Raw genomic sequence first — 57,671 nt, forward strand, 5'->3', positions numbered from 1 at the left:
AAAATAGTAAAATGGATTGGACTGGACCGTCTGCACTGACGGATAAATCCGGCAACAACAGCATTTCCTCAGCACCTGATGCATACGCAAAGGAGGACATCGCACTCATATCCAAACTCCCATTTAGCATGCCTCGATTCAATTCAGCCGGAACTTTGGAAACCATCTCCGCCGAATGGAGAAGCTCCGAAGGATTAAAGTAATGAAAAATAGGCCAAGCGTTTGTATATTTAATTTTTCCGATTGTGATTGTCTTGGTGTCCGGTATCGGCATCGGAATCCCCCCATCTCGTAAACAGTTGATGTTCTATACGCAAGCTGTCTAATACTTTGCCTACGAGGAACAGTACAATATCATCCAGCGTCTTTGGATGAAAATAAAAAGCTGGCATGGCCGGAATCATTTTGACGCCGAGTCTCGCAAGCTTAAGCATATTTTCCAGATGAATAGCATGCAATGGTGTCTCACGAGGCACAAGGATCAGCGGACGACCCTCCTTCATCATCACATCTGCTGCACGTGCCATGAGATTATCAGACGAACCGTGCGCTACCGCTGACAACGTCCCCATCGAGCATGGCATGATAATCATGGCATCGACCAAATAAGAGCCGCTTGCAATAGAAGCTCCAATATCTGTAAAGGGATGGTATACAAGAGAACCGGGACGGTCTCCGAATTGTTCATTCAAAGCTCCTTCCCGGTCAGTCACATTCCAGCCCAGCTCCTCTTTCAATACCCGCCAGCCAGCATTAGAAACAATCAGGTGAACTGTATACTGCAAGTCCAGCAGTGTCTCTACCAGTCGTACACCATAAATGCTTCCGCTCGCACCTGTAATGCCAATAACGATTCGTTTGCCTTGATGGTTGCTCACCTGATTATTCATTAGTATTGACGCACCACCAAATCAATCAGTGTAAAAGCAAATACGACAATGCTAAGTACACCGTTCATCGTAAAGAATGCCGTCTGCAAGCGACTTAGATCTTTTGGAGAAACGATATAGTGCTCATAAAATAAAATAATGTATGAAATAATCATGCCCGCCAGATACCACCAGCTCAAATCTGCAATAAAGAACAGCACAATAAATCCGATCGCCGTAATGACATGGAACACCCGGGCGATGTTCAGAGCACCTGCTACACCAAAACGGGCAGGAATAGAATAAACCCCTTCACTCTGGTCAAAATCAATATCTTGACAAGCATAAATAACATCAAATCCAGCGGTCCAAAATGCAATCGTGAGATAAAGTACGATAGCTGTCAAATCCATTTGTCCCGTTACTGCAACCCATGCGCCTAATGGTGCCAAACCAATGGTCAAACCGAGTACAATATGGCACAGCCAAGTAAAACGCTTGGTGTAAGAGTAAAAAACAAGCATAAAAAAGGCCAGCGGGAACAGCTTGAACGCCAGCGGACTTAACTTGAATGAGGCCCAGAATAACAACAACAAGCTAACGATGATGAAAATTACCACTTCGCTCGATTTGAGCAGCCCTGCCGGGATGGCGCGTCCTGCTGTACGCGGATTTTTCCCGTCAATTACACGGTCAATCATACGATTAAAGCCGAAGGCTGCGCTACGAGCGCCAACCATAGCCAACAAAATCCAACCGATCTGCGGCCATGAGGGAAGGTTGTCCGTCACGACAACTGACCCCAATACAGCCCCCATAAATGCAAATGGGAGCGCAAATAAGGTATGTTCAATTTTAATCATTTCCAAAAAAATAGCAATTTTCTTAAACATGCAGACTCTCCTTGATTCCAATATGCAATGCCGCAATGCCTCCGGTGAGAGAATGAGCCTGAACATCCTTTAATCCGACTTCACGAAAGATGTCAGCCAGTTCATCCCTTCCTGGAAAAAGCGCCAACGAATCAGGGAGCCATTTGTACTGCTCATAACGTTTGGCGAACAATTTGCCGAGCATGGGCAAGATGTGTTGAAAATATGCGTAGTAAATTCCCTTGAACGGCTGCCAAGTAGGTTTAGACAACTCCAGACATACGACCTGCCCACCAGGCTTAACGACTCGTTGCATTTCCTGCAACACGCGGCGCAGATCAGGCACGTTGCGAAGACCGAAACCAATCGTCGCATAATCAAATGAATTGTCTTCAAAAGGTAGATCCATCGCGTTGCCTTGAACAAGCTTGATTTGCTTTTCACGGGATTCTGATGTAATCTTTCGCTCGCCAACATTTAGCATGTTCTGGCTAAAATCCAGTCCTACGATGTGACCACTTTCACTTGCACGCGCCATCGCAAGCGTCCAGTCACATGTCCCACAACAAAGATCGATTGCCGTATCGCCGCGATGCATGTCCATCTTTTTCATTGTAAATTTCCGCCAAGCCTTATGTCTGCGAAAGCTCAGTATATCGTTCATCAAATCGTATTTACCGGCTATACTTTCAAACACGCCATGAACGAATTGCTCTTTCGGCTTGGTGTCGCTTGATCCCATGACGTTCACCTAACCTTCCCTCACAACCGGGTGCGAACTATGTAGCAGCTTCAGGAAAGGCTCAAGCATGCATTCAAATTCCTCAATCCCCGTGTTTTGTTCATCTGACAGGGTCTGCCGGATGTGTGTAACAGCCGTGCGAAGCTTGTCCAGTATCGCATCCTCGGCTTTGTATTTCAACACAAGCTTACGCCAAACTTCTGTTTCAGTACCACCCTCTGAAAGCAGCGCCTGCTCATGCTGGTCTCCGTTACCGTAAATATGCCAGAACATATATCCGAAACGGGACTTGTCTGGTTCTGCCCGCTTCTCCCATTCCTCCACCAGCGTATCACAGAGAGCGAATTCGTTAAGAAGCTGCTTCCAGACTTCCTGATCCTGTTCTGCAATAAGTGAAGTCAATGATAAAAAAAGCTCCTGTTTGAAGCAAACCATCTGAGATAAATACTGAGCAGCATCCAAACGAAAATGCTTCATCTCCCAGTACAAGCTCATTTTCCCTGCGTTCACTTCACATACAGCATCACTCAGCTTCGAAATGGCCTCGATTCGGCCTGCCAGTGCAAGTAGCTGATAAAAACGGCTGCTGAAGTAGTCACCGGCTAACACTTTCAGCTGTCTGGAACGCATCTCTTCCGGGCTTCGTATACCGGATAAAGTATCAATCATATCATGCGTATCCAGTCCCATCTGCACAAGTGATGTAACCAAAGCGTACAGTTCATCCTCACTGGCATGCAGCCCTTGCGCATTCCGGTTCAAAAACTCAAACAGCAAACGGGTACGGCTGTCAGGAAAAGCCGGCATTTCCGTATGTTGTTGAATCATGTCGTATTCCACATATTTCCTTGCTAATTGAGGTACGCGATACGGTTTCATCCTAAGCCTCCGAGCCATGACTTTCTGGTATACTCAAATAATTGCAATGCCTTATATTATATCACAATTTAAAATGATTCGCGACTAAAGTACTGTAGGTCCAGCGGTAGAAAACATCTAGTTTGTATATACACCGCTAAACCTGTTTTGCCACATGGGCGTTACTGTAATGCGGAAACGAGATTTCAAATCTTCTGGCAGTTCAGCGCCTTCCCGATTCCTAAGTTGTTCCAGTGCCTCGTTCGTCCACTCGTTCCGGCGTATATCGGATGCTAGCAGCAAATGGCGTTCTCCTGACCATTCGTCCTCTGTCACCACCCGCAACAGCAATTGCCGTACATTCGTCGTTCCGTAGAAGCTAAAGGCGGCAAGCTCCGTCATGTTTTGATAAATCTCCAGTGGCGTAGTTTCTTCCTTGGACAGCTTAACATCCAGGGTCAGGACTGAATGTTCCCAGCTTACACTTGCAATCGGTGTAGTTAATGGAAGCTCATTCAGTGTATCTACCAGATTGTCATCCGTCAGCAGTACTCGTTGCTGGGGCGAAATTGTCGCCTGTGTTTCACGAACTGCTGCGGTACCCGAGTCCAGCATCTGTAAGGACGGCAGCAGTATTGCTGCTGCGGTGGTTATGAGAATGGAACCACCGAGTACAGTCCAAGGTTTCATCAGAGCCTCCCCTGACCCCTACCCCATAATGTGGGTTTGCTACGGTAAAGGTCCTCACTCTCATTGTACAACAAAAAAAAGCAGGCTATGCCTGCATTTTACTCCTCCGTATCTACAACCCCGTGCTTGGTCATCACAACGGCCTTGCCGCGGATTTTGATGGCAGAAGTATGATCCGTAAATTGGACGATCATTACCTCACCCTTGTCCAATTTTTCTGAATGATGCAGGCGTGTATCCTGACCTCTGGTCAGACCAAAAACCTGACATCCGTTGCTTTTTGCTTTAATTACGACGTACTCACTGCTGCCCGTCACGTTATCTTCCATGTTCTTTTCCTCCCTGAGAGCCGAAACTATATTTTTATGATGGAGATTTAAGATTGTTTTGTCAACTCATGCTTTCCACGCTGCCTGCAACAAATAGTGCTTCCTGTGCCATACTATCTGTGCAATCCCATCTATTAACGAAAGGAACGGATCTGATGGAAAACTATCGTCCCGCCAATCTCAGTCCTGCTCAGATTGAGCAGCTTCAACGGCTGGAACATGAATTTGCCGAGCTGACAGGTGAACCCCTGGTGCTGATCGCTTATGCCTCCCGAAACGGCAGGACAACTTCCTCTTCTTCAGTCCATGGCACCTCTACCACAAAGTAAATAGGACAAAAAGAAAGGGCCGTGAATCAAATTCACGGTCCTTTCAGCGCATTGGGAATATGTAAGAAATCTTATTTAATTCCGTCTTTGAGCGCTTTACCCGGTTTGAATGCCGGAATTTTGCTCGCAGGGATTTCGATTTCTTCTCCTGTTTGCGGGTTACGTCCTTTACGTGCGGAACGTTCACGAACCTCAAAGTTCCCGAAACCTACCAGTTGTACCTTGTCTCCGTTTTGCAGTGCACCAGCGATCGCCTCAAATACTGCATCGATTGCTTTGGTTACGTCCTTTTTGGACAATTCAGTGCTCTCAGAAACCTGATTGATCAAATCCGTTTTATTCAACATATTCACCTCCCAATTCAAGTGTAGTCCAGCATTAAGGTTATCGGTGTTCTCCACCGATAATGAAGTCGCCTGTATAAAATAACCCGGGCGGCATACTGCCTTCCATAATGTTATCATCTGTTTCCGTTTCGTCGTTAAATATACATATAATATACCTAACCACCGCCATATAGGCCGAAACTGGCGTTTTATGGCACCCTTCTTGCGTGGAACAAGGTTTATAGTAATACAGTCGACAGACAATTTCAAGTACGACGACGGTTCAGCACGTAAAAAGTAACAGCCAGCGCAAGCACCAGCACTACTCCTTTGACAATGTCATGGGCAAAATATTGCACATTCATCATGGTCAGTCCATTAACCAATACGCCGATCAACACCGCACCAATAAATGTACCAATAACATTGGGTTTACCCGCTCCAAACACTGAAAAGCCGACGAATACTGCAGCTACCGCCTCCATGAGCAAGGGAGAGCCAGCGTCAATTTGACCCGAGCCTACACGCGAAGCATACAAAATACCAGCAATTGCTGCAAATACGCCTGAAGCAATATAGGCCAGTGTACGGACTTTTTTTACCCGTATACCCGACAGACGAGCAGCCTCCTCATTCCCGCCAGTTACATACATTTGACGCCCGTGCTTCGTATAGGTCAAGAAAACATGCACCGCTGCCACAGCTAGCAACAGTAAAATAACAGAAATCGGGATACCCAACCATTTACCTTGACCTAGTAAAAGAAATGCTGAAGATATCTCGCCTGGGGCCTTGCTGCCATCAGGAAACTGCATATGATTGTAGATGGTATAGCCCTGTGCGTACGTTTGATGAACCCCGCTTACAATATACATAATGGCTAGAGTTGCGAGCAAATCGGGGATACGCAGTTTAATAATCAAAAGTGAATTTAATAGTCCAACCAAAGCTCCAACAACCAGAGCCACAATAATGACCACTGCAACAGGCTGTTCATACCAGACCATCAACGAAGCTGAGACGACTGTCGTCAAAGATACCGTTGCACCAACCGACAGGTCAAAACCGTCCACGATAAGTGACAATGTCACACCAATGGCTACAAAAGTTACAATCGCAATTGAGCCAAGAATATCCATTAAATTATCATACGTCCAGAAATAAGGTAAGGTGGCTGAGAAAAACGCCAACACACCTATAATGACCACTACAGCACCGTAACGAAACGAGACATTTAACCATTTTTCCTTCATGAATGCACCTCTTCACCACCGCTAGCGTACAACAGAAGCTGTTCCTGTTCGACTTCGCCTCGCGCAAACTCCCTTATTATTTTCCCGTCATACATGACTGCTATCCGATCACCAATGCCAATACCTTCTGCAAATTCACAGGTTAGATAAATGATTGCTTTTCCTTGTACTGCCAATTCTCCAATGATACGGAAAATATCGCTTTTTGCCCCTATATCTACACCCTTGGTTGGTTCGTCAAAAACAAAGACATCCGCTCCAGAATGAAGCCATTTTCCTATCGCAACCTTTTGTTGATTCCCACCGCTCAAATACTTAACATGCTGGCGCAGTGAAGGCGTCTTAATACCAAGAGAGGCGACAACCCCATTACCGTTAATACGTTCTCTATGCCGACTAATGAAACCAAGAACACTCAGCTTGCCCAAGAGCGGAAGACTAAGGTTTCGTTCCACGCTTTCCTCAATCAAGACCCCCTGCTTACGCCGCTCCTCGGGTATGGACACAATTCCTTGAGCTACCGCGTCCGCTGGCTCACGCAAACGAATGCAGCGCCCCTTGAAGGTCAGTTCCCCCACATCAGGCTTGTCTGCCCCTGTAAGAAGTCGTGACAGCTCCGTCTTGCCCGCACCGACCAAACCCACAATAGACAGAATTTCGCCGCGTCTGACCTGCAAATCAACACCGTGAACCCTCAATCCCTTCCGGAGCCCTCTTGCTTCCAATACCGTTTCACCAATAGGCACCTCTGTTTTCGGAAATTCCTCATCAAATGTTTTCCCAAGCATATACGTGACAATGTCGCCTACATTTAAATCAGAAGCAGGTCCCGAGAACACGCGCTCACCATCACGCATTACCGTAACACGGTCACTGTGCTCGATGACCTCCGGCAATCGGTGGGTGATAAGAATACATGCTACTCCCTCATCCTTGAGGGTATGAATGGTACGGAACAAACGTCGCGTTTCTTCCTCGCTCAGCGGTGCCGTTGGCTCATCAAAAATGATAGTACTCGCTTGCTGTGTCAAAATCCGTGCGATAAGTACAAGCTGCTTTTCTGCCAGCGTCAATTCAGACACGTATCGTCGTACATCTATATCAACCTCCAGACGCGCTAATGCCTCACGTGCTCGTCTGCGCATGGACGCTGGTGCAACCCACCACCGACCATCAAGTGCAGACAAATCGTCCATTACAATGTTTTCAGCGACGGTTAACTGAGGCACAAGTGCTGAATCGACTTCTTGATACACACAGTGAATTCCGGCTCTTTTGGCTTCCCACGGTGAACTAATAATCAGTTCCTTGCCATCCACAACGATCGCTCCCTGATCGTAACGATACGCACCGGACAAGATTTTCATTAATGTGCTTTTCCCTGCCCCGTTGGCACCGAGCAGAGCGTGAATTTCGCCACCCTGAACCGTAAAATCCACAGCTCGCAGCGCATCTACACCAGCAAACCGCTTGCTGATGTTCTTCATCTCCAATGTATATACTGGTGAACTCATGGTGCCCCCTCACTCCCGCTTATGATAAAAGCGCGCCGAAGCGCGCCATTGCATTTGCGTTATGAATCAATTTATTTGGACGTTTCATATTCCTTCATCCAATCCTTGTAACCCTGCTCACTCTTGCCCCATCCTTTCACATATTGAGACAACTCGGATGTGGAAATTTGCTTATCTGGCAACTCTTCGCGCTGCACATATACTGCCTTCAGCACAACTTTCTCCTCAGGGTTATCCCCATGCAACTTTTGGTATGCATAGCGCACTTGTACACGTCCAATATCTGTTGGATCTACGGCTGCTGAAGCCACCCACGGGTTTTTCGGGTCCTGAATCATTTGCAAATCTTCATCACTCATATCAATCCCGTAAACTTTAATTTCCGTACGCCCAGCTTGTTGTATCGCCCGAGCTGCACCTTTGGCAAATTCATCCCAAGCCGCCCAAACTGCCGTAATTTCGCCCTTAGGATATTGCTTTAGAACAGCTTCCATTTTGGCTTGCGTATCCAAAGCAGGATTCTGAGCCGAACCAAAAGTTGCAATCTCTTTAATATCTGGATTGGATTTCAAAAATGCATCATAAGCAACCTGACGGCGCTCCATTGGCGCAAACCCTGCAACCCATACCTTCACAATATTTCCTTTGCCACCGATGTCCTTTTTCATTTGCTCCAGCGTCAGTTCCGCCATGCTTTGATCATCCTGTGAAAGCACTACCGCGCCCGGAACATTGACCGCAGCATCGAACACGATAACCGGAATATTGCGGGAAATTGCTTTTTTAAGTCCTGGCTCCAGCAATGCGTCACCGTGATCAGTCAAAATGACATCAAATTGCTGGTTAATCGCACTATCTAGCAAGGAAGCCATTTTTGCCTTATCGTTATTTGCAACAAACTTGGTCAGCGTACCGCCAAATTTCTTAACCTCATCTTCCACACCTTGAACATACTGCTGCGAAAACGTACCTGTGTTAAACTCCATGATCAAAGCAACCCGTTTACCCTTTAGATTCGAACTATCTGTTTTTCCGTCCCCTGTATTCGTTCCTGCAGTGCTTGTCCCTTGAGCGCCGCTCTCTGTTTTAGGCGCGCCACATGCTGTGACCAGCAGAATCAGCACCAGTAGCATAATGGCTCCCAGCCCTAGCTTCTTGTTTTTTTGGAGCCCTTTTTGGATATACATGATCTGTTTCCCCCTCGTTCCATCCACTAATATGTTTCAAATTTGATACTTAATATATCGCGTTAAACCAAGTATGTAAATAGGTTTTATTAAATATAGAAAAATTCGCGATCTCTCATGGCAAAAAACTACAAATCCCATAAAAAAATACCGCAAAGAGCAGTCAGCAGCCCTCTACGGTATTTCACTTACACATTTTTGGTTATGGATTAGCCTTAAAGAATTATAGCAATAAGACCACCAGAACCTTCATTGATAATGCGACCCAGCGTTTCCTGCAGCTTATAGCGTGCATTGTCTGGCATCATGGCAATCTTGCCTTGAATACCTTCACGCACAATGGAATGTAGCGAACGTCCGAAAATGTCTGATTCCCAAATTTTGATTGGATCATTCTCAAAATCCTGCATCAGGTAACGCACGAGTTCCTCACTCTGCTTCTCTGTTCCGATAATCGGAGCAAATTCCGATTCCACATCGACACGGATCATATGAATGGAAGGGGCTGTCGCTTTAAGCCTCACTCCAAATCTTGTACCCTGTCGAATCAACTGCGGTTCGTCCAGTGCCATCTCAGCCAGTGACGGAGCAGCAATACCATATCCTGTTGTCTTGACCATTTCCAGAGCCTCGGCAAAACGGTCATATTCCCGTTTAGCGTGGGCAAAATCCTGCATCATCTGCAGCAAATGATCCTTGCCGCGAATCTCTACCCCGACGACTTCAACCAAAATCTGGTCATACAGTTCATCAGGAGCATACAAATCAATTTCCGCGACGCCCTGCCCCATATTCATTCCGCTTAATCCGGCCCTGTCGATGAACTCATACTCCATAAACTGGCCAACCACCCGATCTACATCACGCAGGCGCCGAATATCTTTAACCGTATCACGAACGGAATTTTCATAGTTGCTACGCAGCCAGTGATTTTCGTTCAATACCATAACCCAGCTCGGCAGGTTCACATTCACCTCATGCACCGGGAATTCATACAATACTTCACGAAGTACACCCGTAACATCATCTTCCGTCATGGTTGCCGCGCTGAGTGTCATGACTGGAATATCGTACTTGGCAGCCAGTTCACTGCGGAGTTGAAGTGTTTCATCACTGCGTGGATGCGTGGAGTTGATAACCAGAACAAATGGCTTGCCAACTTCCTTCAACTCTTCAATGACGCGTTCCTCCGACTCTACATAAGAGCTACGCGGGATTTCAGCAATGGTGCCGTCTGTGGTGACGACCACACCGAGTGTCGAATGTTCTTGAATAACCTTGCGTGTACCAATTTCTGCCGCTTCCTGAAAAGGAATGGGTTCTTCAAACCATGGTGTAGAGATCATTCTTGGACCATTTTCATCCTCGTAGCCTTTTGCACCTTCTACTGCGTATCCTACACAGTCAACCAGACGTACATTCACGTCCAGTCCTTCCGTTACTTTGATCTGGACGGCATTATTCGGTACAAATTTAGGTTCCGTCGTCATGATCGTCTTCCCTGCCGCACTTTGCGGCAACTCGTCTACGGCGCGGGCACGGTCCGCCTCACTCGTAATGTTGGGCAGTACAATCGTTTCCATAAACCGCTTGATAAACGTTGATTTTCCTGTTCGGACTGCGCCGACGACCCCAAGATAGATGTCTCCTCCGGTGCGTTCGGCAATGTCTTTAAAAATGTCCACTTTCTCCAATGAAATCCCCTCCTCAAAAGTCTCCGAAGGAAAAATGCTTAAAGAGCATCCGCTTCGTGTTCAACCAACTGCTTGATCCCAGATGCGGCAGAACAGCCTTTAAAATGCCCGGAAGTCGTCCGCCGCCGAGATTCAGGAGACTGATGGAATCGGCGAAACGGCGTAAACTCGTACATGCATTTGGACTGATACCATCATATGTATCCCCTCCGTAAAATATGTTTAGTTTTTTTAAAAATAGATTACGTTACAGTGATCAATGCAGAAAGATATTTTACGTTTGGGTCCACTCACTTAATATATGCACAGCAAGATTTCCCCATGACTTTGTTGCTAGACTTAAATAAAAAAAGGATATTTCTCTGACCGTTTCTAGCCGTCGAGAAATATCCTTTGTTTTTTGTTCTACTGATATAATCGATATTACCACAGTTCGTCATCCAGCCCCTGACGCTCCAGTTGGCGTCTAATAGCTGCCTTGAGCCTATCCTCCGGTATGGTTACCTCCATATCACCCTGAGCACGGGCCTGACAGGATAAACGTATTCCTTCATTCAGTAAAGGTCCCAGCTTACGCTGCTCTGCATCATTAGGGCGACCTGCAAGCTCAGCCCGTTCCGGTGCTATCTCTACCTTACACATCAGACAGGCTGCTTTTCCATCACAACGTGTGGGAATATACACACCTGCTTTACGGGCAGCCTGGAGCAATGACGTACCCCGACTAACCTGTACGCACCTGCCTGACGGCTTGAACGTAATCTGCACATTCATGAACGGTCCTCCATTCACCTTTCCTCTCAATACGTACGCAACTTATATTTCATTACTCATTCGGATGAAGGAGTGAAGTTCTGGCCAAGGGAGAAGCTCTCCAAGCTTGCCCAACTGCTCCTTATTCCAAATGTTACTGACCAATAGCTGTTTTAGTATCCCTATGTGTCGTTGCGGGTCTCGCTTCATGACATTTGCAATCGCTTGATAGCGGTCGGGGCGATTTCGCAACAGATTGAATAGCAACTCGTGGCTGAGAGGCATCAAACGCAATGAGGTATTTTCCAGATCAAGCTGTATCCCAGCCGACCAGAGTAGGCGCTCGACCTCTAAGCGGTATAAAGCTCCATCACATAAAACCTCAAATCCTCCCACCAATTCGACTGGAAATCCCTTCAGCTCATAGTGGCTTAGCAACGAAACGTAAGATCCGCTACGATCAACCTGCTGTTGGTCTATACTCACACCCGGCGAGTGCGCGTGTAACAGCTTTGCTGCATGAATATCCGCATAAATATCAATGTCCCGAGGCAGACGATCCAATTCAACTTCTTGCACAAGTAGTGCACAGCTCCCCCCCAGCATCCATGGAACCGACACCGCTGACCAGCTCTCAGTCAAGCTACCCAGCGCAACTGCCAGATCATGAGGAAGCCTGTCCACTAACACTGATGATATTGCCTCCTTCAAAATCGTTTCCTCCTTTGCTGTCTTTCCTCCCGTTTCCTGATGGGCATCATTATAACATGTTCGACATGGCAGTTCGACATTTTGTGTACTGGAATAGCACTTTCCTGCCTCAAAATACAAAAAAACCGCGAACCTTCCCGGTTCACGGTAAAAAAAACGAACCATCGTGCGGCCAGTGTTTTATTTTTTCATCATCATTTTCATTAACGCTTCCATATTGGAAGGATTCATTCCACTCTTTTTGACGGCTCCGACAATATCCCTGACTGTATCTTCCGATACCGGAATGTTAGCCATCGCAGACACCTGTTTTATAAGCTGACGCAACTGTGTTTCACTTTGAAGCGTGTCCGGCTTTACCGTGCCTGCCAGCTTTTTCACTGCATTTTCGGATATGTTTTTGCCGCCTTTTTTGTTAATGGCCTTCAATGCATCTTTCGGAAAGTTTTTACTCACAATCTCCCCTCCTCCGCCATTGCTCAACTCAGTCTATGAGTGACGGAGACAAAAGGTGATTAAGCATACAAAAGACATGCCAAACGCCTAACTAAAAAAGGCTATCTCATCGTAGAAAAATCTACTCATGAGACAACCTTTATACTTTAGAAGCTCCTCTGTACTCTTATGAATGCCATTGCTCCCAAGTTTGAAGCGGCATGACTTCCATCTCGGTTTTCGGATCCCGACCCATTAATGCCTCAACAGCTTTGCGGACGTCACGTCCTTCAAACAACACTCCATACAGCACCTCTGTAATAGGCATTTGAACACCTAATTTTTGTGAGATAGCGTATGCTGCTTTTGTCGTACGAATTCCCTCTACGACCATACCCATAGATTCCAGTACGGCATCAAGCTGCTGGCCCTGTCCCAATAATGACCCTGCACGCCAGTTGCGGCTGTGACGACTCGTTGCCGTCACAACTAAATCACCTATACCCGCAAGTCCGGCAAAGGTTAATGGATTAGCCCCCATCTCAACTCCGGCACGGGTAATCTCAGCCAATCCACGGGTCAACAAAGCCGCTTTAGCATTATCACCGAAGCCAAGTCCATCCGACATTCCCGCACCCAGTGCGATAATGTTTTTTAAAGCACCGGACAGTTCGACACCGAGCAAATCCCGGTTTGTATAGACACGGAAATAGGAGTTCATGAACAGCCCCTGAGCAGCCTCTGCTGCCTTCTCATTGGAAGAAGCTACAACAACCGTTGTAGGACATTTCTTCACCACTTCCTCCGCATGACTCGGGCCTGATAGCACGGCAATATCGTCCTCCGCAATTTCCAGCTCTTCCGAGATCACCGTGGACATACGCTTGAGTGTCTCTGTTTCAAAGCCCTTAATGGCATGTACTACCAGCATATCCTTGGTGAAATGAGCCTTCAAACTACGTGCAACCTGCCGAGCGGCAGACGAAGGAGATACGATGATCACCGCTTTTGCTCCAGATACCGCAGTCTGCATATCCGTTGTAGCTGAAATGCGATCAGACAAAATAGAGCCTGGTAAATAATGCTCATTCGTATGCTTCTCATTGATCTCAGCAGCTTGCTGTTCGCTTCTCGTCCAGACAGAGACATCGTTGTTATTGGTCGCAAGTACGGAAGCTAGGGCTGTTCCCCAACTACCTGCCACCAGCACAGCTATTTTCTCAGACAAGACGATCTCCTCCTTTGGAGCCAAGCTTATTCTCATTTCCCCGTGCCAACTTGACTATATTAGTACGGTGTCTCCACACAGCAAACAGGCAAATGATTAGAGCCGTCCAAAATAACGGCCAAGCAAAACCAAGTACGAGTAATATCCAAGGGGTCAAAATAACAAAAATTAGCGATCCCAGGGATACATACCGCGTTATTACGATGGCAAGTATCGCAATGATTCCGGCATATAATGCCGGCAGCAAGGCAAGCGATGCCAGTACACCAATGGCAGTCGCAATCCCTTTGCCTCCGCGAAAGTGAAAATATACCGGCCAGTTATGGCCCGCAATCGCCGCAATGCCACACAAACCCGGTAACCAGGATGATTCTCCACCCAACCAGTGCCCTATCAGCACCGCAATAACCCCTTTAAGTACGTCCAGCAGCAGTACCAGAATAGCCGGGCCTTTTCCAAGCACACGCAGCGTATTCGTCGCACCGGCATTGCCGCTTCCATGCTGGCGAATGTCGATTCCTTTTAATTTTCCATACAGCAAACTAAAGCTGACAGAGCCAAGCAAGTAACTGAGTACGATGGCAACGATCTGTAAAATCAACCTATTCGCTCCTAACTTTCGTCAGACTTGCGCCGTGTAAATATACGAATTGGAGTTCCTTCAAAATTAAAGGCGGCGCGAATTTTGTTCTCCAGATAACGCTCATAAGAGAAGTGCATTATCTCTGGATCATTTACGAATACAACCATCGTAGGCGGTTTAACAGCAACCTGAGTCACATAGTTAATACGCAGACGACGACCCTTGTCTGTTGGTGGTGGATTGATAGCAACCGCGTCGGAAATGACATCATTCAGCAGATGTGTCTGAATACGCATGACGTGCTGCTGTGCCACATGCTGCACAACTGGAAGCAACTTTTGCAGACGTTGCTTTGTCTTTGCAGATAAGAACACAATCGGAGCATAGGTCATGAACAGAAAGTGGTCACGGATTTTCGTCTCAAACTGGTGCATCGTTTTATCGTCTTTATCTACGACATCCCATTTATTAACGACAAACAACGAGGCTTTACCCGCTTCATAAGCATAGCCGGCAATGTGTTTATCCTGCTCAATGATGCCTTCCTCGCCGTTAATAACGACCAGTACAACATCTGCACGCTCAATGGCACGCATCGCACGCATTACACTATATTTTTCTGTCGTTTCGTATACTTTACCACGTTTGCGCATACCTGCCGTATCAATCAGTACATACTTTTGTCCGTCTTTTTCAAAAGGCGTGTCAATTGCATCACGTGTTGTACCTGCAATGTCACTGACAATAACCCGTTCTTCTCCTAAAATGGCATTAACGAGTGAAGATTTACCTACATTCGGACGTCCGATCAAAGCCACACGTATAACGTCTTCGTCATAATGATCTTCTTCTAGCTCAGGTAAATTGGACGTAATTGCATCCAACAAATCACCGATCCCTGTGCCATGACTACCAGAAACAGCAATTGGATCACCAAATCCATAAGAATAAAACTCATAGATCAGATCGGCGCGACTGAGGTTGTCCACCTTGTTTACTGCTACGATGATCGGTTTACCCGAACGATACAGCATTTGAGCTACCTCTTCATCCGCTTGCGTTATTCCTGCTTTTGCATCGCTCATGAACACAATAACATCTGCTTCTTCTATTGCAAGTTCGGCCTGCATACGGATGGACTTCAAGATAACATCCTCACCATCAATCTCAATGCCGCCGGTGTCAATAATACTGAAGGATTTACCATTCCACTCCGATATACCGTAAATACGGTCACGAGTGATTCCCGGTTTATCTTCCACGATGGACAAACGATCCCCGATAATCCGATTAAAAATCGTGGACTTACCCACATTCGGACGACCAACGATAGCCACAACGGGTCTTGCCATAAATTCACTCCTCCTGTCAATTCTTCCGCTATCATCATAGCAAAAAACATACCTATTGGCGATATAGTGACGTAACAACAATCGGCGAACCCTCTGGGTCCGCCGATGGTGTACGTTATGCTTATAATAAAATGTATTGATTTAAACTCATTTAAATTTGTTCAGCTTATCGCCAAAACGCTCGCCAAGCGTAATGCTCAGTCCGGAATTGTTGAGGGAAACGTTAGGATTATTCAGTTCCTCACGAGGCGCGCGAGATGCACGTGGTGCTCTTTCTGCTTTTGGAGCGGCTTCAGGAGCTTCCTCAGTTTCTTTAATGCTCAGGCTAACACGTTTTTCAGAAGGATTCATTTCAAGAATTTTAACTTTAACTTCTTGTCCTTCTTCCAGAACTTCTTGTGGAGTTCCAATGTGTTTGTGGGAAATTTGAGAAATATGAACCAAACCTTCCACACCAGGAGCAATCTCAACGAATGCACCGAAGTTAACCAAACGTTTAACAACACCAGTTACGATGTCATTGTTATTGAATTGTCCAGCAGCCGATTCCCAAGGACCAGGCTGTGCAGCTTTCATGCTCAGGCTGATTTTTCCTTTTTCAGGATCTACTTTCAAGACTTTCACTTTCACTTGATCTCCTTCGGAAACAGCGTCAGAAGGCTTATCAACATGAGTCCAAGCAATTTCAGATACGTGAACCAGACCGTCCACTCCGCCAACATCTACGAAAGCACCAAACTGAGTAAGACGTTGAACCGTACCAACGATTTCTTGTCCTTCTTTCAGCTCAGCCATTACTTTAAGCTTGTTAGCTTCGAATTCTGCTTCCAGAACGTCTTTTTGGGAAAGGATCACTTTGTTGTTTTCACGATCCAGTTCTTTTACAACAACACGCAATGTGCGGCCTTTGTAATCACTGAAATCTTCAACAAAATGGCGTTCTACCATGGATGCAGGGATGAATCCGCGCAGACCCACGTCTACTACGATGCCGCCTTTAACAACATCATTCACAACAACTTCAAATACTTCTTTGCTTTCGAACAGTTGCTCCAACTTTTCCCAAGCATTCTCACTGTCGATTGCACGTTTGGACAGAACAAGTTTTTCCTTGCCGTCGTCGATGCTGATAATTCTAGCTTCAACCTCTTGGCCTACTTGTACTGCTTCTTCTGCATTATCCAGACCAGAAGACAATTCGCGAATTGGAATAACTCCATCGTATTTATATCCAATGCTTACTACCGCTTGGTTATCTTCCAATTTCACAATTGTACCCTTAACGGTGTCACCTTTTTTCAGGGAAACGATTTGATCGAGCTCGTCTTGATTTGCCGCTTCAGCAGCTTCTTGATTTTTAATTTCTTCCGACATGTCAATACCCTCCTCAATTCAAAAAAACCATTTATTTAAACCTGCGCATAGCAGAGTTCAAAACAAAATACATTTTTGCTCTAGTTTTCCAAGCTTAGACACAATTCATGCAAGCCTTTCAATCATTCGTAGGCTCACCAGTTTCCTTCATTGTGCGAATACGTGACATAATTGCTTCTGTTGCCAGTTCAAGAGGATCTCCTTCGACATCGGCACCCTTTTGGTAAGCGTCCAAATTAACAGGTTTACCGTATATCACTTTCGTTTTACGGAAAAGCTTGTAATCACCAATAATGGCGACTGGAACGGCAGCCGCTCCACTACGCAGTGCAAAACTGGCAGCACCCTTTTTACCAATTCCCCCAGCTCCTCTGGAGCCTTCGGGAAAAATCCCCATAACCTTACCGTCACGCAAAATGTTCAATGCCAGCTTAATGGATTCCTTACTCACACCACCACGTTTGACTGGAAAAGCTCCCAGTTTGTCGATCAGTGGTCCCAGCACAGGAACATTAAACAGCTCTGCTTTGGCCATAAAGTGAACCTTTCGCTTCAGCAAAATGCCAACTGTAGGAGGGTCAAGATTACTAATATGATTAGAACACAACAGCACTCCACCCTCAGCAGGAACATTTTCCCTGCCTACCGCCTCAAGCCTAAACAGAACGCGGTAAATGAGACGCAAAATACTGGCGCATACAGTATATATCATTGGCTGATCTCTCCATCCTTCTCCGTTAAGCAATAAGATACGATCGTATCAACGACATCCTGAATGCCCATATGGGTCGTATCAAGCACGATGGCGTCCTCACTGCAACGAAGCGGGGATACCTCCCTCTCCTCATCAAACTTATCACGTGCCGCAATGTCACGTTCAAGCTGTTCCAGAGTGATATCATCAGTTTCGCTCAGTTCTTTAAAACGACGTGAGGCACGTTCCTGAACACTTGCGGTCATGAACACTTTAACTTCCGCATCGGGAAGCACAGTTGTTCCAATATCGCGTCCGTCCATAACGACACCCTTACGCGCAGCCATTTCACGCTGGTTTTCGGTCAAGCGTGTACGTAAACCAGCAATACTTGAATACTGTGACACATTGCTAGTCACTTCCATCGAACGAATCACAGTGGTTACATCTTCCCCGTTACAATAAACCTTTTGGCCTGTGGGGTCCGGTACTAATTCAATCACCAGCTCAGGTACATGTTGAAGCACTTTTTGTACATTTTCTGCAGGAATTTCTTTGCACATCATGTACCACGTTGCTGCTCGATACATGGCTCCGGTATCTACATATACATAGGAAAGTGCTTTCGCCACCAAGCGGGCCACTGTACTTTTCCCTGCGCCAGCAGGTCCATCAATGGCTACATTTATTTTGTTAATTAAAGATGCATGTTGCCTTGCCAACAGGGAATTCCTCCTAACCTAACCTCAAGAAAAAAGCAGGCATTGCCTGCGACGTGAAAATTATACCACACATTTATAGGCGATGCAAAATAAGCGACAGGTTTACTAAAAAAAGAAAAGCTTCGCATGATTACGATTTCCCCCGAAACTCCAACTGTCTTTCAAAACAATATTTAATCAGTTTTTGGCGCTCCTGATCAGCGATTTTCTCATATTTCAACATAATGAGTTTGCGGCCATTTTCCATCTGCTGAATGCGTACAATTTCAGATTGGAACGGAACATGCTCTTGAGTGCCGTTCTTATATGGAACCAAAACCCAGCAAGACAAAGATTCTCCTTCTTCAAGATGATGCGAGCCCTGAGTTTGAAAAGATACGCCTCCACCTCCCACATCATGCGTCTCTGCTACAAATCTAGATTCGTTCACACCATGCTTAACCGCAATTTCCAAGTTGGCCTTTACTCTAAGAAAGTTTCGGCGCTGAATTTTGCTGATGCTGTCCGGAGCAGGCTTGTGAATACGAACCATCCGGAGGACGTCTTCTTTAAAGCCCGTAACGTGGGTATTAAAATAGTTTTTAATTCCACCCTCACTCATAAAAAATATAGACAGCTCTTCCCCAAGAAACAGCTTTTTCAAGTGTCCGCTTGTTTGTGACATGGGAATTTCAATTAGAAAGTTCTGTGAGTCCTCTTCCGCAATACGCGACTTATATTCAAAAGATTCCTCCTTCTGATCGGTACTGGCAACTTGTATGTATAACACATCATTAATTTTCGGAAACAAACGATTCACCATCCTTGTCCATTCATAACTACAATTAAGGTATATAATACCACGACTTTGTGCCTATATTAAGCATTATATTTGCTAGAGCCATGACTAAAGCACAAAAAACCTCCTTAAATTAAGGAGGCTTAGAGTGACTATTGATTCATTTTAGTGTAATCAACTAGGCATTACTTGCCGTAACTTGTGCTTCATCTGAATCTTTTACCTGTTCAATCGTTTCTTCCATTCCCGTGTTTGCGTTAATGTAAATTCGATAAATGGAACCGTTAATTTTACCGCCAAATTCATAGCACAGAACTTCATTCGACAGTTCATTTTCAATTAGTGCTTTGCGGTGGTAAGTTTCGCGAAACTCAGGATTCAACTTCGCTCGTGCTTCATTCAAATTCAGTTTTGCCTGAGGGATACGACGGAGGTGACTGTGCTCATATACATAATCGCTGCATTGAAAACCAATCACTTGTCCGTTATCTAAGCCTGATCTGACTGTGATTTTTTCTGGATAGATAATCACATCCCCTTGTTGGCTCGCAAATGTAATGTTAGCTAAATTCCCGCTTTCATCATATGCTACGGGCTTCATTCCTTTGTAGCCCCTTTGTTCAAGATACTCACTTGCATAGCGAACCGCTTCATTACGAGTTGCTTTTTTAGGACCTACTGATCTCATGTCATGATAAGAAATGAGCTTGCCGCCCTTTTTCGTAAAATCCATCGTGGCCATAGGCTGCTGCTTATTTAGCAATGTAGCCGTAAAAGACGCCCACTCTGTTCCTTTACCATTTTCGTTCACACGAATCTGACTTTCTGGTTTTCCTGTAAAGTCAGCGGCATTTCGCTTAATTTGTCCAGCATCCACCGCCGGGAGACTCAACTTTTTCACTGAGCGCTTATCATAGATGCTCGCAACAGACGGTCCCCAATCCAGTTCTTTGTAGTTCTCTACTTTTTTGTCCACGGTTTTGAAGCCATCAATAATGGTATTATCCTTCGGTCCTGTTTGAGAACCTGCCGCCATATCGACATCCATCCAACGCAAGTTTTTGCTAATGACCTTTTGCTGCACCTCATGCATGTTTTTCGAAATTTCCTTGGAATTGTTATATAACGTTTTCAGATTCGAAATTTCTTTCTCGTTTAAAGGCTCGTGATCCAGATCACGAACAGCGGTCTGATACGAAAATGCAGATAGATGTGACAGCAAATCTTTAGCATGATTAAAAGGCATTACATTGAGAGGCAACTGATTAACCTCGTTTTGGGCTTCACTTGCAATCCTCCACACGTTCATCAAGCATTTGCGGTGCATTGCATGTGAAGTAGTATGGACAGCAACCGCGTTACCGAGTTGGGAATGCAGCTGATCCATATGAAACGACAAATCGTGAAATGCACGCTGGTATTGATTTTCCGCTTTAATCGACATTCTATTCGCCTGAGAAGACACCTCTCTTCTCATCTGGCTTTGCTGATAACCCCACACAAATGCTCCTATCATAATCAGGGTAACCACCGGGAACAATACGGCACTAAGTCGCTTATACATATTGGGAGTCTCCTTTCTTCAAATACACTACCGATAGTGTGACAAGAAGAAAGCTCTCTTATGCATGGTTTTCCATGACTTCAACAATAAACTCACAGTTATCGCAAATACAGCGTTTAAAGCCGGTCTGAATCTGCCCTTGCTCCATTCGCCCTCTCAGCACAAAGCGTTCTCCGCATCTTTTACAATGAATTCTTACTTTTATACGCAAAAAAGACACCTCTTCCTCTAACAGGTTTGTCAGATCAGTGTGTCCCATTTCGTTACATATTAACCTTTTCTTCCCGCTTTAACATTCGAAAAGGAGAACGATTATTCGCTCGACTGATTTTTGCCATCCCTCCATACCATAGAAATGCCATCAGTGGAATGATAAACCAGATCCAGTCGTGTGAAAATTTCGTTAAAATTAAATCATATACTCCGTGCCAAAACCATGGAAGCACTAATGACAGAAGCAGCATATATTTACTCTTCAGGTCTACCGAAAACTTGGCTTTCCCCATATAGTAGCCCATCATAACGCCAAACATCGCATGACCGGATACCGGTAGCAATGATCTCATTAACATCATGCTGATCGAAGCATGCCCTGCCCAGGCATATAACAGATTTTCAACCGTCGCAAACCCGAGTGAGACTGCGGCTGCATACAATATCCCATCATATGGCTCGTCGAACTCCGTATGGTTATAGATGATGTGATACAGCAGGAACCATTTAAAAAACTCTTCCACTCCAGCGGAAATACCGAACACCTGAATTAAAGTGTCATCTCCTAGCCAAATCAGCAGCCCACGTTGAAAAATCATGACCGGAAGCACCACTAAAAAACCGAGCAAAAATACTTTAATAACCATGTGCAGGGGCTCCGAATCATAGCGATCCTTTAAGTAAAAGTACATCAATAAGGCGAGACCCGGCGCTGTAGCTGCCGCTAAAACAGAAAACAGAAGCACCGATCATCCCTCCATAAAAATGAGTCGGCCCTGCTTTCAGCGCAGAGCCGACAAATTAACTTCATTATCACTTTCTAAAAAATCAAGAACGGCTGTCAAAATGGGTGCAGATGACAGCAACTGCCTGTTCAGGAATGACCAACTTTCCATACTCTTCCAGCATAGCTGGTGTTACGGATGAACCTTCTCCAAATTCAGCCAAAATCGCGATTAAGGCTGCAAGCTTGGACTCTTCTACTTCTTCTGGCTCCAAATGCAAAATCCATTTTCCTCTATAATGATACAGCTTACCTGCTTCCGTAGTGTTGCTGCGGAGCATATGAGCCGCTTCTATGAGTACTTCGAAATCGCTAAACGCGTAAACGATGGAATCACTGTGCTCCATTGTGACTTCCATTTCGTAGACTTCCTCTGGAAGCTCCTCATCGGGACCCGAACCGTACTGCTGGTGATCATATTTTCCCCGAGTGACGATAACAACCATTCCCTGAGCAGGAAGCGCAAAGACTTCAACAGCTAACGGTCCCGTGGCATCGAAGCCCAGTTCGCTGTATGCCTGATCCATCATTTCAGTAAACAGCTCATGAACCCTTGGAATTTCTTGCCACATATCATCCTTTTGGATACCCCGTTCGCTCAAATCGTCAAAGGTAAGGAAAATCCGTATCTTGTCCTGACTTAATCTTTCTATTTTCATACTGGACCCTCCTCCTGGCAGCCGAGTGTTATTAGCAGATTATGATTCAAATATGATGCCTGTGATGAAAATGGTTCTATGTAATCATGTTATCATTTTATAATCGTAAATGCACGAATAAAAATGATAAAAAAAAGAATCATTTGAACGGCTTTAACAAAAAAGCCGCAAAATGATTCGGAATAGAGGTTTCGGGTTACAATCCCGGTACGGCTGTATGAGTTTCTTTCAGTATCTGCTCGACCTCACGTTTAACATCGGGACTTGTGCTTATAAACTCTTTAATCAACTTCATATTCTCTTCCTTGCTCTTGGCAGTTTGGGCGTTATGAACGGTTTTATCTGCTTGTGAACGATGATCATGATCCTTGTGGGTGTCTTGTGTATTCAGCGCAATATCACCCATGCCTGGAAATGCGGCGTCCATCATTTTTGTACGAGCTTTCTGCACCAAATTTCCGCTTTTTTTTCCGCCCATGTCCATGGATAAGCCCAACGCATTGCGGTTACGAGAGATCAGAGAGCTTGCAACAGCCCCCAAGACGATTCCCAGGAAAAATGAAGATGTTTTCACAATTAGAACCTCCCTTTGTGGTAGAATCAAGCATAGTGTTCGTCAGCAGAGACAAACTCATACGGTATAAATACAGGAAGGTGAGATGAATTAATGGGTACAAAAACAGCAGCCATTTTGCTAACAGCATGTCTGCTGCTTAGTGCTTGCACTGCGACGATGCCGGAATCTGCAGATTCCAGTAACCATCAGGATTCAGTAACTTCTAATTCAAGTAACAGTGCCAAAGATCAAAGCAGTATATCTTCCCCAAAAGGAAGCAGTAAGCAAGCAGACAGTGATGAGCAAAAATCAGTGAGTACAACAAATACACAAAATGACAAAACCGCCGTTGAGAGCAACGGAACTACAGTTTCGACAACTGCGGTTACCACTAACAAAATGTATCACTTGGACAAAGCTTACAATGTAATTCCTAAACAACAAGGTGCCGAAAAAAAAGTGGTGTTGCTGACTTTTGATGATGGTCCGAAGGAAGCGGTCATGATTAACAAAATCATAGATATATTGGATAAGCACAAGGCAAAGGCGATTTTCTTCGTAAACGGTTATCGTGTAAAAGAACATCCTGAGTTGCTTAAGCTTATCCATGATCGTGGACAGCCCATTGGCAACCATAGCTGGGACCACATCGTTCTCAAGAACAAGTCTGAGGCTGAGGTCAAAAAACAGATTGAAACGGTACAAAAAATCGTTAAAGATACTACAGGCCAAGCACCCGTATTCTTTCGTCCGCCTCATGGTGCTGGTGGAGACGTAGGTCGCAAGGTGGCGAAGGAAAATGGGCTCTTGTATATGACATGGTCCGTTGGTTCTCTGGACTGGACCATGAAAAAAAATCAACCTCATAAAACGGAGACACTTCTCAAAAACGTAACAGAACAACTTCATCCAGGCAGCAATATTTTGATGCATGAACTGCCATGGACAGCGGAGGCACTGGACAGTCTATTGACGCGCCTTGAGCAGAAGGGTTATCAATTTGTCGATCCACAAAGCATTGAGATTCCTGCCAGTTAATAGTCACTTGTGCATATGCTCGTATGGTCAAATGTAGATAATGTAAAAATAAATAATGTAAAAAGGCCTCCATCTCCACATAACTTGTGGGAGATCGAGGCCTTTTTAGCGTAACGTTGCACGCACGTACTAGACGTAAGCTGTCACAATGCCTTTATATCACCACAGCATTTCACTAATGGGTGGTGCACCCTTAATTCCCCACCATAGTAACGCTGCTGTAATAAGCACAAAAAGAGTGCTCAAAAAATTTAAAAACCACTTACTTACCCGAATACGGCGGGACGGAAACATTTCTGTCCGTGTTCGGTACTCACTGGCAGGAATGTCTTCCTCCATTGTCACAGCAACTTCTGGTGCAGCGGCAACGTCAGCCAATTCTGGCATGGGCCGTGAAGCACGGGAGCGAACCGGTTTGGGCTTTGACCTGTCCTCCTCCTTGCCTTTGCGACCATTTCGGCGGCTACCATAGGTCTGCACTCTGCTAAGTTCCTGATTCATTCTTCATACCTCCGAAAACGTAACGCTAAGCCAGATATAAGGTCAATCACAAAATGACAAATGATTGGTGCCCACAGGCTGCCTGTCTGCACATATATATATCCCAATCCATAACTGCTAAGGAAAACCCAGCCCGTGGGAATCCAATGCCGTAAATATCGGATATGAATAACCGCAAACAAAATGCTTGTCCAATAAGGACCAAAGCTGTACTGAATCGCACCTCTAAACAAAAGTTCCTCACAGATGGAAACGATAGCAGCTATACAAATAATATGCCAAACCGGTCGATTTTGAAACAGCATTTGATTAATACCACCGTCATCCATGGCATCCTCAGGCATGATCCGAGATAGCAGCAGATCCACTAATAGCATAGCGGCCGCCAGTCCCAATCCCCACCATAAGACGTGTACAGTGTTGGGCAATGCAAACAGTTCAAACACATTTCTTTTCTGAAATATAATCCAGATTACGCCAATCAGCAGGGTCAGACCCTGAGTTAGATACAAATTGTAAAGCAGCAAGCGGTCGTTCAATTGATGAATTTGCGCTCTTTTCCATTTCACTTTAAGCTTTTTCATAGTTAGTTAGTCCTCTGCTTAGTCTTCTTTAGCATCATAGCCAAAAAGTCGGGCGGATTCAAGAAGACTTAAATCTTAATTTTTCCGCATTCTGTAGCTATGTATCTAGTCGTCTATCCACACATGTCGCATGTCCTATTGACATGCCCATGTAAGCCATGATACATTATGAAAAAATTATTAGCGACAACAACAATGATGGAGAAAAGGTATTGATTTCGTCCTCAGAGAACCGGTGCTTGGGTGGAAGCCGGTGGCGAAGTAACTACTTTCAGCGCTCCTGAGTTATTGCATCGAGGTCTAGGGAATCATTTTCCGACATTAGATGCAATCGGCAGAAAACCGTTATCCTTTCGGTCATTATATGACCGCTGAAGGCAGTCCATTGCGAAATGGCTGCGAATTAGGGTGGTACCACGATAACTCTCGTCCCTTACTATGGAGATAGTATGTGATTCGGGAGTTTTTTTGATGCCCGAAAACCATAAAGCGACTCCGCATAAGGCCTTTGGTTGTCAGTTTGGTGCAAAATACTATTTTATTCCTTTTCTGCGTCAATGCGTTATCACACTAGTGTTTCGACCGCTCTCCTGTACTTTTTAGAAGCATTTCAAGTTTTTTCATGTTCTTTATGGAATGTATTTCAGTTTGAAGTACATCCTGTCCATAAAAGAAGTTAACTTTGAGGAGGAAACCAAATGTTTAAAGTGTTAGTATCCGATCCAATCAGTGACCTGGGCATTCAGCAGCTGATGGATGCAGACGATGTCACGGTGGACAAGAACACAGGTCTCAGCGAGGATGAATTGGTTCAAATTATTGGTGACTATGACGCATTACTCGTCCGAAGCCAAACCCGGGTAACCGAACGCATCATGGCGGCAGGTAAAAACCTCAAGGTTGTCGGACGTGCCGGGGTCGGAGTGGACAACATCGACCTTGAAGCAGCAACACAACGCGGGATTATCGTTATTAATGCTCCTGACGGCAATACCATTACGACATGTGAGCACACTTTTGCCATGATGATGGCACTGGCTCGCCATATTCCACAGGCTTACGCTAAAACCATCGGTGGTACATGGGATCGTAAAACATTCCTCGGTGTCGAACTGCGTAACAAAACACTTGGAGTCCTCGGCATGGGACGTATCGGCAGTGAGGTAGCTAAACGCGCCAAAGCATTTGGCATGAGCATCCTCGGTTATGATCCGTTTCTGACTGAAGAACGCGCTGAGAAGCTGGGCATCAAGCTGGCCAGCGTGGACGAAATTATCCGCAACGCAGATTTCATGACCGTACACACGCCATTAACACCAGAAACCAAGCATATGATCGCACGTCCGCAGTTTGAAGTGATGAAAAAAGGAATGCGCATCATCAACTGTGCCCGAGGCGGAGTTATCGATGAAATGGCACTTGTTGAAGCCATTGATGAAGGTATCGTTGCCGGTGCAGCCTTTGACGTATTCGAGTCGGAACCACCAGCACAGGATCATCCGTTCCTGAGCCATCCAAAAATTATCGTTACACCACATCTGGGTGCATCGACTGTCGAAGCTCAGGAGAACGTGGCGATCGACGTGTCTGAGCAGGTGCTGCATATTTTACGGGATGAGCCGTTTAAAAATGCGGTCAACATGCCTCCAGTACCATCCAATGTCATGACGCAATTGCAGCCATATTTCTCACTCGGAGAGAAGCTGGGCAGCTTTGCCGCTCAGATCACCAACCAGGCTGTACGTGAAATCCAGGTGGATTACGCTGGCGATTTGTCTTCTGTGGATACACAGCCGCTCACACGTTATATTTTGAAAGGCGTACTTAGCCGTCATCTGGGCAGCGATGTGAACATCGTAAACTCTGTGCATCTTGCCAAAACTCGTGACGTTCATCTCATCGTCTCTCAGGCGCCTGCCACCAAGGGCTTTACCAACCTGATCACCGTTACGCTCAAAACGCAAAGCGGCGAAGAACAACGTGTTTCCGGCACCCTGCTCGCAGGCTATGGTGAACGTATTGTTCGGTTGAACCAGTTCCCGGTAGATGTGGCACCGGAGGCTCATTTCCTGCTCATCTCACACAATGATAAACCCGGCATTATCGGCCGTGTCGGCACCTTGCTTGGGGAGAACAGCGTCAACATCGCTTCTATGCAAGTAGGTCGTAAAATTGTAGGCGGTGAAGCTATCATGATCCTGACCGTTGACAAAGCTGTGCCTAAAGACGTACTGATTCAACTCGTAGGCTTGCCAGAACTGAATACTGCCCAAGAAGTAGTGCTGGATTAGTTCCAGTCAGTGTGAAAACTTCCTTGGTTTTATTTATAAAGAGAGGCGCCCGGCTACCGAGGCGCCTTTTCTTATACCCTTATCTAACATAGAAGCATCCATCTTGAAACTGAATGTTCCACGTTGAACAAGATAAATGTTGATTTTTCAACAAAAAGCACCCTCTTCCGAGGATGCCTGCAAACTGGGACATATGAGCTGTCGTTATAAGCTTGTTACAGAGCCCTGTCTTGTTTTATTGGAGATTGGCAGCAAAATAGTAAATTCCGTCCCTTCTCCCAGTACGCTAGCAGCTGAGACAGAGCCTCCGTGAGCCTCTACGATGTTTCTAACAATGGCAAGCCCCAGCCCAGTTCCTTTGTCCTCACCACGTACTCTAGCCTTGTCTGCCTTGTAGAAGCGGTCAAAAATATAAGGTAGATCCTCACTGGCAATGCCCACACCTTCATCTTTAATACGAATGCGGATTAACTCATTCCGTTCTCCCCGAATTTGATCCGCCGCAATGGTAACTTTTTTCCCGGAGGGTGTATGTCTGAACGCATTATCCAGCAAATTGGTCAGCACCTGCTCCAGTCGGTCTTCATCTGCCTCAGGCAACAGCAAGTGTTGATCTGACTCATAATAATCGAGTGTCAGTCCCCGTTCCTTGGAACGAACCGTAAATTTCCGGTGAACACGCTCGATCAGTTCATTCACATCCACTTCCTGACGGTACATGTCTGTATGACCTGCCTCCATTCGGGCCAGATCCAGCAGATCCTTGACTAATCTTCCCATACGCAATGATTCATCGTGGATAACCTGTACTAGCTCCTCAGACTCTTCCGGTGAACCTGCCATGCCGTCCAGCAAAGCCTCACTGTATCCCTGCATCATAGATAAGGGTGTACGGATTTCATGGGATACGTTGGCCACAAAATCGCTACGCATCTTCTCAAGTTTTACTTCTTCCGTAATATCTCTAAGTACAGCTACTGCACCACGAATAGCGTTATCTGTATACAGCGGCGCCATTTGCACTGACCACGAGCCCTTCTTGACATGGATGTAGTCTCCGACATCCTCGCCTCTGTCCATAACCGTATGGAACAAAGGCAGCAAAGGCTCAGGCACAGAAGCTCCGAATTCCTCCAGATCACGCCCCTGCCACTCCAGCTTTTCCCAAATATCCAGCAAACTTTGTGCAGGCGGATTCGTCAAGATGATTTGTCCACTTCTGTCGAAGGTAAATACGGCATCAGACATACTTCGCAGCACACTGGATAAGTGGTTTTTCTCCTCATTCAGACTGCGGATCGTCGCTTCCAGTTCCGTAGACATATGGTTAAAAGTTTTCGCCAGCTCTCCAATTTCATCGCTGGTCACCAGCGAAAGCCGAGTATCATACCTTCCCTCACGGATGGCATTCGCCGCCTGAATCAACAGCTGCATAGGCTGTGTGATTTTAGTAAAAAGAAATAGAGCAAAAAAGGTCGTCAATAAAAATCCGACAATACATGTATAGGTGAATAAATGCTTGATCTCCGTCGATTCATGTGCTGCAAAATTTCTGTTGATGTACGGCAATAAAAAAAGCCCCAGAAAAATAAGCACAGAACCTACAAGACAAATGATGGTGATCCACAGCTTGCCTACCAGCGATCTCCAGAAGTTCACGTTATTTTGGAACCTCCAGCTTATAACCTACGCCCCATACGGTCGTAATCATAGCCGCTGCCTCTGGCGATACCTTATTCAGCTTTTCACGAAGCCGTTTCACATGCGTGTCCACGGTGCGTAGATCACCAAAAAATTCGTAATTCCAAACATCTTTCAGCAGTTCTTCGCGTGAGAAGACTTTATCTGGCGACACCGCCAAATAATGCAACAGCTCGTACTCTTTAGGCGTTAGACTGATTTCAATTCCGCCTGCAGTTACCCGGTGTGCATCATGCTCAATAATAAGATTTGGAAAAACAATACTATTGCTTGGCACAGCCTCTTTCGTTAAAAAAGCAGTCTCCGACGACCGTCGTAAAATTGCCTTTACCCGATAAATGACCTCTCGCGGGCTGAAGGGCTTGACCACGTAATCATCAGCTCCGACTTCGAAGCCTTGCACGCGGTTCACTTCCTCGCCTTTGGCTGTCAGCATAATCACAGGTGTAGATTTGGTTTGGCGCAGCCGTGTACACACTTCAATCCCGTCCATACCCGGAAGCATCACATCGAGCAAAATAATACTGTAATCGCTTGCAGTCGCTTTTTGGAGAGCAATCTCACCATCCTCAGCTTCTTCAATCTCGTATCCTTCTTTTTCTAGATACATCCGCAGAAGGCGGCGAATGCGTTCTTCATCATCTACAATTAATATGCGGTTGCTTTGTTCTGACATATTCCCAGCCCCTTCGCTAAAAAAAGCATTCTCTCTATTTTACTATTTTCCCGTGCTTGGTCAAACTTTACTCTCATCCAATAGTCTCTTTACGCCAAAAAGGCCGGGGTTATGACCCCCGTCCTGTCCGTTTCTTTTTCGTGTTGTCTGATTTGGCAAGTTGAATGAGACGGTTGATTTCGTCCTTGGTTAGGGGTCTGGTGAGACCACGCTTCAAGTTTTGCAGCAATAGATCCCCAAAGGCAATCCGCTTGAGTCTGATGACTGGGTGCGAAATGGCCTCAAACATCCGTCTTACCTGGCGATTTCTGCCTTCATAAATGGTAATCTGGATCACAGATTCCTTACCGTCCGGATCTACATCCTTATATTCTACCTCGGCCGGTGCAGTAATGCCATCCTCCAGCACGATTCCTTTTTTCAGCTTGTCCAGCTCAGTACCGTGCGGAACGCCTTTGACTGTAGCCACATACGTCTTCGGCACATGATGCTTGGGATGGGTGAGCAGATTGGCGAACTCTCCGTCATTGGTAAGCAACAGCAGCCCTTCGGTGTCGTAATCAAGACGTCCGACTGGATATACGCGTTCTTTGACGCCTTTTAGATAGTCAGACACAATTTTGCGACCTTCCGGATCGGAAGCGCTTGTAATGACCCCTTTGGGTTTGTTCATCATCAAATAGATTTTTTTCTCAGTTTTGATCGGGCGTCCCTTTACTGTAATCATATCTTGATCAGGGTCTGCTTTCGTTCCCAGCTCAGTTACGGTAACCCCGTTTACTTCCACACTGCCCGCCTGAATAAGCTCCTCACATTTGCGTCTGGAAGCTACACCGGCTTGGGCCAATATTTTCTGCAATCTTTCCATGTTCGCTAATTCACCTCATGCTAATGATACCCATCCATGAGCAAAATCACAACCCCCGTTCAAAAAACGATGCAAAATTCAAAATACAAGCAAACAAATGGCAATAGCCGCCACAAAACCAACCACATCTGAAAATAGTCCCACCTTCAAGGCATATCGTCCATTGCGGATACCTACCGCACCAAAATATACAGTTAATACATACAGCGTCGTATCTGTGCTGCCCTGAATCGTTGAAGCAATCCGACCGATCATGGAATCGGGACCATAAGTGCGAATTAGATCCGTCGTGAACGCAAGTGAACCAGTGCCCGTCAATGGACGGAGCAAGCCTAAAGGCAGCACCTCGCCAGGTACGCCCCAGTTTTTAATCCACGGGGTTACCCAGGATATTACATAGTCCAAAGCGCCGGATGCTCGAAAAATGCTAATCGCCACCATCATGCCTACAAGATGAGGAATAATGCTGATGGCGGTAGAAAAGCCGTCTTTGGCTCCATCTACAAAAGAATCGTAGACAGGGACCTTTTTGGCATATGCATATAAAGGAATAAAAGCAAGAATAACCGGGATGGCCCAAGTCGATACGAGGTTAATAAAATTCAGCATGCCTCCCTCATCCTTTCCAAGTGGTGTCCCTGCCCTTTGTAGCTGTGATTCCCGTTCGCGGCACGGCAGGTGAAGATATGGGCGGTACATGTGAAGAAGCCACAGATGTTGGTGCTTGCGAGGTACGTGGCGCCAAGGAGGTCTGGGATGGCGGATTCGCTGGAGGACGGCGGCGCAATTCTCGACTACGATACCAACGATCCGCCGCAATGGCAGCAAAGGTGGCTATTGCGGTCGCCACCAGTGTCGTTCCGACGATTTCTGCTGGGTGTGCGGAATGAAAATTTAGCCGAATGGCGATCAACGTAGTAGGAATAAGCGTAATGCTGGCTGTATTCAGCGCGAGTAGCGTACACATGGCAGGTGTAGCGGTTTGCTTATCAGGATTGAGTGTTTGTAACTCTTGCATCGCTTTGATCCCCATGGGCGTTGCTGCATTCCCCAGTCCGAGCAGATTGGCGCTCATATTGGACAAAATGTAGCCCATAGCGGGATGATTACGCGGAACATCAGGAAAGAGAAAAGCGACCAAAGGAGAAAGCAGCTTAGATATTTTCTGCAAGAGCCCACCGTCTTCAGCCAACCTCATCATGCCCATCCAGAATACCAGCACACTTATCAGTCCAAAGCATACTGTAACACCCGTAGTTGCCCCGTCAAAAGCCGCCTTCGTTACCACCTCTATATTTCCCTGTGCGGCTGCAAATACAAATCCTATACAAATCAAAGCCACCCATATGAGATGAATCATGACTGATTCCCCCTTTTCCCAATGATGTGACACCGCAGCTTTATAGCATCAAGCCTACTTGCCTTATGATCCGAACAGATTTTTAAGAATTTCATTCCATTTGCTCGTCCAACCTCGTGGCTCAGTATGGTTTGCAGGAACTTGTGCAGTCGGAGCCTCCTGCTGTGGCTGTACAATAGTATGAGTAGGCAGCTTACTACCTTTTTCATATACAGGAACAGAACCGATCAATTTACCTTCCAGTAAAAATTCGACCCGTCCTCGTAAACCAAAAGACACGTCAGCTCTATCCGCCGAAGCGGAATTTTTAAACAACACCAGTCTTTTGTGCAATTGAGTCTTCTCACCATCATGTAGAGGATAAGAGAAACTCGCCCCTGTCAAGAGGGGGTAACCATCAATAGGCTGCTGCTTGTCCGTAATCGGAATGAGAGGATAATATCGAAAGCCGTAATCAAGCATACGGGCATGGTCATTCCAATCGTCCCCGTCATTCAAGGTAACAGCAGCGAGCTGGCGCCCCTCACGTGTGGCCGAGCTGACCAGGCAACGAAACGCTTTTTTAGTGAAGCCTGTTTTTACACCGTCAGCTCCCTCATACAGCCGCAGCATTTTGTTTTTATTATGCCATGAATAGTCCCAGGAATCGTTGGGGTTCGGTGCTTTCTTCAGTTCTGTTTTTACGATACGGGCAAAAGTTGGGTTATGCAGCGCATAAGCAGTGAGCCGGGCCATATCGTTGGCTGAGGAATAATGTCCATCGGCATCCAGCCCATGAGGATTAGCAAAATGCGTATGGTTTAGCCCAAGCTGAACCGCCTTGTCATTCATTAAATGGACAAACCCCTCCTCTGTCCCCCCAACATGCTCGGCAATGGCAGAAGCTGCATCATTACCCGAACGGAGCATTAAGCCGTATAGCATATTTTCCAGCGTCATTTGTTCACCCATTTGCAGAAAAAGCGAGGAGCCTTCTTTGGCATACGCCGTTGAACTCACTTTTACTCGGTCCTGCAAGCGTCCATGTTCAATGGCTACAATCGCAGTCATAATTTTGGTTAGGCTAGCTATTCGGAGCTCCCGGTCACCTTCGGCTGAATATATGATCCGTCCTGATGTGACATCAATTAAAGAAGCAGCCTGTGCATGAGTTCCTAACGCGGGCGGTGTTGCTTCTGTTGTCACCGCTCCCAGAACAGGCTGTGGACTCAGCAATGTAAGCGGCAATGACAAAACAAGCATAAGCGCTAGCGGCAAAACAAATGCGCGTGCCTTATTCTTAAAATGGCTGTGGTCCGCATGGATATGTTGTTTTTTTTTAAACATTTGGATTCCTCCGGTTTTGAGCAAGTCTTGTACCATTCTATGTCCAAGCTGTTCAAAGTATGTCCACCTTTATAACAGAAAATTCCTTGTACAGGACAGTCATTAGCCGCTCCTCTTTTGCTTTCTTTCTATGTTAACCAAGCAACTTGCACTCCTGAACACATATAATATTAGTTACTAAACGTTAAATATGAATCGGGGGGTTACAACATGCAGCGATTACAGTTTGAAATGATTTTAAGATCGCGGATTGTAGAATCCGCACAAGCATTGCATCAAAGTGGTGTATCCTTCGCCACTTTTGCTACCGCGCGTTGCAACCCACAATTTTGGGAGTTAACGGAAAAAGGCGGTTTTCGGATCAAAGCAGGTGTCACTCCGGCGCAAGGGATCAGAGATATCTTTATAAACGGTCAACAATACGCTTTTGAATGTGCAACAGCAATGGTTATTGTGTTGTACAAAGGAGTACTGGATTCCATTCTAGAAAGTGAGTTTAATCAGATTTTTGCAGATATGCTGTTGTATGATTGGCACTATGACAGTGATCTCAGGCTTATACAACAGCAAGGCAGCCATAAAGCGGTTCCTGGGGACATTCTGTATTTTAACAATCCAGATGTGTCGTCCGATGCATTGGAATGGAAGGGAGAAAATGTCATCAAACTGAAGGAAGATTCTTTCTATGGCCATGGGATTGGCATCTTGCCGGCTCAAGGTATTATTGATTCTCTTAATCAACATCGTCGCCCGGATGCCACGGTATCTGCTTATATGACGAATGAAGTGATCTACCCTGACTTCGTTTACCTATCCCAGTTCGCACCCGAAGAAAACCGAAAAAATGAACTATCAGTGAATACATTTTATTACCAAGAATTCAGTCACTGTATACATGCTGTCATTGGTGGAAGGCAGTATATTCAGGAATAGAGGCCGAGTTGATACTAAAAAGAAGGTATTCCTAGGCCACGCTCGGCTTGGGGATACCTTCTTGAGAGCACACTTTTAATTTCAATAACTTTTACAAGTAAGCCGGTCCAGATTGACTTTGGTCAGTATTAGCATTTGCAGGTACCTGTGGAGGTGGAGTCTGCATGTTGCTGCCTGAATTCTGGAAGATAGACTGAACCTTATCGATCAGGTATGGTGTGGAGTCGATGATTTTCTCAAACAGATGCGTTTGATTGTCCAGCGGAACGATTTGTGCTCCCTGTTTGCCGACAACTAGAAAGGCAATGGGATGAATAGATACACCACCACCGCTACCGCCACCAAAAGGATGTACTTCCTTCCCACTATGATTACCGGATGCTGAGGAAGTATGGAGCGCCTCTTCATCTACGTTAAAATCACTTCCCCCGGCTGCGAACCCAAATCCTACCTTACTGATTGGCAAAATAACGGAACCATCGGGTGTTTCCACCGCGTCTCCCACAATCGTATTCACGTCCACCATGGCCTTGATATTCTCCATCGCGGTTTGCATGAGCCCTTGAATCGGATGATCTGACATGTTTTATTCCTCCTCTGCTTATCTCAAGCGTAGACTGCTTTTCTTTCGCTATTGTGCGCAAAGGTTCAGGGAAATATGTATGTCAATCCTCTACACTGTTTATTCCTCACTGCTGGCTTGTTGATTCTCAGGATTTTTGGAAATAACCCGCTTCCATGCCTCTGGTCCTCCCGGAACACGCCATATGCGGAAAGCTAATCTGAGCATGGAAAAGATTAAATAACCGAGCGATATTTTTGCTTCACAGTTCAAGATGGTAGTAAAACGTAGTCGGTCCACCCAATAAGGCACAACAAACACCTTTGGGGTACAGTCCATGCGCACAATGCTGGAAGCAAAACCGATCAAGGTCGTTTTTAGCCCCCATAACATACCAGTTGAGGTCGCTGTATAAGCTGCGTCAGCCAGACTAATATTGGTAGACCACTCCATTTTGGACACTGTTACATGGGCCAATGTATGTCGCAGCCATCGCTGTAAAGATTGTGTTCCCTTGAGCAAAACCCGTATATCATGTATAAATTGCTTGATTTTTTCGATATCAATATTTCCGCTATCCACAGAAGCATCCGTTTTATGTATGTTTTTATTGCGGTCAAGCCGATAGAGAAGCCCTTTTTTCAAACCTGTTATGAGAATGGCTGGAATATCGTAATCCATTTTGACCAACCCGTACAGAATTCTGATCTCTAGATGCGCCCGATCATCATTGTCATGCTTGGCAATTTCCAGCTTCAATCGAATACGAGAGAGCAGAATAGCCAGTACGATGAATATAACGATGATGGTGGCGATACTGATCCATTTCCACACTGGCGAGTCCTCCCTACCCTTTTGCTATAGAATATCATGGCAAAAATAGTATGACCCTTCGGCGGAAAATCATGCATCTTAAAATGCCAAACAGCCAGCCCTCAACAACGTAAGGACTGGCTGTCTTTTTAATTTTATGAACTTAGGATTCCAGATCCGAATCGTTCTCTGCAGGCTGGCTGCTCTCCAGACGCTCGAACAATAGCTGTGTCTCTTCTTCCAAATTGTCTGAATCCTCGAACTGCTCCGGTTGCGGCAGATCTTCGAGAGAGCCTAGACCGAAATAATCCAAGAATGATTTCGTCGTTCCATACAATATTGGTCGTCCGATGGCTTCAGCTCGACCTTTCTCTTCAATGAGCTCCTTGTTGACCAGTGTATGTATGGCCCGCTCGGATTTGACTCCCCGAATTTCTTCGATTTCAACTCTTGTAATGGGCTGGCGATAGGCCACAATAGCCAGTGTCTCCAAAGCAGCTTGAGACAGTGAGGCACGTGCCGGAGAGTAGGCGAGCTTTTCAAAATAGGGTGCATGTTCGGATAAGGTTGCAAGCTGATAATGACCAGCAATACGGACAAGCTGCAGGCCTCTTCCTCCCTGCTCCATGTCCTGTTTCATATCCTCCAGACACTTTTCAACCAGCTCTTGCTGCTGCTCTACAATGTCGGCGATCTGCTTGGTGGACAACCCTTCCTCTCCCGCAAGAAACAGCAGCCCCTCAATAATTGATTTCAGCTTCAGATAATCCATTAACCCGTAAATCCCCTCTCCACTCCATTACAATATCATCGAAAAGCTTCTCCTGATAACAGAAGATTTGCTTCATTTTCATCAATTCAAGGATAGCCAAAAAGGTTACAACCACCTCATGCCGATACATGTCCTCATGCATCAGCTTGGAGAACAGCAGCCGTCCTCCAGTCCCCACCATCTCTAACGCCCCGATAACTTGCCGGATACGGTCCTTGACTGAAATTTCGTCCCGATGAACACGGGTTACCGTCGTACGTCGTTCAGCTTTGCGCAATGCACGCTGAAAGGCCGCGACCAAATCACTTGCATGCAGCCCATGCACCGGATTCGCGGGTTCGGTTGGCAAGAATGCGCTCAAATCTTCCGGCTCCTTGCCATAAATCAGACTCCGTTCCCACTCACGTTCACTCAGGTGGCGAGCAATCCCTTTGTATTTGCGATACTCCACCAGCTTGCGAACCAGTTCCTCGCGTGGATCATAGTCCTCTTCTTCATAATAATCCAAATCGTCATATTCCATCACAGGTGGCTTGGGAAGCAACAATTTACTCTTAATGGATAAGAGCGTCGCCGCCATCACTAGAAACTCGCTTGTAATGTCCAGCTCCAGCTCCTGCATACTGTGCAAAAAAGCCATGTACTGATCAGTAATATCGCTAATCGGGATATCCTGAATGTCAATCTCGGCTTTATCAATCAGATGCAACAGTAGATCCAGCGGACCCTCGAATGTTTCCAGCTTGTAATTTACGACTGTCAATGTGCTTCCCCCTGCCTTACTCCAATCATCATTCAACAATACCTTTCCCCATTAGCACTTATGCTCTACGTTATCAATCCCTCTTTCTGTAGTATATACGTCATCGCCTTGCTTAACAATCCAATCCCTTTTCCACTTTGCAGTTTATGCCGTTCTTTCAGCCATTTATATCATTAGAACTGCTTACCGAGATTGGCCATTTCAATCGCAGCCAGCGCAGAATCCCAACCTTTATTACCAGCCTTCGTACCTGCTCGTTCAATAGCCTGCTCAATATTTTCCGTAGTCACTACACCAAAAATAATGGGGACACCCGTTTTCAGACTGCTTGCCGCCACACCCTTGGCCACTTCATTGCAGACGATATCATAGTGTGAAGTAGAGCCACGGATAACCGTGCCAAGCGTAATGACGGCATCATATTTTCCGCTTGCAGCCATTTTTTGTGCAATAAGTGAGATTTCAAATGCACCCGGCACCCATGCTACATCAATTTCATCTTCCTGTGCACCATGTCGTTGAAGTGCGTCAAGCGCACCACTTAACAGTTTGCTTGTAATAAACTCATTAAATCTGCCCACCACAATACCATACTTTAAACCACTTGATACAAGATTACCTTCCAGAAAACGTGCCATGCTTATCAACCTCTCTTTTTTTTGAATTATTTACAATGACAAACGACGACGGTATTCAATTAAATGTTGAATGCTAATCAGCTTCAATTGATGTCGCTTGGCGATCACGGCCAAATCAGGCAAGCGGGCCATTGAGCCATCTTCCTTTATAATTTCGCAAATGACCCCGGCGGGCTTGAAGCCGCTGAGTCGGGCCAGATCGACAGCCGCTTCAGTATGACCAGCGCGTTGCAAGACCCCACCATCGCGAGCAATTAGCGGGAACATGTGACCAGGTTTGCGGAAATCGCTGCCCGTGATTGCTTCGTCGGCTAAGGCGCGAACAGTCAAAGAGCGCTCGGCCGCTGAAATCCCCGTTGTTGTCTTCATATGATCTACCGATACCGTAAAGGCGGTACCGTGAAAATCTGTGTTTTGCTCTACCATAGGATGCAATTCCAATGCCTCGGCTCTGTGCTGTGTGATCGGCACGCAGACCAACCCGCGACCTTCTGTAATCATGAAGTTGATGACCTCAGGCGATGCTTTCTCAGCCAAAGCGATAAAGTCGCCTTCATTTTCCCGCTGTTCATCATCCACTACAATAACGACTTTGCCGTTCTTTAAATCCTCCAATGCTTCTTCGATGGAATCCAATCGAATCTCTTCGTCATGGTGCAACTCGCCCTGCTCCATGATATTTGTCGTCGCACTTGTTTGGATGCCTCTATCCATAACCCTCTCCTCCTTATGTCTTATGTCACGAATGCTCCTGAACCAAATTTTCTATCATTCTGTATCAGGCTGTATCAAGCAAAGCCGTGTTTCGCCAAATAGTCCAAACTAAGAGGAGCTTGATCTGCTCTCTTCATCGGTACTGAACCTCTGTAATGTAAAAGCTGCTCCACATATTTGCCCAATATGTCGCATTCAATATTCACAGTGTCTCCTTCACGTTTGGCTTGTAAGGCCGTTTCAGCTAAGGTGTGGGGGATGATGGATACGGCAAAGCTATCTCTCGTACGCTGCGCGACTGTGAGGCTGATACCATCAATTGTAATTGACCCTTTGAGGAGAACATATTTAAATAATGCTTGATCAGAAGGCTCAACTTCGAACACAACTGCATTCTGGTCTGATGTTACTCCGCGAATCGTACCCGTCCCGTCCACATGTCCCTGTACGATATGTCCTCCGAACCTTCCATTCGCCGCCATCGCTCGCTCCAGGTTGACTCGGCTGCCGGATCTGAGTTCCCTTAGATTACTGCTGCGAAAAGTCTCTGGCATCACATCAACCTTAAAATCTTTAGTACCAATCTGTATTGCCGTCAGGCAAACCCCATTTACCGAGACACTATCGCCGATTTTCAAATCGCCCAATACCACAGAACCCGAAATCCCCAGCACCATCGCTTCACCGCTTTTGGAAATACTTTGAATGCGACCCACTTCCTCGACCAATCCGGTAAACATGCTTTCACTCCTTTCCACTACATTTCAGTTTATCCCTAATTCATCTGCTGTAAGCGCAAATAACCCCCAGTCAGGATTCAATCCGTCATGGGGGTGATGAGAGTCACATATGTAGTATACAAGCGCAGTTCATGTATGTCTTAAAATGACATGAAATCATAGGTTTGCCAAAAGAAAGCATGATCGAAGATACAGCAATTACGCTCAGAACGTTATCAAAAAGAAAGCTAAAAAAAGCTATCGTCTGATGCTGTCCTACAACGAAATAAGCCGTACGTACTTTTAAGTATGCTAAAAATTGGCACATGCCACGTCATGCACATGCGCTTCGTATCCTTCTCCCATCCAGACTATACTGTCGGTCCCGGAATTACACCAGGTCCACCTTCTGCTGATTGTTCAGCATCCGGGTCACGGACTAAGCCATGCTGTGTTCGCAGAAGCGATTCACAAACATGTCATCACCGCCGGTGGGGAATTTCGCCCCGCCCCGAAGGATCTTGCTCTTATTTAATTGAATTAACATTAAACTTGTTACGTATATTAGCACCGACTTCAAAAAAAAGCAAGTTATCTAATAGAAGCTCCTGCTTTGGTTTTGACATATTGGCTGGAGAGTTCTTCAAACCAGGTTTTATCATTCATATGAAGTGCCAGATCAATCAGATCGGCCAGTTCGTCGACTCCAAGCTGTGTATCATGGTCAAAGGTAATAACGGCCGAAGCGACAGGTCCTCGCTCTCCCTCAGAACATGCTTCATAATCCAGTCGCACATCCACATGCCCATCAATAAACTCGCATTTTAAAAAATAAATAATTTCACACATTAAAATAGGGCGCACTTGTGTTTCTAACACACAATCCATCACCTTGGCAGAATAATGCTGGTTCGTCAGCGTGAATTTGTGTTCTGTTGCCGCCAGCGATGCTCGTCCAAAATCATCCGTAAACTTGAGTTCCACTGGCGTGATGTTCATAACCTTGGGGATTTGCTTCTTTATAATTTCAATTATTTCAACTGTATTCAGCTTAATCATTACCTGCACCTCATTGCATCTTAAAATTCAGAAGAAAACTTTATAACATGCCTTCTATAGGCCTCCACTCCTATATCGGAAATCATTACCTGTTTTTTTATGCCTCAGTCCATAAACGCAAAAAAAGATTCCTTGCGCAGCAAGCGCAAGGAATCTCAATCGAACTGGTGCCGAAACAGCGGCTAACAATGTTACACGATTATTATGCAAAAAACAGAATTATAACTCCGAAATTTCATGTTTCTTTTTCAGGATAGTCCAGCGACGCTCAATCTCCTGCTCAAAGGTAGCCAGCGTTGCTTCCTCTTTGAGAAGATGCTTCGTTTTACCCATTAATTTCAGCCATTCTGCGGCTGGAATCCGTTTTCCCTTGTCTTCCGGATTGTACGTAATCGTCGTGCTTCCCTGCTCGATTTCGTACAAAGGAAAGAAGCAAGACTCAACTGCGGCGCCTACGATGCTAGTACCCAGTCTGTCTTCGGATTTCCAGTTGAGCGGACAGGCGCACAGAATTTTACCATAAGCCGTACCGACGTTGTTGGCATACCATTGAGCCTTGGCCGCTTTGCGCAGCATATCCTGCGGATGACTTTCGGCTGCTGTAAAGGCATACGGGATGTTACAGGCGGCCATGATTTGCACGGTATCCTTATGATGCCCTTGCTTCCCTTTTTGCATTTTTCCTACACCCGATGTACTGGTCATATGCCCCATTGGAGTGGAGTATGACTGCTGCGAACCTGTATTCATGTACCCCTCATTATCATATTCCAGCATAATCAGTTTATGGTTACGCAGAGCCGCACCAATCGCAGAACCCATACCAATATCCATCCCGCCGTCACCACTGATCATGATAAAGGTTGGATCATCCGACATCTCAATTTCATTACGTCGCTTCATCTCCATGTAAGCTTCCAGCGCACCTGAAAGGGTAGCGGCCCCGTTTTGAAAAAGATTGTGGATCATCGGTTGCTTGTGTGATGTATATGGATACCCTGTCGTCACCACATAAACGCAGCCAGTCTGGAACAGTACGACAATATCGCCTTCAATTCCTTTAAAAAATAGCTCAAGTGCAGACAAGGCTCCACAACCAGGACAAGCCCCATGCCCTGGTGTAAGACGGCGTGGTTTGGTTGTCAACGAACGCAGAGGTGGTACCTTGACTTTGAGCTTCCCGGTCGCCTCGTCCGGCGTAACCTGAATCAGACCCGTACGGTATGCATTGCCACGTGGTGGCTGCATGACTTTCGGCATCACTTTGTCCGGTGAACCCGGATTAATCCCGTAATAATCAAAGGGCTGCTCCGCACGTCCAGCCTCTGCCGCCTGAATCGCAAGCTGGAAGAACGCCTCTGCATCTTCCGCATAAAAATCCTTACCACCCAAGCCAAAGATACGGCTTAATACGATGGTTTGGTTCAGTGGGTCCTCTTGTAACGCCGCCTTGATTTCATGCGTCAAATTACCACCATCTGACCCGTACGAATCTGCACGTTCACCCACCAACAGCGCCTTGACATGGCGCAATGCCTCCCGCAGTTGTGCAGCTGGGAATGGCCGGATGATATTCGGACGAATCACACCGGCTTTAATGCCGCGCGTGCGGAGTTGATCTGCCACATCCTTGGCCGATTCAGCCGCCGAATTCAGCAGAAATACCGCAACCTCAGCATCCTCCATATGATACAGGTCCAAAATGGGATATTCCCGACCGGATAAAGCGGCATATTCTGCTGCTACCTTCTCATATACTCCTTCTGAAAGCTTCAACGCTTCGGACAGTTGAACGTGATTATTCGTCAGATCATCGCCGTTCATATGCGCCCCCACAGTGACAGGATGATCAAAATCCGTAATATTCGGATAATTTAGGTTCGGGTTGGGGCCTACAAAATCGCGTACGGTCTCTGCATCGGCAAAATATTGCACTTTACGTTTTTGATGGGACGTATAAAAACCGTCGTATGCGACCATTACAGGCAATCGTACATCGCTATGCTCTGCAATTTTGAGGGCCATAATGTTCATATCATACACAGCCTGTGGTGTACTTGCCGTCAAAATGACCCAGCCTGTATTCAAACCATAATACAGGTCCGAATGATCCCCCCGAATATCCAAGGGACCACTGACAGCTCTTGTCACCAGATTCATAACCATAGGAAAACGGGTACCTGACTGGACAGGCAACTGCTCCAGCATGTACAGGAAACCTTGCGAACTGGTGGCATTGACAACCCGTGCTCCGGCCGCCGCAGCTCCATAACAAATCCCTGCCGATCCATGTTCTCCATCTGCTGCAACCAGCTTAATATTATGCTGACCACGCGTTTTCATTTGATCCAGATACTGTGCTACCTCAGTCGATGGCGTAATCGGGAAATATCCCATCATATGATAATTGATCTGCGCAGCCGCCGTAGCTGCCATTTCATTACCGGATTCGAATGTTGTCACTTGTGCGGCGCCCGTCTGTTTGAGTTCTTCCTCTAGCTTTGCCATTACGCACGCCCTCCTTCATATACTGGAAATTGGTGGGCAACGCGATTCTGCTCCGCCCAGCCCCATTGTTCGCGACGCGAGCTTAATGCCCCCGACGGGCAAATATCTACACACTTCAGACACCCTTTGCAATACTGGTAATCAATTCCTTGCAAAAACGGCATCATTCTTCCGCGTTTGTCTGCTTGCTCTTCCCATACAAAGCAGTAATCCGGGCAAATCGAATCACACTTGGCACAATGAGTACATTTATCAGCTTCATACTCAGGTACATAACCCTGACGTGAACCACTAACATCTTTCGTCATGCTGTTGCCCTGGGTTGCAATAACGCCCCCCAGCAATTGAGTTTCGTACCCTAGCAAAGGCTGCGGACGTTCAAAAACCCGATCCTGCGCATCAGCAGTAACCGGATATACATGTAGTTGCATTTCTTCAAAACCACGATTAAACGTACGCAGATTAGGTTCCACTAATTGTGGATTTTTCTTTTCAAAAGTACTGCGAATAACCGATCTCATTGCTTCCGGGTCCAGGAAATCACAGACACGGAACAAGGCACCTAGCATGGACGTATTAAGTTTGGTCCGCTCTTCCAGTGCGATGCCCATCGCATCCACCACTGCTAATGTACCGGATACCAGTCCCAAATCAGCCCGTATTTCTTCTGCCGGACGTGTGGAATTTACCACTACAATCCCATCTGCTGGCAGGCCGCTGATTACATTTACCGTTTTGTATAACGTTTCATGGAAAATGCCTACCACATGCGGTTGCTCGATCGGACTGTGATCGCGAATATCCACCTCCGGCTCACAGAAGCGAACAAAGCTTTTAACTGGAGATCCCTTCTTTTCCGAACCGTAGGATGAGAAATTTGAAGCATTCAGTCCCAGACCAAGTACTCCGGTTTCGGCCAACATTTTGCCAGCCAGATTTGCGCCGAGTCCACCAATGGATTCCAGCCGGATTTCAAAAAATCCGAGTCGATTTGTGCGCGTTAAAATAGACAATGTGATAAGCCCCCTTCTTTTCCAACTCTTACTGAGCTTGAATACTCATATAAAATAAATGGAAAATGCATTCTTATGAAAAGGCTATCACAACACTTACTTTTCGAATGTGATCTTACGCACTGTAATACCTACGTGATTGTAAAAATCAGCAAACCGTCAAACAAAAGACAACAAAAGCCGCCCTGTCCAAAGACAGAACGGCTTAGGTGCAACGCTATTTAAAGGAATTCAAATCATGCATGTAATGGTAAATTACACGTCAAATACTTTAACCTCTTTCATTTTGTCGCCTTGTTTTACAGCATCAATGAATTCCATACCTTTGGTTACTTTACCAAATACAGTATGTACTCCATCTAAATGCGGCTGTGGAGCGTAGCAAATAAAGAATTGACTGCCACCTGTGTTGCGACCTGCATGAGCCATGGACAGAACGCCTTTGGCATGCTTTGTTGTATTCGTAGCTGTTTCACAGTCAATGGTGTAGCCAGGACCGCCAGTACCATTACCGATCGGACAACCCCCTTGAGCAACAAAGCCCGGGATGACACGGTGGAAGCTCAAACCATTGTAGTAACCGCTGTTTGCCAGCTTTTCAAAGTTAGCAACGGTGTTTGGAGCTTCTTCTGGGAAAAAGTCAATTTCGACGATACCGCCGTTTTCAAGATCTATTCTACCTTTTTTCATTGTTTGTATCTCCTTTTCAACCTGTTTTGAGAACTAAATAACATCAAGTTCCAGTTTACTATGAATTGGCGCGCTTAGCAAAGCCTTGTCCAAAAAAAAGGGGCCATTGTCCCCGGTCTATTATTACCGACGCAATGGCCTGCTTGAATTTAGAATTCCACAATCAGGACGAAACCGTAATCTTAGCATTGGGCTGAACCACTGAACTGGCTTGATCACGAACCAAGCGCTGTGGCAAAACATCATTGCGAACGATATCCTCGTAGGTTTCCCGACGCACTACCAGCTCGGCCTCACCGTTGTTGACAAATACAACTGCTGGTCGGCGTATCCGGTTATAATTGCTCGCCATGGAGTAATTATAAGCTCCGGTTGAGGCAACAGCGAGCAAGTCTCCGCTATTCGGGCGAGGCAGTTCTACATCCCAAATAAGCATATCGCCGCTTTCACAGCATTTGCCTGCAATGGACACTGTCTCTTCGTTCGCATCTTGCGCTCGATTAGCCAGCATTGCTTCATACTTAGCCTGATACAGTGCAGGACGTGGATTATCTGTCATTCCGCCGTCTACAGAAACGTATTTACGAACCTGCGGAATATCCTTGATGCTTCCTACCGTATACAAGGTTGTACCTGAATCACCTACAATACTGCGTCCCGGCTCAATCCAAATTTCTGGAAGTTCATCGTAAAGCCCTGAAAAATGAGTTTTCACCGCTTCGCCGATAGCCTGTACATAGGTGGATAGTTTCAGCGGTGTGTCCTCCTCTGTGTAACGGATACCAAATCCCCCACCGAGATTAATCACCTTGAAGGAATACTGAAGCTGTTCCTTAATCTCCCTGCAAAAAACTGCGACCCGCTCGGCAGCCATTTGGAAGCCATTGACTTCGAAGATTTGCGAGCCGATATGAGAATGTACTCCCAGCAGATTAAGATGATCCAGCTTGATAGCCTGTTCCACCGCTTGACGGGCTGTGCCATTCGCAATGTCAAAACCAAATTTTGAATCTTCTTGACCTGTGGCCATATATTCATGCGTATGCGCCTCAACCCCCGGCGTAACCCGCAGTAAAATATTGACCTGTTGTCCTTTTTCAGAGGCGAGAGCCTGTAACAAATGCAATTCCATCTTGCTATCAACGACAAAGCAGCCAATTTGCGCCTCTAACGCCATTTCAATTTCTTCCGGCGTCTTGTTATTGCCATGAAAATGGATTCGTTCTGCCGGGAACCCTGCTTGCAGCGCTGTGAACAGCTCTCCGCTGGAAACAACGTCGAGCGACATCCCTTCTTCAGCAGCTAAAGCGCACATTGCCATAACACAAAATGCTTTGCTTGCATAAGCCACTTGAAACTTTAAACCGGTCTCACGGAATGCTTCTATAAATTCCCGGCAGCGCCGGCGGACTAACTGTTCGTCTACAATATATAGCGGCGTGCCAAAACGCTCTTTCAAAAGCGTGGTATCACATCCGCCAATCTCCAAATGTCCATTGCTGTTAATTTTACTGCTTCCATGCAAATACATCTTCTGGCGCCTCTCTTTCTGGAACAAGCTAGTCATATTCCATCGAATGTTTACACCAGTATAGCAAAAAAAACATCAAGAACAATGGATTTTTATGCAGATCATTTACATTAATGCTCCTGTCCATTGCCTGAGTTCGAATCGGTGTTGGCATCCGTATGGGGCATACGCGTATTGTCCCTCGTTTTATTAAATGACGGGCGGTTAGGCGCATCAAGTACAGGCATACGGAACAAAATGGAAGCTAACGCTTTGGCATTAAAAGGAATAAACGGCCACAAATACGAAGAATTATATGACCGATGCAGCGTCAGCATCAAAATGATCAGTGTCGTGCCCACGACAAAGCCTGGTACGTGAAAAATAGCAACAGCAATCAGCAGGAATAGTCGAATCAGTCTATTCGCGAGCCCCAGCTCATAGCTTGGTGTCGCGAACATTCCTATGGCAGCAACAGCCATGTACAATACGACTTCATTTACGAACAGCCCCGTCTTAACCGCTATATCACCAACCAGAATGGCTGCAATCAACCCCATGGCGGAAGCCAATGGTGTCGGAGTATGCACAGCTGCCATTCGCATAAGATCGACCCCTAGTTCCACAATGATAAACTGGGCAATCAGCGGAAAATGCGCTTCCTTTTGAGGGCCGATAAAATCGAGAAACGCCGGTTTTAATTCGGGATTGATAACCATTAGCAACCACATCGGAAGCAGAAACATCGAGGCGAATATGCCTATAAAACGTACCCAGCGTAAATAGCTACCCATAAAAGCGGTTTGCCGATTCTCTTCTGCATGCTGGCACAGGTCAAAAAAAGTGGTAGGCAAAATCATTACGCTGGGTGAGGTATCAACGAAAATTACGAGCCTTCCTTCCATAATATGCGAAGCCACAACATCTGGTCGCTCTGAATATCGTACTAATGGATATGGATTCCAACCTTTATTGATAATCGTCTCCTCTAATTGCTTATCAGCCAGTGGAATACCATCCAGATTAACATTTTTAATTTTGTCTCGTACCGTATCCACCATAACCTTATCCACAATATCATCAATGTAGCCCAAGCATACATCTGTTCGAGTTCGGCGTCCGACCTGCATGGCCTCGAATTTAAGTCCGGGGTCTCGCAAACGCCGACGCACTAAACCTACATTTGTAAGCATCGTTTCAGTAAAACCATCACGTGCACCGCGCACAACTCTCTCCAAGGAAGGTTCCTCTGGACTCCGTACAGGGTAATTACGAGTATCCAGAATAACAGCAAAACGCTCGCCTTCCATGAAGAGAGCACTCATTCCCGTCAGTACCTTGTTTATGACAACGGACATCTTATCCGTCTTCTCCACCTGTATATGTGGAATAAAATTTTCGAAATACGCTTGAAGTCCAGCTGAAGTCATGTCATCCGGCGTCAGATAGGTGAGCCGCTTTAGCACCTCAAGCATGATCTGATCCTTGGCAAAGGTATTCAAGAACAAATACCCGATATGGCGGCCACCTGTTGTCATTTCCCTAAATACAACATCAAAGGTTTCTCCCAAACCCAATACCATCTTAAGGGTTTCACGATTTTCCTTCATCTTTGGCGAAATATCATCCTCAATCTGCCAATAACGAATGGATTCCTCTACATTATCAGAACGCTCGCTTTCTTTTTTGTGCTTAAGACGGGCGGCTTCCTGCTCCTGCTTTTGCTTCCAGGAGCCCAAACTTTCCCCGTCAGTATGATTTTCCCTTCCAATTGCTCCGTCTCCATGATAATGCTCCTGCTGATCCTGATCCGTTCTGTGATCCATACTTCTTGCCCCCTTCTCTTTCACTATTAACGGTTGTATACAAACCAATCAAATAAGGAACCCGTTACCTTGCCAAGCACCATTGCCATTAACAGACCGAACATGTATACAGTCATATGGAGTCGCTTGGCCAGTATGGGCAGGAGATTCAGCACCTCTGTTAGAGCCGCGGCGAGCAAGCCAATAAACACTCCGCAAAACAAACCAGGTATCCATGTAAATATGCCCGGTAATGACAAGCAGATGTTCCAAAAATCGACCACGGTTCCCACCACTGAACCTAAAATCATCGCCTTTTCGTATGCACGTGATTTTTTATACGTCCGGGTGAGTTGTGCTAATCGCGGCATAATATCCAGCACAATAAAAAAAGCAATCACACCGCTACCTACCGCCAGCCCCCCAGCGATACCCAAAATAATCTGAAGTGCAGCCTGTACAAATATCATGGTTTCTTATCCTTTGGCTGCAAACGAGCCATCTTTTCATACTCCTCTGCCACAACATACTGATCCACATTTTCCTGATACAGATACATTTCCACCTCCAGTGGCGTCGGCTCCTCATTCCATTTTTTCTTGAACAAGTGATTAAAAAATACGATCATACCAAAGCCGATGCCGATCGAGTAAGCAATTTGGAATAAGTACGGGTGCTCATCCTTTTGTCCCGTAATCATTTCTACAATCCGAACCTGTACCTCCATCATGCTAACGTCAGCATGAAAGTTCATAATCGTCAGTGCAGAGCCAAAAAACAGAAGCAACCATACCAACACGAACAGTATTTTGGATGGCTTACGGGGTCTCTCCACGAGTTCTACGAGTACATGCGGTTTCCCGAGAGATTCAACTACAACTCCCGGAATATGATCTCTAATTTTTGATATGATCTGTAGCATGTCCACCAGTATCAGGTTACCGTCCTGCTTCTGCGGCCGCTTGAGAACAAGTTCAAGCAGATCCTTTTCCCATTCGGGCTCCGTCAGCAGATGGGCTACATCGCCCAAATGTAAATCCTGCCCTTGGATCATACGCACACGGGTGCGGAGCCGCAAGTAGACAATAGGAGCCGGACTATGATTCATCCGATTCCCTCCTTATCCTCGTAATTACCGATTAGTATGGAGCGAAGCAAGCAAACCTATTCTGTATATTGTCTTTTGTCACACGCAAAAAAGAGTACTCCTGGCCATTAAAATGGCTTTGGAATACCCTTTAAAATGCGTAAGCATAAAGTTTTACTAAAATCCTGCCCTTTATTATTGGGCAATCTGATCGCGGATTAGTTGTAAAATCTTTTTTTCCAATCGTGATACCTGCACCTGGGAAATACCAAGACGACTTGCAACCTCTGATTGAGTCTGATCCCGATAATAACGCAAGTACACAATCAATCGCTCCCGCTCAGATAATCCGTCAATGGCCTCATTCAGCGCCAGCTTGTCGAACCATCTTTCCTGTGATTCATCGGCAATCTGATCCATAAGTGTAATCGGGTCCCCGTCATTTTCAAACACCGTTTCGTGAATCGAGGTAGGAGGCTTATTCGCCTCCTGCGCAAAAACAACATCCTCCGGTGTCACTCCCAGCTCATCAGCAACCTCCTTGACTGTAGGCAGACGATTGAGCCGTTTGGATAGCTCGTCCTTCATTTTACGGACCTTATTGGCTGTTTCCTTCAAGGAACGGCTAACCTTGAGTGTACCGTCATCTCGAAGGAACCGTTGAATCTCACCGATAATCATCGGTACCGCATATGTTGAAAATTTGACTTCGTAGCTGAGATCGAATTTATCCACCGATTTTAACAATCCGATGCAACCAATTTGAAAAAGATCGTCAGGTTCATACCCCCGGTTCATAAAGCGCTGCACGACAGACCAGACGAGCCGGATATTACTATTGACCAGTGTCTCACGAGCATCATTATCACCAGATTGGCTCAGTGCAATAAGCCGCTTGACCTCTGTATCCTCCAAATAGCTGTGCGAAGTTTTTTTTCCTCCTGCTTCCATAGGATCAACTCCTAATTATATAAAGCTTTCTTGGATTCAATCCTTTTCTTCATCCGGACCGACGTGCCTCCGCCCGGTTCACTGACTGCTTCGAACTCATCCATGAAATTTTCCATAATCGTAAAGCCCATGCCAGAGCGTTCCAATTCAGGCTTGGACGTATAGAGAGGCTGCTTGGCCAGCTCCAGATCCTCAATTCCCCGTCCTGCATCCTCAACGACTAACGTGATCACGTCCGCTTCAATCCCAACTTTAATCGTTACAACACCTGACGGATCGCTGTCATAGCCGTGAATAATACTGTTTGTCACCGCTTCAGACACGACGGTCTTCAAATCGCTAAGCTCATCCATTGTGGGATCAAGCCTGGAAATAAAGGCTGCCACAGCCACGCGGGCAAATGCTTCATTTTCCGATTTGGCGGCAAACTGCAAGCTCATGAAATTGTTCCCCGTGCCTTCTCTCATGACACAACCTCCAATTCCGTGAGCGCATTTCCCTCGTTGTCATAGATGGGCATGATTTTAAATAAGCCTGACATATCCAGCAGTCGATGTACCGGCGGATTGACATCACAGACTGCCATTTTCCCACCCTTTTGCTTGATCAGTTTGTATCGTCCCAAGATAACGCCAAGGCCGGAACTATCCATAAACTGAAGATTCTTCAGGCTGAGCACGATATGCTCGCATTGCCGGCGTTGAATCGCCTCATCCATTTGCATACGGACCATATCCGACGTATGGTGATCAAGTTCACCAGACAGCCTTACAATAAGTACTCCCCGGTGATGCTCCATTTCAATTTGCAGGTTCATGCTTGCTCACTCTCCTCCCGGTCTTGGACAAGGATTTCTACGTAGTCGCAGACGATTCCTGCCCTCCGACAAAACTAGAAGAAAACCCCGTAAAATCTACAAAGAAAATAGGTTTGACATGGTACGTTTAAACAATTTCCACCAGCCGGCCTTCTCGATCGCCACAGGCGAAGTGATATTAAACTCCTTAAGGCGTTGTCCATCCTGATAGACGACCAGCTTACCAACAGGGTCACCCACCCGGACAGGAGCTTTAAGGCTTGGAGTCAGTTGCAGCTCGTGACGCAGTGTTTGTTTGTTGCCGCCTTTTTTCACCAGCACACTGTAAGAACGGTCAGCCTGAATTTCCAGCTCTGGTAATACACCTTTTTCAACTTTTACACTGCCCAGCTTTTCACCTGGTTTATATATGGATTTCATTGTATATTGAGAAAATGCGTAGTCGAACATGGAAGAAACCTCATTGTTGCGTATCTTCGTGTTCGGCTCACCGAGTACGACAGCTACGACACGTAAGCCATCACGCTTCGCCGTAGCGGAAAGGCAGAACTTTGCTTCTGACGTATAGCCCGTTTTCAGACCGTCTGCTCCGGTATAGAAGCGAACAAGCTTATTCGTATTCACCAGCCAAAAGGGCTTGACTGAGGATTTGCGCAAATAGTCCTGATACGCTCCCGTATATTTCGTAATTTGTGGATATTTCAACAGTTCCCGGCTCATAACCGCAATATCATGCGCAGAGGAATAGTGATTTTCTACGGGTAAACCGTTGCAATTGGCAAAATGCGTATCTTTGAGTCCGAGCTGCTGCACCTTGGCATTCATCATCTCGACAAAAGCCTGTTCAGACCCCGCAATTTTCTCCGCCATCGCTACAGAGGCGTCGTTGCCCGAAGCCATCGCAATTCCCTTCAGCATCTCATCGACCGTCATTTCTTCTCCCGGCTCCAAGAAAATTTGTGAGCCTCCCATTGAAGACGCATACTCACTGGCCCGTACTTTATCGGTCAGCTTGAGCTTGCCATCATGAATGGCCTCCATTGTTAGCAGCATCGTCATAATCTTAGTGATGCTTGCTGGAGGAAGCTTTTCACGACTATTTTTTTCATAGATGACTGTGCCTGTATCTGCATCCATCAAGATCGCCGAAAGAGCCTCGGGAGCCAGCTCAGCTGCTGATCCTACTTTGGTTTTGCTTTCAGGTCTGCTTTCTTCGGCCCAACCGCCGACAGGGACGGCAGTCAAGGCTACCAGACAAGCCAGGATGAACGCCACCACTTTTTTCTTCACAATCGGTCCCCTCCTCAACATATTGGCGTAAAGCACCGGAGTCCATTTACTGATCTCTCCGGTCTATTCGCGTGCTGCTAACCATTGTCGTCAGATTGAAAGAAAAATATTCCATATGGATAAAAACATCAAATAGCACCAAGCTGAGCCAGCATGGTGCTATTTTCCAATCTATAAATGCACAACATGTATCGTCTGTAACAGGATCTATAAAAATCGTTCAAATCCGGCTAACGGTGAGGTATGTAATACCTCCACCCGGTAAAATATCCACTGCATTTTGACTAAACACCCGTATATCAATAAAAGAATTCGCTTCAAGTCTAAGTTCCATTGCTCCACTCAATGCACCATAGTTCAGCCCGCGAATCACCCTGTCATCGAGATATGCATAAGCAGAACTTCCGGCAAGCTGCTCATCATTCAGGTGAAGTGCCAGCCGTGTCCGGTTACCATCTACTTGGGGATCGGTCGAAACGTAGACTTGTATTCTGTATTTCCCAGCTCGCTTGGCTCGCCACCGACTATTCGAACCATCGAATTCGGTCAACTCATCATGATTGATTTGATTGAACCTTACTTTCTGCCAGCTACCCGCAGGGATATTTTGCCTTAAACCAAGGTAGGCTTTGACAAAGGTTTCATTCAAATGTTCAATACCATTATTCGAATATTTCTCTACGAGCAACAACGCTTGCCCTGTCCCATTATTTTCGTCATAACGATGATTGCTATAGCTAAAATCCAAATGTGAGCGAAGTGTCACCTGCTGTGTGGAGGAGCTACCAGAGAAACAAATAAGCTGTTTTAGATTACGGGGATATCCGCCCACCTCGTCCACCAAAACTTTTTTGCCAATGACCACATCCACAAAATAATTGCACACTGATTGGGTGTCATCGTATTTGTCTGCTATCGCCAAAATAGAGTCGCGCAAGGCAACATTTTTGGTTTCTTTCGTAGCACCAATTTGAATAAAAGAAGGTACTGTCACCTTGTGTTCTCTGCTTAGTCCCTCAAACCAGCAGCCTATAAATTCTGCATTCATAAAATCATTTATTAGAATGGGAATATCACTGGGGCTCCCATCCTTAATGTGCTGGCTAGCCATGAATCTCGCCCCGTTAGAACTATTCAGGTCCAGCGCCGTATCGTTTCCGAGCGTAAAAAGCGCAATGCTTGTAAACTGTGAACTTCTGTTCTGCAAGTGAATCCCTATTTTATTGTAATTTATCTCCGTGCATTTAAATAAGTTCACATCACTTTCATAGCCCCAAAAAGCCGTTTCAAAATGCTCAATCAACACGTTATCCAGGACAACGCCGCCGCCCTTCCAATCCTGAATGCCCGTAGTACCTTTGCCATAATACCCGCGCTTCACTGACTGCGAAAACGGATTATTTAAGGTAGCTCTGTCGGTCCCTTCGTACCGGATCGATAAGTCATGGAACTGCACATTTTGAAAGCCACTAAACGATGGCAGACTTTCGTCTCCAATTTGGAAACAAGGGCCCTTGCCATAATATTCAATCGATGTAACTCCCTTACCCTGTCGGTATCTGCCCTTATGAATACCAAAAATGCGCATACCCTGCTTCCGAATCTGAAGGGTAGATGTTATTTTGTATCGGCCGCTGGGGATGTGAAGAATGGAGTAATCGGGGGTCTTGTTAATCAATTCTTGCAAAGATGCCGTGTCGTCCTGAATACCATCACCAGCAGCTCCAAACCAGCTTACGTTTACACTGCGTTCCATGAATTCTTTTTCAATGGCTTTAAAATTGTCATTTAACTGCTGAGGCGTTAACTCTTTGCCCGTACCGCTCAAATTCAACTTCAATCGGTCTGTAAAATCTGCCACCCAAACACCCCCATTGTTAAAAACGTGAAAATACTTTCAGACTATGCCGAAGAATTCTTCATTTTCTTAGCATGGACTGAGTATATGCACAATAAGGCTTGCTCTAGGATCGCGAAAAATGAAAATAAATATTTTATATGATTGTACAAGAAGATACATTTTGTATATTATAGATACATAACGTATCTAGGCGGTGAAACCGTGAAACACATACTCACAGTAGCCGGTTTACTGGCTTTCTCGATCCCCTTTGCCTGTCAGGGTTTGTCTCCCAGAGTGATCACGATTTCCCTGCTTATCTTGTTGTTTAGCTACACCATGCTTCTGCCTTCACTCAAGTCATTAATCGCAACCCTAGCTGATAATCCGTTGCTGACTTTACTTATGATGTACATCGCCGCCTCCTGTATATGGGCTGAACAAGAGCAGACCTCTTCCCTGCTCATGGTTCTCAAATTTATTGCCTTCTCTACCTTTGGACTTTATCTGGTCACCCATTATACAACACAGGGCTGCATACGCCTCTTAGTCGTTACATTAAGTATCCTGAGCGTACTCAATCTACTCGCCGTTGTACTCGTTCCTTCCTTTGCCATTCATGGCGGTGTAGAACATACTGGACTGTGGAAGGGAATCTCCGGTCATAAAAATACACTTGGAACCCTCTCTCTGTTAAGTTTTGTTTCACATGTCATTTATTTTTTCAGGGGCACACGCAAAGCTTTACATATTGGCTTCATCTTACTCAATGCCTTATTACTCATCGAATGCCAATCTACCACCTCATTGGTGCTGACATCTTCACTGTTCGTATTTATTTTGTTTATATTGCTATTCAAAAGAATTCGAAGCATCGCGTTGCGGGGGTTCTTTGTTAGCTGTACCTGCCTACTTGTTCTTTTGGGTTTGGCACTTACCTTTTCTTATGGAGATGCGATTGCCTCGGAATTCGGAAAAACAACAACCTTAACCGGAAGAACGGAAATCTGGCAGGGAATTGATGGTGCTATTCAGAGCCACTACTGGTTCGGCCATGGTTATGGCTCCTTCTGGGCAGCCCGGCCCAGCATTTATGCGAACGGCATCCGCTTTGATCTGACCAGCAGCCATAGCGGCTTTCGAGATCTGTGGATCGATGTGGGCCTTATAGGACTCCTGGCAACGGTTATACTCGTCGTAACTACCTTATTTAAATTCAGAATCGGCAAAACAGATATGTATACTTGGCTGACGGCAGCCGTCTTCTTCCTGTTCATCGTGTTAAATAATATAACGGATAGTCGTTTTCTGAACTCATTATCCATCTACTGGATTATATTCATGGTCATTGTGATCAAGGTGCAAGAGCGACATAGACTAACTGTGGCAGAAAAAGCGAATACAGCTGCATGGAGCACACGCCCTCTTCACTAGGCAATCTTACTCAGCTCAACCGCGGTATGTAAAAGAACCCCGTATCCCACGCCATCAAAAGGCGCTCGGATATGGGGTTCTTTGAATATAACCACCGTTTCGAGTGGAAAATTATACTTAATCTACATTTGTGGAATAATCGCCAGTACCAATTTCAGAAATTGTTCACGTACCTTCTCTGCCGTCTCCATCACTTCACCATGAGACAAAGGCTGGTCCAGAATGCCTGCAGCCATATTGGTAATACAGGAGAAGCCCAAAACCTCAATCCCCGCATGACGAGCTACGATAACCTCAGACACGGTCGACATCCCTACTGCATCTGCCCCCAGTGTACGCAGCATAACGATTTCAGCAGGTGTCTCATAGTTGGGTCCCAGCAATCCGGCATATACACCTTCCTGCAGGCTGAAGCCTTGTTGGGTAGCTGTTTGTTTGGCAATTTCATGCAAGCGGCGGCTGTATGCCTCTGACATGTCTGGGAAGCGAACACCCAGAGCAGCATCGTTCGGTCCAATCAGCGGATTTTGTCCGGTCAGATTCAAATGATCCGAGATGACCATCAGATCGCCCGCTTTGTAGGAAGTGTTTACACCACCTGCCGCATTTGTCACGAGCAGGCTTTGAATCCCGAGCTGCTTCATTACCCGAACAGGAAAAGCCGTCAGTTGCGGGCCATAGCCCTCATACATATGAAAGCGCCCCTTCATCATGACGACAGCGCGACCTTCAATAGTGCCTAACAGTAACTCCCCCTCGTGGCCTTCTACCGTTGATACGGGAAAATGGGGAATATCCTGATAGGGAATACTAACTCCATCTTGAATCAAATCTGCCAAAATACCGAGGCCTGATCCCAGAATAAGACCAATCTCTGGAGTTATTCCGCTCTTGGCACGGATATAGTCTGCTGCTTCCTGAATTGTAGCTTGGTTGGCTGTTGACATAAATATCTCTCCTGACTTGTACAATCGTAAAGTTATAGTCATTATCACATTTTCTATAATAGCAAAGCGACGTTACGTTTGATCCTTGCTATCATGAGAAGTGCGGTTGCCGCCGTGCGGGTGATGCATTTCATATACTTCCTTCATGTTCCGTCTAGCGGTCTGTGCATATACCTGCGTCGTTGATAGATCTGCATGACCCAGCATTTCCTGTACAGAGCGTAAGTCCGCTCCGCCCTCCAGCATATGTACCGCAAAGGAGTGTCGCAGCGTATGGGGCGTGATATCCTTGCTTATGCCTGCTTCCTGAGCGTACTTCTTAATTATTTTCCAGAAGCCCTGTCTACTGAGCCGCTGACCCGATACATTCAAGAACAAGGCTTCCTGCTCTGTCTGAGCCTCTTCACCCTGCCCGGGTCGCAGCAACGCTGGACGCTGCTCGTCCAAGTAAGCTTGTGCCCACTGTGATGCCTCACGACTGATCGGTACAACACGCTCCTTGCCCGCCTCACCGCCACAGTGCACAAAGCGCAAATCTATGCGCACATCACACACATTCAGGGCAATCAGCTCTGATACGCGGATGCCGGTCGCATACAACAACTCTAGCATGGCCTTATCTCGCCCCCCTTGCGGGGCACTCACATCCGGCGCTGCCAGTAAACGCTCTATTTCATCCTGTGTTAACACCGAGGGCTTCTTTTTAGTGGCCTTGGGCAGTTCCACCAGAACGGACGGGTCATGGATTGCGATTCCCTCTCGAATGAGAAAATGAAAAAAGGAGCGTATCGAGGCGACGCTACGTGAAATTGTCGCCGCGGCTTTTCCCTGTTCCTTCAGATGCCCCAAATACAGCACCAGATGTGACCGCTGTACATTGTCCGGCTGCTCAAGGCCACAGCTTTCTGCGAACTCGGCAAACTGCTGTACGTCCCGCTGATACGCTTCCAATGTGCTGCGCGACAAACCTTTTTCCTCTTCCATATATTGAACGAAAGGTTGAATATACATTTTCATGAGTTCCAAAAGTCTCCTTGTCCTGCATACAGCGATTCAAGTTGTTGCGCCTGCTTCTTCGTGTGCGGCCTTCATATCATCATCTCATCGTGAAGATTACATAGACTACTCACCATACCAATAAAAGAAACGTAAACGTTCCAACACTCCGATTCGTTGCTCGGACCCTTCATTCACTGTTTGTCCGCCAAATACCTTAACTGCATGTCCTTCCGGTATTCGGTAATGATCTACAGGTGTTATCCAATCTGTAAACAGCCTGAGGCTATAAAAGAACATACATGCCAACACCCCGAACAATATCAGCAAGCGCAGCCATTGTAGTCCTCTCCGTAATGATAGTACCATGTGGATCAGCCGCCTTCCCAAAATATA

General features: G+C 46.0%; 62 protein-coding genes, 1 riboswitch and 1 other annotated feature (1 of these 64 cut by a window edge). Of the genes, 5 read left to right on the forward strand and 57 right to left on the reverse strand.

What is annotated here, in order from left to right:
• From EGM68_RS15020 to mtrB, 7 genes are all read right to left on the reverse strand, one after another.
• Positions 1-274 carry the 5' end (the start) of a menaquinone biosynthetic enzyme MqnA/MqnD family protein gene (locus tag EGM68_RS15020; protein WP_129549508.1) on the reverse strand. Its footprint begins 593 nt before the window's first position, so only the first 274 of its 867 coding nucleotides appear in the window; its start codon is at positions 272-274; its stop codon lies beyond the left edge, outside the window.
• On the reverse strand, positions 231-890 hold the full coding sequence (locus tag EGM68_RS15025) for a UbiX family flavin prenyltransferase (protein ID WP_013371677.1): 660 nt from the start codon (positions 888-890) through the stop codon (positions 231-233). The genes EGM68_RS15020 and EGM68_RS15025 overlap by 44 nt, the downstream gene beginning before the upstream one ends.
• The gene (locus EGM68_RS15030; RefSeq protein WP_013371678.1) at positions 890-1,762 is read right to left on the reverse strand and encodes a UbiA-like polyprenyltransferase; all 873 of its coding nucleotides are present in this window, start codon (positions 1,760-1,762) and stop codon (positions 890-892) included. Before EGM68_RS15030 ends, EGM68_RS15025 begins: the two co-directional genes overlap by 1 nt.
• Positions 1,755-2,483 (reverse strand): demethylmenaquinone methyltransferase, encoded by a 729-nt coding sequence (locus EGM68_RS15035; protein ID WP_013371679.1) that lies wholly within the window; start codon positions 2,481-2,483, stop codon positions 1,755-1,757. Before EGM68_RS15035 ends, EGM68_RS15030 begins: the two co-directional genes overlap by 8 nt.
• Before the next feature lie 9 nt (positions 2,484-2,492).
• Positions 2,493-3,362 carry a heptaprenyl diphosphate synthase component 1 gene (locus EGM68_RS15040; protein ID WP_013371680.1) on the reverse strand — a complete coding sequence of 290 codons (870 nt, stop codon included), beginning with the start codon at positions 3,360-3,362 and terminating at the stop codon, positions 2,493-2,495.
• 117 nt (positions 3,363-3,479) lie between these two features.
• Positions 3,480-4,031, reverse strand: a complete 552-nt coding sequence (locus EGM68_RS15045; protein WP_058829733.1) for a hypothetical protein — start codon at positions 4,029-4,031, stop codon at positions 3,480-3,482.
• A gap of 98 nt (positions 4,032-4,129) precedes the next feature.
• Positions 4,130-4,360: a trp RNA-binding attenuation protein MtrB gene (mtrB, locus tag EGM68_RS15050; protein ID WP_013371682.1), complete on the reverse strand. Its 231-nt coding sequence runs from the start codon at positions 4,358-4,360 to the stop codon at positions 4,130-4,132.
• A gap of 53 nt (positions 4,361-4,413) precedes the next feature.
• Here mtrB and EGM68_RS15055 point away from each other — a divergent pair, with 53 nt between their 5' ends.
• On the forward strand, positions 4,414-4,689 hold the full coding sequence (locus EGM68_RS15055) for a hypothetical protein (protein ID WP_058829734.1): 276 nt from the start codon (positions 4,414-4,416) through the stop codon (positions 4,687-4,689).
• A gap of 71 nt (positions 4,690-4,760) precedes the next feature.
• Here EGM68_RS15055 and EGM68_RS15060 read toward each other — a convergent pair whose 3' ends face one another.
• The 19 genes from EGM68_RS15060 to EGM68_RS15150 form a co-directional block, all read right to left on the reverse strand.
• The gene (locus tag EGM68_RS15060) at positions 4,761-5,033 is read right to left on the reverse strand and encodes an HU family DNA-binding protein (RefSeq protein ID WP_014599981.1); all 273 of its coding nucleotides are present in this window, start codon (positions 5,031-5,033) and stop codon (positions 4,761-4,763) included.
• Positions 5,034-5,281: 248 nt separating this feature from the next.
• A complete protein-coding gene (locus EGM68_RS15065) occupies positions 5,282-6,268 on the reverse strand; it encodes an ABC transporter permease (protein WP_058711589.1) in 987 nt (328 codons plus the stop codon).
• On the reverse strand, positions 6,265-7,782 hold the full coding sequence (locus EGM68_RS15070) for a sugar ABC transporter ATP-binding protein (protein ID WP_058829735.1): 1,518 nt from the start codon (positions 7,780-7,782) through the stop codon (positions 6,265-6,267). The genes EGM68_RS15065 and EGM68_RS15070 overlap by 4 nt, the downstream gene beginning before the upstream one ends.
• 71 nt (positions 7,783-7,853) lie before the next feature.
• Positions 7,854-8,969, reverse strand: coding sequence for a sugar ABC transporter substrate-binding protein (locus EGM68_RS15075; RefSeq protein WP_025675650.1), 1,116 nt, complete (start codon positions 8,967-8,969; stop codon positions 7,854-7,856).
• A 215-nt stretch (positions 8,970-9,184) separates the two neighbouring features.
• A complete protein-coding gene (gene spoIVA / locus EGM68_RS15080) occupies positions 9,185-10,663 on the reverse strand; it encodes a stage IV sporulation protein A (RefSeq protein ID WP_013371689.1) in 1,479 nt (492 codons plus the stop codon).
• A 423-nt stretch (positions 10,664-11,086) separates the two neighbouring features.
• Complete coding sequence (locus tag EGM68_RS15085; RefSeq protein ID WP_013371691.1) at positions 11,087-11,437, reverse strand: 2Fe-2S iron-sulfur cluster-binding protein; 351 nt, start codon at positions 11,435-11,437, stop codon at positions 11,087-11,089.
• A 42-nt stretch (positions 11,438-11,479) separates the two neighbouring features.
• On the reverse strand, positions 11,480-12,130 hold the full coding sequence (locus EGM68_RS15090; protein ID WP_025675648.1) for a hypothetical protein: 651 nt from the start codon (positions 12,128-12,130) through the stop codon (positions 11,480-11,482).
• A gap of 177 nt (positions 12,131-12,307) precedes the next feature.
• Positions 12,308-12,583, reverse strand: coding sequence for a stage VI sporulation protein F (locus EGM68_RS15095; RefSeq protein WP_013371695.1), 276 nt, complete (start codon positions 12,581-12,583; stop codon positions 12,308-12,310).
• 166 nt (positions 12,584-12,749) lie between these two features.
• Positions 12,750-13,790, reverse strand: coding sequence for an NAD(P)H-dependent glycerol-3-phosphate dehydrogenase (locus EGM68_RS15100; protein WP_129549509.1), 1,041 nt, complete (start codon positions 13,788-13,790; stop codon positions 12,750-12,752).
• Complete coding sequence (plsY, locus tag EGM68_RS15105; protein WP_016822223.1) at positions 13,783-14,391, reverse strand: glycerol-3-phosphate 1-O-acyltransferase PlsY; 609 nt, start codon at positions 14,389-14,391, stop codon at positions 13,783-13,785. The genes EGM68_RS15100 and plsY overlap by 8 nt, the downstream gene beginning before the upstream one ends.
• Before the next feature lie 11 nt (positions 14,392-14,402).
• The gene (gene der, locus EGM68_RS15110; protein ID WP_013371698.1) at positions 14,403-15,725 is read right to left on the reverse strand and encodes a ribosome biogenesis GTPase Der; all 1,323 of its coding nucleotides are present in this window, start codon (positions 15,723-15,725) and stop codon (positions 14,403-14,405) included.
• A gap of 147 nt (positions 15,726-15,872) precedes the next feature.
• Positions 15,873-17,099: a 30S ribosomal protein S1 gene (rpsA, locus tag EGM68_RS15115; RefSeq protein WP_013371699.1), complete on the reverse strand. Its 1,227-nt coding sequence runs from the start codon at positions 17,097-17,099 to the stop codon at positions 15,873-15,875.
• A gap of 118 nt (positions 17,100-17,217) precedes the next feature.
• Positions 17,218-17,811: a lysophospholipid acyltransferase family protein gene (locus EGM68_RS15120; RefSeq protein WP_064962972.1), complete on the reverse strand. Its 594-nt coding sequence runs from the start codon at positions 17,809-17,811 to the stop codon at positions 17,218-17,220.
• The gene (cmk, locus tag EGM68_RS15125) at positions 17,808-18,515 is read right to left on the reverse strand and encodes a (d)CMP kinase (protein ID WP_025675646.1); all 708 of its coding nucleotides are present in this window, start codon (positions 18,513-18,515) and stop codon (positions 17,808-17,810) included. Before cmk ends, EGM68_RS15120 begins: the two co-directional genes overlap by 4 nt.
• 130 nt (positions 18,516-18,645) lie before the next feature.
• Positions 18,646-19,305, reverse strand: coding sequence for a flagellar brake protein (locus EGM68_RS15130; protein WP_129549510.1), 660 nt, complete (start codon positions 19,303-19,305; stop codon positions 18,646-18,648).
• A 166-nt stretch (positions 19,306-19,471) separates the two neighbouring features.
• Positions 19,472-20,857 carry a germination protein YpeB gene (ypeB, locus tag EGM68_RS15135; protein WP_129549511.1) on the reverse strand — a complete coding sequence of 462 codons (1,386 nt, stop codon included), beginning with the start codon at positions 20,855-20,857 and terminating at the stop codon, positions 19,472-19,474.
• Between the two features lie 263 nt (positions 20,858-21,120).
• The gene (prsW, locus tag EGM68_RS15140; RefSeq protein WP_013371705.1) at positions 21,121-21,816 is read right to left on the reverse strand and encodes a glutamic-type intramembrane protease PrsW; all 696 of its coding nucleotides are present in this window, start codon (positions 21,814-21,816) and stop codon (positions 21,121-21,123) included.
• Between the two features lie 82 nt (positions 21,817-21,898).
• A complete protein-coding gene (locus tag EGM68_RS15145; RefSeq protein WP_013371706.1) occupies positions 21,899-22,513 on the reverse strand; it encodes a genetic competence negative regulator in 615 nt (204 codons plus the stop codon).
• Between the two features lie 196 nt (positions 22,514-22,709).
• Complete coding sequence (locus EGM68_RS15150; protein ID WP_129549512.1) at positions 22,710-23,087, reverse strand: hypothetical protein; 378 nt, start codon at positions 23,085-23,087, stop codon at positions 22,710-22,712.
• Positions 23,088-23,180: 93 nt separating this feature from the next.
• On the opposite strand from EGM68_RS15150, the gene EGM68_RS15155 reads away from it, so the two are divergent.
• A complete protein-coding gene (locus EGM68_RS15155; protein WP_129549513.1) occupies positions 23,181-24,107 on the forward strand; it encodes a polysaccharide deacetylase family protein in 927 nt (308 codons plus the stop codon).
• A gap of 159 nt (positions 24,108-24,266) precedes the next feature.
• Here EGM68_RS15155 and EGM68_RS15160 read toward each other — a convergent pair whose 3' ends face one another.
• Both EGM68_RS15160 and EGM68_RS15165 read right to left on the reverse strand, forming a co-directional pair.
• Positions 24,267-24,608, reverse strand: coding sequence for a hypothetical protein (locus EGM68_RS15160; protein WP_058711104.1), 342 nt, complete (start codon positions 24,606-24,608; stop codon positions 24,267-24,269).
• Positions 24,605-25,192 (reverse strand): type II CAAX endopeptidase family protein, encoded by a 588-nt coding sequence (locus tag EGM68_RS15165; protein ID WP_129549514.1) that lies wholly within the window; start codon positions 25,190-25,192, stop codon positions 24,605-24,607. The genes EGM68_RS15160 and EGM68_RS15165 overlap by 4 nt, the downstream gene beginning before the upstream one ends.
• 186 nt (positions 25,193-25,378) lie before the next feature.
• Positions 25,379-25,629, forward strand: a binding site (T-box leader).
• A gap of 261 nt (positions 25,630-25,890) precedes the next feature.
• Here EGM68_RS15165 and serA point away from each other — a divergent pair.
• The gene (gene serA / locus EGM68_RS15170) at positions 25,891-27,483 is read left to right on the forward strand and encodes a phosphoglycerate dehydrogenase (protein WP_013371711.1); all 1,593 of its coding nucleotides are present in this window, start codon (positions 25,891-25,893) and stop codon (positions 27,481-27,483) included.
• 204 nt (positions 27,484-27,687) lie between these two features.
• Here the strand turns inward: serA and EGM68_RS15175 are convergent, their stop codons facing one another.
• From EGM68_RS15175 to EGM68_RS15200, 6 genes are all read right to left on the reverse strand, one after another.
• Positions 27,688-29,142, reverse strand: a complete 1,455-nt coding sequence (locus EGM68_RS15175) for a HAMP domain-containing sensor histidine kinase (RefSeq protein ID WP_040103471.1) — start codon at positions 29,140-29,142, stop codon at positions 27,688-27,690.
• A gap of 1 nt (position 29,143) precedes the next feature.
• Positions 29,144-29,860 (reverse strand): response regulator transcription factor, encoded by a 717-nt coding sequence (locus EGM68_RS15180; protein WP_013371713.1) that lies wholly within the window; start codon positions 29,858-29,860, stop codon positions 29,144-29,146.
• Between the two features lie 109 nt (positions 29,861-29,969).
• Positions 29,970-30,728, reverse strand: coding sequence for a pseudouridine synthase (locus EGM68_RS15185; RefSeq protein WP_013371714.1), 759 nt, complete (start codon positions 30,726-30,728; stop codon positions 29,970-29,972).
• A 78-nt stretch (positions 30,729-30,806) separates the two neighbouring features.
• Positions 30,807-31,337, reverse strand: coding sequence for a spore maturation protein (locus EGM68_RS15190; RefSeq protein WP_014599983.1), 531 nt, complete (start codon positions 31,335-31,337; stop codon positions 30,807-30,809).
• 7 nt (positions 31,338-31,344) lie between these two features.
• The gene (locus tag EGM68_RS15195; RefSeq protein WP_013371716.1) at positions 31,345-32,088 is read right to left on the reverse strand and encodes a nucleoside recognition domain-containing protein; all 744 of its coding nucleotides are present in this window, start codon (positions 32,086-32,088) and stop codon (positions 31,345-31,347) included.
• A gap of 63 nt (positions 32,089-32,151) precedes the next feature.
• Complete coding sequence (locus EGM68_RS15200) at positions 32,152-33,414, reverse strand: D-alanyl-D-alanine carboxypeptidase family protein (protein WP_129549515.1); 1,263 nt, start codon at positions 33,412-33,414, stop codon at positions 32,152-32,154.
• 210 nt (positions 33,415-33,624) lie between these two features.
• On the opposite strand from EGM68_RS15200, the gene EGM68_RS15205 reads away from it, so the two are divergent.
• Positions 33,625-34,347, forward strand: coding sequence for a protein-glutamine gamma-glutamyltransferase (locus EGM68_RS15205; protein WP_129549516.1), 723 nt, complete (start codon positions 33,625-33,627; stop codon positions 34,345-34,347).
• 91 nt (positions 34,348-34,438) lie between these two features.
• Here the strand turns inward: EGM68_RS15205 and ytfJ are convergent, their stop codons facing one another.
• The 20 genes from ytfJ to EGM68_RS15305 all read right to left on the reverse strand — a co-directional run bounded on the left by ytfJ (position 34,439) and on the right by EGM68_RS15305 (position 53,919).
• A complete protein-coding gene (ytfJ, locus tag EGM68_RS15210; protein WP_013371720.1) occupies positions 34,439-34,930 on the reverse strand; it encodes a GerW family sporulation protein in 492 nt (163 codons plus the stop codon).
• A 99-nt stretch (positions 34,931-35,029) separates the two neighbouring features.
• Positions 35,030-35,743 (reverse strand): DUF2953 domain-containing protein, encoded by a 714-nt coding sequence (locus EGM68_RS15215; RefSeq protein ID WP_013371721.1) that lies wholly within the window; start codon positions 35,741-35,743, stop codon positions 35,030-35,032.
• Between the two features lie 142 nt (positions 35,744-35,885).
• Positions 35,886-36,494, reverse strand: a complete 609-nt coding sequence (scpB, locus tag EGM68_RS15220; RefSeq protein ID WP_013371722.1) for an SMC-Scp complex subunit ScpB — start codon at positions 36,492-36,494, stop codon at positions 35,886-35,888.
• The gene (locus EGM68_RS15225) at positions 36,463-37,257 is read right to left on the reverse strand and encodes a segregation and condensation protein A (protein WP_040103467.1); all 795 of its coding nucleotides are present in this window, start codon (positions 37,255-37,257) and stop codon (positions 36,463-36,465) included. The genes scpB and EGM68_RS15225 overlap by 32 nt, the downstream gene beginning before the upstream one ends.
• Positions 37,258-37,430: 173 nt before the next feature.
• Positions 37,431-37,895, reverse strand: coding sequence for a 6,7-dimethyl-8-ribityllumazine synthase (gene ribH / locus EGM68_RS15230; RefSeq protein ID WP_013371724.1), 465 nt, complete (start codon positions 37,893-37,895; stop codon positions 37,431-37,433).
• Between the two features lie 30 nt (positions 37,896-37,925).
• Complete coding sequence (gene ribB, locus EGM68_RS15235; protein ID WP_013371725.1) at positions 37,926-38,609, reverse strand: 3,4-dihydroxy-2-butanone-4-phosphate synthase; 684 nt, start codon at positions 38,607-38,609, stop codon at positions 37,926-37,928.
• Positions 38,610-38,683: 74 nt separating this feature from the next.
• Entirely contained in the window at positions 38,684-39,349 is a 666-nt protein-coding gene (gene ribE / locus EGM68_RS15240; protein ID WP_025675636.1) for a riboflavin synthase, read from the reverse strand.
• Between the two features lie 329 nt (positions 39,350-39,678).
• Positions 39,679-39,851, reverse strand: a riboswitch (FMN riboswitch).
• 68 nt (positions 39,852-39,919) lie between these two features.
• Positions 39,920-40,387 carry an IDEAL domain-containing protein gene (locus tag EGM68_RS15245; protein ID WP_058829742.1) on the reverse strand — a complete coding sequence of 156 codons (468 nt, stop codon included), beginning with the start codon at positions 40,385-40,387 and terminating at the stop codon, positions 39,920-39,922.
• A gap of 219 nt (positions 40,388-40,606) precedes the next feature.
• Complete coding sequence (locus EGM68_RS15250; RefSeq protein WP_129549517.1) at positions 40,607-42,895, reverse strand: thiamine pyrophosphate-dependent enzyme; 2,289 nt, start codon at positions 42,893-42,895, stop codon at positions 40,607-40,609.
• The gene (locus tag EGM68_RS15255) at positions 42,895-43,908 is read right to left on the reverse strand and encodes a 2-oxoacid:acceptor oxidoreductase family protein (RefSeq protein ID WP_013371729.1); all 1,014 of its coding nucleotides are present in this window, start codon (positions 43,906-43,908) and stop codon (positions 42,895-42,897) included. Before EGM68_RS15255 ends, EGM68_RS15250 begins: the two co-directional genes overlap by 1 nt.
• Before the next feature lie 255 nt (positions 43,909-44,163).
• Complete coding sequence (locus EGM68_RS15260; protein WP_013310775.1) at positions 44,164-44,598, reverse strand: peptidylprolyl isomerase; 435 nt, start codon at positions 44,596-44,598, stop codon at positions 44,164-44,166.
• A 163-nt stretch (positions 44,599-44,761) separates the two neighbouring features.
• Positions 44,762-46,129, reverse strand: a complete 1,368-nt coding sequence (lysA, locus tag EGM68_RS15265; RefSeq protein ID WP_013371730.1) for a diaminopimelate decarboxylase — start codon at positions 46,127-46,129, stop codon at positions 44,762-44,764.
• Between the two features lie 110 nt (positions 46,130-46,239).
• Positions 46,240-47,934: a spore germination protein gene (locus EGM68_RS15270; RefSeq protein WP_013371731.1), complete on the reverse strand. Its 1,695-nt coding sequence runs from the start codon at positions 47,932-47,934 to the stop codon at positions 46,240-46,242.
• A gap of 26 nt (positions 47,935-47,960) precedes the next feature.
• Positions 47,961-48,383, reverse strand: coding sequence for a stage V sporulation protein AB (locus EGM68_RS15275; protein ID WP_129549518.1), 423 nt, complete (start codon positions 48,381-48,383; stop codon positions 47,961-47,963).
• Positions 48,380-49,021, reverse strand: coding sequence for a stage V sporulation protein AA (locus EGM68_RS15280; protein WP_129549519.1), 642 nt, complete (start codon positions 49,019-49,021; stop codon positions 48,380-48,382). Before EGM68_RS15280 ends, EGM68_RS15275 begins: the two co-directional genes overlap by 4 nt.
• 174 nt (positions 49,022-49,195) lie before the next feature.
• On the reverse strand, positions 49,196-49,951 hold the full coding sequence (gene sigF, locus EGM68_RS15285; protein ID WP_013371734.1) for an RNA polymerase sporulation sigma factor SigF: 756 nt from the start codon (positions 49,949-49,951) through the stop codon (positions 49,196-49,198).
• A gap of 11 nt (positions 49,952-49,962) precedes the next feature.
• Positions 49,963-50,418 (reverse strand): anti-sigma F factor, encoded by a 456-nt coding sequence (gene spoIIAB, locus EGM68_RS15290; RefSeq protein ID WP_013310781.1) that lies wholly within the window; start codon positions 50,416-50,418, stop codon positions 49,963-49,965.
• Positions 50,415-50,768: an anti-sigma F factor antagonist gene (gene spoIIAA, locus EGM68_RS15295; protein ID WP_013310782.1), complete on the reverse strand. Its 354-nt coding sequence runs from the start codon at positions 50,766-50,768 to the stop codon at positions 50,415-50,417. Before spoIIAA ends, spoIIAB begins: the two co-directional genes overlap by 4 nt.
• 96 nt (positions 50,769-50,864) lie before the next feature.
• Positions 50,865-52,058: a D-alanyl-D-alanine carboxypeptidase family protein gene (locus EGM68_RS15300; protein WP_013371735.1), complete on the reverse strand. Its 1,194-nt coding sequence runs from the start codon at positions 52,056-52,058 to the stop codon at positions 50,865-50,867.
• A gap of 220 nt (positions 52,059-52,278) precedes the next feature.
• Positions 52,279-53,919 (reverse strand): glycosyl hydrolase family 28-related protein, encoded by a 1,641-nt coding sequence (locus EGM68_RS15305; RefSeq protein ID WP_129549520.1) that lies wholly within the window; start codon positions 53,917-53,919, stop codon positions 52,279-52,281.
• Between the two features lie 201 nt (positions 53,920-54,120).
• Here EGM68_RS15305 and EGM68_RS15310 point away from each other — a divergent pair, with 201 nt between their 5' ends.
• Positions 54,121-55,332, forward strand: coding sequence for an O-antigen ligase family protein (locus EGM68_RS15310; protein ID WP_129549521.1), 1,212 nt, complete (start codon positions 54,121-54,123; stop codon positions 55,330-55,332).
• A 122-nt stretch (positions 55,333-55,454) separates the two neighbouring features.
• Here the strand turns inward: EGM68_RS15310 and EGM68_RS15315 are convergent, their stop codons facing one another.
• The 3 genes from EGM68_RS15315 to EGM68_RS15325 form a co-directional block, all read right to left on the reverse strand.
• Complete coding sequence (locus EGM68_RS15315) at positions 55,455-56,279, reverse strand: purine-nucleoside phosphorylase (protein WP_129549522.1); 825 nt, start codon at positions 56,277-56,279, stop codon at positions 55,455-55,457.
• Positions 56,280-56,351: 72 nt separating this feature from the next.
• On the reverse strand, positions 56,352-57,296 hold the full coding sequence (gene xerD / locus EGM68_RS15320) for a site-specific tyrosine recombinase XerD (protein WP_058829750.1): 945 nt from the start codon (positions 57,294-57,296) through the stop codon (positions 56,352-56,354).
• 105 nt (positions 57,297-57,401) lie between these two features.
• The gene (locus tag EGM68_RS15325; protein ID WP_013371741.1) at positions 57,402-57,644 is read right to left on the reverse strand and encodes a YqzK family protein; all 243 of its coding nucleotides are present in this window, start codon (positions 57,642-57,644) and stop codon (positions 57,402-57,404) included.
• Positions 57,645-57,671: the final 27 nt, after the last annotated feature.

It is taken from the genome of Paenibacillus sp. M-152 (assembly GCF_003856555.1).
In the GTDB taxonomy this organism is placed as follows: Bacteria; Bacillota; Bacilli; order Paenibacillales; family Paenibacillaceae; genus Paenibacillus; species Paenibacillus polymyxa_C.

Coding starts and splice junctions, on each gene's coding strand:
- scpB (WP_013371722.1), bottom strand. CDS start 36,494: ATGGATTATCTGAAGCTGAAATCAATTATTGAGGGGCTGCTGTTTCTT.
- lysA (WP_013371730.1), bottom strand. CDS start 46,129: ATGTATTTGCATGGAAGCAGTAAAATTAACAGCAATGGACATTTGGAG.
- EGM68_RS15250 (WP_129549517.1), bottom strand. CDS start 42,895: ATGGCAAAGCTAGAGGAAGAACTCAAACAGACGGGCGCCGCACAAGTG.
- EGM68_RS15245 (WP_058829742.1), bottom strand. CDS start 40,387: ATGATTAAGCTGAATACAGTTGAAATAATTGAAATTATAAAGAAGCAA.
- EGM68_RS15180 (WP_013371713.1), bottom strand. CDS start 29,860: ATGTCAGAACAAAGCAACCGCATATTAATTGTAGATGATGAAGAACGC.
- EGM68_RS15190 (WP_014599983.1), bottom strand. CDS start 31,337: ATGCTGAATTTTATTAACCTCGTATCGACTTGGGCCATCCCGGTTATT.
- EGM68_RS15030 (WP_013371678.1), bottom strand. CDS start 1,762: ATGTTTAAGAAAATTGCTATTTTTTTGGAAATGATTAAAATTGAACAT.
- EGM68_RS15195 (WP_013371716.1), bottom strand. CDS start 32,088: ATGATTCATCTCATATGGGTGGCTTTGATTTGTATAGGATTTGTATTT.
- ribE (WP_025675636.1), bottom strand. CDS start 39,349: ATGTTTACCGGATTGGTCGAGGAAGTGGGTCGCATTCAAAGTATTTCC.
- EGM68_RS15160 (WP_058711104.1), bottom strand. CDS start 24,608: ATGAATCAGGAACTTAGCAGAGTGCAGACCTATGGTAGCCGCCGAAAT.
- ypeB (WP_129549511.1), bottom strand. CDS start 20,857: ATGTATAAGCGACTTAGTGCCGTATTGTTCCCGGTGGTTACCCTGATT.
- EGM68_RS15205 (WP_129549516.1), top strand. CDS start 33,625: ATGCAGCGATTACAGTTTGAAATGATTTTAAGATCGCGGATTGTAGAA.
- rpsA (WP_013371699.1), bottom strand. CDS start 17,099: ATGTCGGAAGAAATTAAAAATCAAGAAGCTGCTGAAGCGGCAAATCAA.
- EGM68_RS15275 (WP_129549518.1), bottom strand. CDS start 48,383: ATGATATTTGTACAGGCTGCACTTCAGATTATTTTGGGTATCGCTGGG.
- EGM68_RS15070 (WP_058829735.1), bottom strand. CDS start 7,782: ATGAGTTCACCAGTATATACATTGGAGATGAAGAACATCAGCAAGCGG.
- spoIIAA (WP_013310782.1), bottom strand. CDS start 50,768: ATGAACCTGCAAATTGAAATGGAGCATCACCGGGGAGTACTTATTGTA.
- EGM68_RS15025 (WP_013371677.1), bottom strand. CDS start 890: ATGAATAATCAGGTGAGCAACCATCAAGGCAAACGAATCGTTATTGGC.
- EGM68_RS15155 (WP_129549513.1), top strand. CDS start 23,181: ATGGGTACAAAAACAGCAGCCATTTTGCTAACAGCATGTCTGCTGCTT.
- ribB (WP_013371725.1), bottom strand. CDS start 38,609: ATGGATAGAGGCATCCAAACAAGTGCGACGACAAATATCATGGAGCAG.
- EGM68_RS15165 (WP_129549514.1), bottom strand. CDS start 25,192: ATGAAAAAGCTTAAAGTGAAATGGAAAAGAGCGCAAATTCATCAATTG.
- spoIIAB (WP_013310781.1), bottom strand. CDS start 50,418: ATGAGAGAAGGCACGGGGAACAATTTCATGAGCTTGCAGTTTGCCGCC.
- EGM68_RS15145 (WP_013371706.1), bottom strand. CDS start 22,513: ATGAAAATAGAAAGATTAAGTCAGGACAAGATACGGATTTTCCTTACC.
- EGM68_RS15185 (WP_013371714.1), bottom strand. CDS start 30,728: ATGGAAAGATTGCAGAAAATATTGGCCCAAGCCGGTGTAGCTTCCAGA.
- serA (WP_013371711.1), top strand. CDS start 25,891: ATGTTTAAAGTGTTAGTATCCGATCCAATCAGTGACCTGGGCATTCAG.
- EGM68_RS15035 (WP_013371679.1), bottom strand. CDS start 2,483: ATGGGATCAAGCGACACCAAGCCGAAAGAGCAATTCGTTCATGGCGTG.
- EGM68_RS15085 (WP_013371691.1), bottom strand. CDS start 11,437: ATGAATGTGCAGATTACGTTCAAGCCGTCAGGCAGGTGCGTACAGGTT.
- EGM68_RS15040 (WP_013371680.1), bottom strand. CDS start 3,362: ATGAAACCGTATCGCGTACCTCAATTAGCAAGGAAATATGTGGAATAC.
- der (WP_013371698.1), bottom strand. CDS start 15,725: ATGGCAAGACCCGTTGTGGCTATCGTTGGTCGTCCGAATGTGGGTAAG.
- EGM68_RS15260 (WP_013310775.1), bottom strand. CDS start 44,598: ATGAAAAAAGGTAGAATAGATCTTGAAAACGGCGGTATCGTCGAAATT.
- sigF (WP_013371734.1), bottom strand. CDS start 49,951: ATGGAAGCAGGAGGAAAAAAAACTTCGCACAGCTATTTGGAGGATACA.
- EGM68_RS15280 (WP_129549519.1), bottom strand. CDS start 49,021: ATGAATCATAGTCCGGCTCCTATTGTCTACTTGCGGCTCCGCACCCGT.
- ribH (WP_013371724.1), bottom strand. CDS start 37,895: ATGGCACGTTTTCTGGAAGGTAATCTTGTATCAAGTGGTTTAAAGTAT.
- EGM68_RS15065 (WP_058711589.1), bottom strand. CDS start 6,268: ATGAAGGAAAAATGGTTAAATGTCTCGTTTCGTTACGGTGCTGTAGTG.
- EGM68_RS15325 (WP_013371741.1), bottom strand. CDS start 57,644: ATGGTACTATCATTACGGAGAGGACTACAATGGCTGCGCTTGCTGATA.
- ytfJ (WP_013371720.1), bottom strand. CDS start 34,930: ATGTCAGATCATCCGATTCAAGGGCTCATGCAAACCGCGATGGAGAAT.
- mtrB (WP_013371682.1), bottom strand. CDS start 4,360: ATGGAAGATAACGTGACGGGCAGCAGTGAGTACGTCGTAATTAAAGCA.
- EGM68_RS15075 (WP_025675650.1), bottom strand. CDS start 8,969: ATGTATATCCAAAAAGGGCTCCAAAAAAACAAGAAGCTAGGGCTGGGA.
- EGM68_RS15045 (WP_058829733.1), bottom strand. CDS start 4,031: ATGAAACCTTGGACTGTACTCGGTGGTTCCATTCTCATAACCACCGCA.
- EGM68_RS15200 (WP_129549515.1), bottom strand. CDS start 33,414: ATGTTTAAAAAAAAACAACATATCCATGCGGACCACAGCCATTTTAAG.
- EGM68_RS15120 (WP_064962972.1), bottom strand. CDS start 17,811: ATGATATATACTGTATGCGCCAGTATTTTGCGTCTCATTTACCGCGTT.
- xerD (WP_058829750.1), bottom strand. CDS start 57,296: ATGAAAATGTATATTCAACCTTTCGTTCAATATATGGAAGAGGAAAAA.
- EGM68_RS15270 (WP_013371731.1), bottom strand. CDS start 47,934: ATGGATCACAGAACGGATCAGGATCAGCAGGAGCATTATCATGGAGAC.
- EGM68_RS15315 (WP_129549522.1), bottom strand. CDS start 56,279: ATGTCAACAGCCAACCAAGCTACAATTCAGGAAGCAGCAGACTATATC.